Origin of the sequence: Globicatella sp. PHS-GS-PNBC-21-1553 (assembly GCF_033564055.1) — a bacterium.
Lineage (GTDB): Bacteria > Bacillota > Bacilli > Lactobacillales > Aerococcaceae > Globicatella > Globicatella sulfidifaciens.
This window is the reverse complement of the sequence record NZ_CP085470.1, coordinates 1,845,484-1,903,154: the sequence shown is the minus strand read 5'-3', so window position 1 is coordinate 1,903,154 and position 57,671 is coordinate 1,845,484. Positions and strand designations below refer to the sequence as shown.

Sequence of the window (57,671 nt, the reverse complement as noted above, 5' to 3'; positions counted from 1 at the left end):
TCTTGTGAGCGTGATTCGCTCATTGAATGATTGTTATCCGCTTCGTTTTCTTCAGCTCCATCAACATAATCCATTCCTGATGATCTGGTTTCTTCAGTGCCATCGACATAATTCATGCCTGATGAACTACTTTCTTCGGCTAAGGCAATATTTTGATTTAAGAATACTCCACTAGCTAATAAAGTGACTAATAATGATTTTTTGAAAACCATACTATTCCTCCTGTTGTAAATGACTGCTTAATGTTTCTAATACTTTTTCTAAATTCACTAAAAATGGATCTGTATTAAGCGGATCGCCTTCTAGTGGACTTAATGCCACAATGGTGGTGCCGGTCGCATTGGCAATTACTTTAGCGGCACGGTCAGAGACATTGGGTTCAACAAAGATTGTCTTCACTTGATACTCATTAACAAATTTTTGTACTTCGGCAATTTTCTTTGATGATGGCTCAATATCGGATGATACCCCTGCAATCCCTAACTGTTTCAGATTAAAGCGTTGGGCTAAATATGAAAAAGCCGTATGTTGGGTAACAAAGGTTTTCTGTTTCAATTTATCGAAAATCGGTTGATATTTGGCAACAAGCTGTTCTGCTTGTTCAACAAATTGTTTTGCATTCGCTTGATAAGTCTCTTGGTTATCTGGGTCTAATTCCGATAAACAATCTGCAATTAATTGTGCTTCAACACCCGCTTCAATCGGGTCTAACCACGTGTGTGGGTCATACAAGGCCGCATTATCCATTCCTTCAATTTCTTCAATATCTTCTAGTCCGGTAACTTTCTGCATGGCCATTCCTCTTGAGGCCTCAACTAAAGTAACCGATGAATTTTTTAAATTAAGCGCTATATTTTTAGTCCAAGATTCTAAAATATTAGAATGATAAATAAAAATATCAGCGTCATAAATAGCCGCTATATCATTGGCTGAAGGTTCAAAACCATGGATACCATTTCTAGAATTCAGGACACGAACTTCGTGCAAGTCACCGACAATTTCTTTGGTAATAGCGTACATTGGATAAAAACTTGTGACAATATTTAATTCTTTTGGTTCATTCGCTTGCGCAATCATGACGGAACGTTGAATAAGGGACATACAGCATAATAATATGATTAAAAAGCAAGCTCGCCATATTTTTTTCATTTCTCTCAACCTTTCAATTTATAAACTCAATATTTTAAATTGTAATAATTACCTATTAATAAGTCAAGTGTTTTTCTAAAACAAAAAGTAATTTTTACATTTTCTTAATGATTGAGGAATTATTTTTGTTACAACACCAACAGGAACTATCATGAACCGTCATATGATTCGATTGTTAATAATTGAAGCCTTAATTTTACTCCAACAAAAAAGGACCAATCATTAGTAATCCCTTGATTACCTTTGATTGATCCATTCCCTATTAAGTTGTTTTAAATAATCATCTATCAATCACTGAAGCTTTTACTGGATGTTATGATAGAGGTTCACCTAATGTCAATAAGATATTATTTAATGGCACTATCTTAAATTTCATCAAAATCATGAGTTATGATTAAACGTCATAACCTGCTGTTTCATCAATATCAATGAGATATTATTAGATGTCATTAATTAAAGTACCAACCAATATCAATGAATACACTATTAAACATCATGACCTGCTATTGCCTCAAATGTCAACAAAGGTACTATTGGAGATTATGACCTAAAGCCTCAACAAACAATAATCGAACAATTATTGAATGACATAACTTGTAATTTCAACGTCTCCATTCCATAATGTCACAACAGGTTCAATTCCTTCTCCTAAATAAATATTAGAGGATAAGGTTGCTGTACCATCATTGGCAATTAATTCGATTGAATTCGTATCTAAGATAATTTCCAGTTTAGCTAATTGAGCTTCTTTTACTCTGAAACCTCGCTGGTTGACAGGTTCATTTTCTTCACCTGATAAATCAATTCTTAGATTTTCTCGATCTAAATAAACGGCATTGCCATCTTTTTCATAACGAATGCTGACATAGTCATTTGTACTTCCCACTCTCAACTCAAAATCGGCTTGCTTCTTAGGTTGTAAGACTAATAATTTTGCTTGATTGGTTGAGAAATCATCCATCGTTTCTGCTGCTAAATGCGCTTCAGTCAATACGGTCGTTTGCGTAAATTGATTGTCACGCCAATTTAAGACACGAGGCATCGTCATCCCGAACGCCCACTGATGGTCTAACTCTTTGGTCACATTGTTTCGTCCCCAAGTATTCATCCAAGCAATCATAATACGACGCCCTTGATTATCCTCAAGTGTTTGAGGTGCATAGAAATCATGTCCATGATCTAATTCGTCCCATTGTTCAGGGATAAATTCCTTTTTCTCCCAATCAACTTTCCCTTTAACAACTACCGTAGTATTTAAGTTATGGTGACTCAAATCATCGCGTTCAAAACGCATCGGTGACATTAAGAGTGTATCGACGCCATCGAGATTAAAGTAATCTGGACATTCCCACATTTCGCCTTGTTCTTTCGTTCCTTTAAGGAAAATGGATTCGTATTGCCACTCAATTAAATCATCGGAACTGTATAATAAGACGCAACCAACACCGTCTACATGACGAGCCACAATTACCGCATAATATTTACCATCTTTTTCGAAAACCTTAGGATCACGGAAATCAGCTGGCACAATTCCTTCAGGTAAATCCGCTTCGGTTAATACCGGGTTTTGGGCTATTTTTTCAAAATGAATACCATCTTCTGAGACAGCGATGTTTTGAATTTGACGGGGTTCGCCTTGTTCGTTTTGAATATTCCCCGTATACATTAACCATAATTTTCCATCTTTTTCAATTGCACTACCTGAAAAGCATCCACCAAGGTCATAGTCTTTATCTGGTGCTAACGCTACTGGTAAATGTTCCCAATGGATCAAATCCTTTGACTTTGCATGTCCCCAATGCATCGGTCCCCAAATCGCATCATAAGGATAATGTTGATAAAACAAATGGTACTCTCCTTGATAAAAGATAAAACCATTTGGATCATTAATCCACCCGATAGGTGCAGTAAAATGCACCTGAGGTCGGTATTGTGGATTGACTAAATGTTTGTTTTCTTCAATAAATTGATTTGCTCGCTCGATTGTAAATTGAGTCATTGATACGCCTCCTACTATTCTTGGTTAGCTAAATACTCATCAAAATATTTTTGTTTAATTTCTAACCATTCTGGTAATCTAAATCTATCCAATTCTGCTAAATACGCATCCCATTCTTCATCAATATTACCGTTAACAATCCATTCTGAACGTTTACGGTTAACATATTCCATTAAGTCTGCTTCGATTGTTTCAATCTTTTCTAAGTCTTCAACGGTCATAAATACACGTGGATAATTATAATCATTATTCATATATGGCACATAATGTTCATGTAATAAATCTAAACGCCATTTCGCATCATCTGGCATAGTTGTCACAGTACCATAGTATTCATCCAAGATAGCTAAAGGTCCACCTAATTCGGTCTTTTGACGTAATTCTCCTGGCGCAGTCCCTTCTAAAGGTAAATGTTTTAAAGTTTGAGTTGCTTCATCAAATTCAAAGATGTTTTGTTGGGTATCATCACCATAAGTTCCCCAGTTATTTTGAACCGATTGTAGCGGTTCGTACATCTTATCAATCCATTTGGCTGTTAACTCTAAGTTTTTATTCGCTGAAGTAATGACTGCACGGTCACGAGAAAACCCAAAGTTATTAGTACGAGTAATATGCTTTTTACCATCTGGTCCTACTAATGCCGGTAAAATATCATAACTATCATTCATTCCCGTCACATTGGCTTTGTCCCATGTAAAGTAGACACCATAACGATGCTCTGAACCTTTCGCAATATAAGTGTTCCAATCTTGTTCAAAGGCTTCGGTATCTAATAAACCACGTTCATATAAGTCACGCATGAACTTGATTCCTTCTTTGTACTCTTCGTTATCAGCTGTAAAATCAACGATTTTATCGTTGGAGACAACCACGTGGTCATCCGTATCCCCGATTCCAAAGGCACCCATTAAAATTTTAAAGTCTTCATTACCTCCATTATTAATAAAGGACATTGGAATTTCATCCGCTTCACCATTACCATTAGGATCTTGAGTTTTGAATGCTTCTAGGACTTCAATTAAATCATCGGTTGTTTCTGGCATGTCTAAACCTAAATTATCTAACCATTCTACGTTAATCCATGCGATATCATTAACAGAGTGAATCGATTCTTTATCAGAACCTAATTCTTCAATCCAAGGGAATGAATATATATGACCGTCTGGTGCGGTAATCATTGCACGATATTCTGGGTTTTCATCTAATATTTTCTTAAAATTCGGCATATATTGATCAATTAAATCTTCAACCGGTACAATCACGCCGTTTTTAGCCCATTTAATTAAATCCACATCAGAGGCCGCAGCATTATGGAATACATCCGGTAAATCACCACTGGAAATATCTAAGTTACGTTTTTCAGCATAATCAGTATTGTAATTAGTCCATTCAATATGAACATTCGTATCTTCTTCTAATCTTTTGACAATTAATTTATCATTTGGATCTTCTGGCGCTAAAGGTGAACTACCGGTCGTCACTTTTAAGGTCACCTGTTTTTCTAACGGAAATTTTACATCTTTCAAACCATAATCAGGACTTGAGGTTCCACCACCCCCACTACATGCGGCTAAAATTAAACCACTGGACATTAACAATCCTAACATTTTTACTTTTTTCATCTTTTTTCCCTCCAAAAAATTTTTTTATCCTTTAATTGAACCAACCAAAATACCTTTATCAAAGTATTTTTGGAAGAATGGGTACATAATCATCAATGGTAAACTTGAGACTACAATGGTAGCGTATTTGATCATTTCCGCAATCCGCTGAATATCAATCATCGCGGTATTCGTTCCAATCATTTCTTGATTTGGTTGATTTTGAATTAAGATTTTTCGTAAAACCAATTGTAAAGGTTCTAATTTTGGATCTTTTAAATAAATCATCGCATCAAAATATGAATTCCATTGACCTACAAAAGCATATAAGAAGAGTACAAATAAAATTGGCTTACATAATGGCACAATAATTTTGACAAAAATTTGAAAATCATTGGCACCATCGATAACGGCTGCTTCAATTAATTCTTCAGGTAAATTTTGACAGTAAGTTCGAATTAAAATAATATTCCAAACATTAACCGCCCCCGGAATTAAGATTGACCACACGGTATTTAACATTCCCAGTTGCTTCACTAATAAATAAGTTGGAACTAAGCCGCCCCCAAAAAACATGGTGATTAATAACATAATATTAATCCATTTTCTACCAACTAAGTCTTTTCTAGACAGTGGATATGCTGTTAACATTGAGACAGCGACTGTAATAATCGAAAAAGCTACAGAATAAAAAATCGAATTTAAAAAACCTCGCACAATGGAAGAATCTGAAAAAACTCTTTGATAGCCTTGTAAGGTCCAGTCTTTTGGATTGAAACTAATTCCTTTGGCTAATAGAGTAGTCGGATCCATGAAAGAAGCAATCAAAATATAGACAAGTGGTACAAAAGTAATTAAAACTATTAGACCAATCAAGATTTTATTAATCAGTAAAATTCGACGGTCAAAATCGGTTTGCATTGCTGAATTCATCATTTACCTCCTATAATCCTTCGCCATCATTTAACTGTTGCACTGTTTTATTTACAATTATCAGTAATACCACATTAATCACGGTATTGATTAAACCAACAGCTGTTGAATAAGAATAATTTCCTGAAACTAAACCTTGTTTATAAACATATGTCGATATAATTTCAGACGCAGTTAAGTTTAAAGATGTTTGCATTAAATAAGCTTTCTCATAACCGACACTCATAATGTTACCTGCTGCCAAAATGAATTGAATAACCATCACCGGTTTTAAGGTCGGTAAGTCAATATGCCATATCCTTTGTAAAATATTAGCACCATCTAGTTTAGCTGCTTCAACTAGCGACGGATCGACGTTAACCAATGTGGCGGTGTACAAGGTCGAAGCCCAACCCATTCCTTGCCATATACCACTTCCAATATATAAGCTTCTAAAATAATTAGGATTGGTCATAAAATTAATATTGATGCCTACCATTTCTAAAATACGATTTACCGGACCTTCAATCGAGAACAGTAGAAAGATCATCCCGACAATGACCACCACTGAGATAAAGTTAGGTGCATATAAAATTAACTGGATTTGTCTTTTCAATCTTGGACTGGCTAATTGATTTAACATAATTGCTAAAATAATCGGTGGCAAGAACCCCCACAATAATCCATAGACGCTTAACTTTATGGTGTTCCCGACTAATAATCCCAAATTGGGTGCTGATAAGAACCTGGCAAATTCTTTAAATCCTACCCAATCACTTCCTAAGATACCTCGTAATGGATTGTAGTCCTTAAAGGCAATTAAGACTCCGTACATCGGGATATACTTAAATACGAATGTTAGTAGTAAACCTGGTAACAACATAAAAAATAATACTTTTTGTTTTTTTATTTTCTCCCAAGTACTCAACTCTTTTTTGATGACCGTTGACATCTGTTTTCTCCTCCTTTTTGAAACGTTTCAAATTAAGTTTAAATAATCAGTGCTGCATTGCTTGGCAGCACATTTTAATTTTAATTTATTTAACAAAACCATTGAAACGTTTCAATTATACTCTAAAAAAATACTACGTAACTTTCTACACCCTTAGTTTATAAAAGAAAGCGTTTTTTGTCAATAGATATTTTTATTTTTTTATTTTTTTGTGGTTTTGCCTTCAACGTAATAACCAGGAATTAAATATTGACGCGTATGCTCCTTATCATCAATAATATCTAAAATAAGTTCCACCGCTTTTTTAGACATTTCTTCTAATGGTTGTTTAATCGTTGACACAACATATTGTCGTTCCATCGCCATTTTTATTCCATCATAGCCAATTATTTGTAGATCCTCTGGTACTTTAATGCCTAAATCTTCCGCAACTTCAATCACATCAAGCGCCGCAAAGTCATTAATCGTAAAGATACCATCAATTGTAGGATTTTCAATTAAAAACTTGCGAATCTTTTCTTTTAAGTTAGGAACTGGCTCTACTTCATCTAAAATTGTAATTTTATAGCCTGCATCTACAATCGTTTTTTCAAAATATTGACGACGCTTTTTCGTCTCGTTCTCCGTCTCATTATGTGCTCCAACAAACCCAAAATGCGTACACCCTTTTTCAATGAGAGTCTTCGCCGCTATTTCAGCACCTACCTTATTATCAGACGCAACATAAGCAATATCCATTCCTGGAAACACCCGGTCAAAACTAACAAAAGGGATGCCTGAAGATAAAAACTCTTCAATCGAACTATAAGTAATCGCAATAATCCCATCTACTTTATTTTGTTGTAACATCTTTATATATTCTGCTTCCTTTTCAGGACCAGCGCTGTTACATAGAAGCATCTTATAATCTAATCGACTCAATTCTTGTTCGACATGATAAGCAAACTCGCCAAAAAAAGGATGCCATATCGTCGGCACGATTAAAGCAATGGTATTGGTACGATTCAATTTCATCCCACGTGCATATTGGTCGGGGATATAATTTAATTTTTCAATCGCTCCATTCACCTTTTCAAGCGTTTGGGGTTTAATGCCTTGTGCTTTATTAATGACTCTTGAGACAGTTCCTAAACTAACGCCCGCTAATTCTGCGACATCTTTCATAGTTGCCATTTCTTTCACCTCACTTTACTTAAACATTAATAACGATGACTATCAAATTAAGGCATTCGTTAGCCATCGTTAATATTGGGAGTGGCAAACGAAACAAAATTTAATCGCCTAGCCTCATCATGCCCCCCATTGTTATTTGAATTCATTGTTGATTACATGACTCAATTCATTCACAAAATTTAACGTGCACACGTTATTATGATAGTAATTCACGCGCTAATTCATAACATCCTGTAATACCGGCATCGTCTTCCAATGCTGGTGGCACGATAAAACTTTCTAATTCTGGTATTTCTAAATAACCATTATTGAACTTTTTGAAATTCTCACGAATTAATGGGAATAATTGGCGTTGTTTCATCACGCCTCCACCTAAAATGAATCGCTCGCAACCTAAAACAGTATAGTAATTATACAATCCTTGCGCAATATAATAAGCTTCCATTTCCCAAGCTGGGTGATCTTCAGCTAATTCAACACCTTTTTGGCCCCAACGTTCTTCAATTGCTGGACCAGCAGCCATCCCTTCTAAACAGTCTCCATGATAAGGACATTTACCTTCATATTGATCTTCTGGATGACGTCTGACTAACATATGGCCTGTTTCAGGGTGACCATAGCCGCTGACTACATGACCATCGACAACGACACCGCCCCCAACACCGGTTCCAACTGTTAAATAAATGACATTATCCAATCCTTTGGCTGCCCCTTGTTTCATTTCACCATAAGCCGCCGCGTTCACATCGGTAGTCCACGCCATGGGTACATCAAATTCTGCTTTAAAAGCACCTAAGAAATTATAGTTATTCCATCCTTTTTTCGGAGTGGTTGTAATATAACCGTAAGAAGATAACTCTTCATTATCGCCTAAAGGACCGAATGACCCAATCCCTAATGCTTTCATCTCAGGATATTTTTTAAAGAAAGCAATCATTTTTGGTACAGAAATATCGGGCGTTTCAGTAGGAATACTTACTCGCTCAATAATTTGTCCTTCGTTATCAAACATAGCACAAACGCATTTTGTGCCACCTGCTTCTAATGCACCATACATGGTATCACTCCTCATCGATTTTTGAATGTCGAGGTTAGTCCACAATTTTACTAAAAATCTCAATTGTTGGCTCCAACCAGCTTTCATTGATTGAACTAACCGATGACATCCGTTTACCATCATTATAATCAATTATGATAAATTTGTGAATGATGAAGTTGATTATTGTCTGATTTTGTATGAAAAATGATAAAATGAATAAGTCTTAAAAACATTGATACCATAAGGTTTTAGAAGCTTATAGTGATAACAAAAATATTTTTGAAACATTTCAAAAATAAGGGCGTTTTGGTTGATTTTTGATCAAAATGATAGGGGTTTAAGAATGTTCGCCCAGTTTATTATAGAAAAATAATGGGAGTGAAATAAGGTTGTGGGCTAGAAGTAAAAAATATGAAGGATTTTCGCTTCGTCTTCCAACCCACGCTCAGTTGAGTAGTTTCATCGGGTGAATCATCGCCGACTGATTAAAGATACTGAAAATTTTTTGGTTGTTTTTTTCTGACTTTTAAAGCCCAATTCCGTTTAGTAAAATAATAACCAATAACAAATTAAGACTGCAATAATACTATATAGTGAACCTATTAAATAGTACTCCGCAAACGAAGGGCTATTGGAAATTTTATTATAGCGGGCAATCGACTTGGCCGTAAACACTAACCCAACCGAAGCAAATTGGCCTAGTAACATCAGGATGCCCATCGCAATACGTTCTAGATTTCCTACCATCGCACCTGCCCCTTTAACCGATTCTTCTGAACTAATGTCCGGTGATTGGAACCGACTAAATGCTAATTTGAATAATATATTAATAGGTTTTGTTATTAACACACCAAATAAAATTAATAATAAAAATGGTGTTGACACAGGTAACGTCACCGTGCTCCCTGCTACCGTGTTAATCATCACCATACTCAATATGTGAAGTAATTGATCACCTACAAAAAGACTTAATTTTTGATTATTGGTTAAGTTTAATCGATGTGTAACAAAATACTTTGTCATATCAATTAGAGCATGGACAATAATAATTAACAGCACACTAGACAATAAAGTTGACCGGAAAATCAATAGAACACCAAAGCCAAGTGTTACCACCAGCAAATGATAACTAACATAACGGATATCTGTCTTTTTTATCCGCCATTGACGGTGATTGAAAATGAAAATCGACTAGAAAATGAACAACCAAGTACAATACTAACAGAGGATTTTGATTAAAATAAGCATTGAATCCTTGTACAACCATCTTTTACTCTTCCTCCTTTAGTAATTGATGCACCGCGTCAGTAATGGTATTGCGACCTCTTAAATATACTTTAATACCACTCCCCTTTAATCGCTTACTCAGGGCACTGGGGTTAATATTAAGTTGTGCAGCAATCATTTGATGTTCAAAGTCTTCTTGATAAATATCATTAGCCAATAAAACTGCTAATAAATCATTTTGAGACGTCACCCAACTACTACGAATATATTCGGTTAACGCTAGATAATGATTCAAATCCTCAACCGTTTCAGTGTTTTCATGACCAATTCGTGCTTGCGTCATTCCATAGTCATTTTTTTCGTGAATATACTCTATAGCGGCGCGCGCATGCCAATAGGCCGGCCCATCTGCTCCGATGCTGATTTCATTATTGATTTCAGTCATCATCTCGCCTAAACCAAAGCCAAAGCGTACTTTATAAGGTCGAAAGGCCATTAAAATTTCATCCATAATCCTTAAAAATGGTGCATTGGCTGTCAGTAAGGCTTGAAATTCATCACCGGTTGTAATAGTAAAATTGGAAACAATAGTCGTTTGATATTGCTCATTTAATTGCTTCATAATCTGATTTAATTGATCTTGTGATTGTTGACGTTCCTTAATTGACTTTGACTCAATGACATCGCCAATCATTGCGATATATTGCATAACCTCACCTCTTTTTGTCTATTATAATAGACAAAACCTAAAATGTCTATTATAATAGACATTTCGATTATAATAACCCGATTCGTCCCCGGCTAACCATACATTGAGCCTCACCTGATTCATCATCGCAATTTCAAGTGAGACTTTAATCAATTAAATGCCTTTCACTGCCCCATATAAGGCTGTATTAGGAAGTACCTTTCTAAAATCCTCTTTTGATAATTTTACTGGCACACCATTTTGTTCTAAAATATGCACTTTCGGTAATTCTATTTGATGTTCACGAATAAACTGAATTAAGCTCGAACTATTGCCAATACCCTTTGTACTATGTGGCGTAGCCCCAACGATTATGTCTGAATATTTCGTTGAATAATAACAAGTGCTAATATCAAAATGCTTCATTTCATCATAGGGAATCCATTCATAAGCATCTTTGGCAAATCCATATTCTTTTAAGAGTCCTGGTAAATGCTTCTCACGAAAACCACCATCGCCACCTAAAATTAATAACTTCGCATTATCACTAAAATAATACGTCGCTGGCTCTAAATCCAATTGATTATGCGCCAACTGGTCTTGCACTTTGGTTTCCATTAATTTTGCTTCAACTTCTAGCTGATGTTGCTTCTCGTTTTCAATATCAACGGTTAATTTTGATATTTTTTCATTACCAAAGCCTACCTGACTAATCGGTTGTTCGAGTGTTTTGGCTAATTCAGATTGCGCTTGTTCTAACTCACTTTCTAATTCAGCAATCCGATGCGTATAGCGTTCAAACTCCTCCCGTAAAATGGCACGACGCACATTCAAACGTTGAATCTGCTCTTTAAATAAAGTATCAAAAGCTGTCGGATTCCAGACAATCGGTAAAATTTTAGTTGGAGAAATCTCAGTTAAGTAGCGAACCGGTTGGTCACTACCAACAAATAAGCTCAAGGTCTTACGCGCACGTGTCATCGCCACAAAGACTAAACGTCGCTCAACATCGGCATCTGTTTCTTCAATCGCATCCTCAAAGATGGCATCATCCATCTCAGCTAAAATCACATGATCAAACGATAGTCCTTTCATCGAATGAAAGCTCGAAACCACCACTGGTGTCTTCCCGGTGTCTTGACTCAGATTAGTTTGATACTCAATACCAGCTTTACTCAATGCCTTTAACACCCGAAATTTAAACGCCGTCGTCTTGCGAAACCCGATGCAAATCCGTTCATTAGGATAATCGGATAGAATCTCTTTTATCTTTAATATAATATGTTCTAATTGGCTTTGTTCATTGCGTAATAAGAAGAGTTGCGGACGATTGCCTTCATCTTGAGTCTCGGTAATATCTTGCGAATATTCTTGTCGTGAGGCTTCTTTGACCACATATTCAAATTTTAAAATCGAATCGGCTGCCTCAAATATTTGTCTAGTATTTCTAAAATTGCGTTGCAGTTCTAATGGTCTAAATGTTGAACCTACCACGCCCACCCAAGTGAACCGTTTGCCATAAATAGATTGCGCCACATCGCCAATATAGACCATCTTATCTTGGGTAATCTGTTGTAGCGCCCAAATCCATGTCTTCGGTATATCTTGCACCTCATCTAAAATAAGATGCTTTACGGTTGGTGACGTGTCATTTTCTGCAATGAACTCTAACACTAGATTGCCAATATCTGAAAAATCATACTCATTATTTTTAGTGAGTAGTGTTTGATACTGTTCAAATAAATCAAACACATACTCACGATCGAGATTGCCTCGGCCACGTCCTATTCGTACTGCTTGTAAATAATCCGTACGCTTCTTCAAGCCATTGCCATAAATAAAGGCAAATTCGGCTTCCATAAACCTGACACTATAACGTTTGGTATCGAGATGACTTTCTAAAAAGGCTCTTAACTTTCGCGAAGCAAATTTAACTTTCCCTCCATTTTTGCGAATAAAATCACTCAATACTCGGTGTACGGTCATCACTTTTATATCATCTAAGTAATAATCTTGCCGGATATGATTGACCAAGGCATTGGTAAAAGTTGTTAAAACAATTGGCAGAGGTTCGCCATCCAGTGGAAGTGCTAATTCATCTTCTTCAGCTAAACGATTGGCAATACTAATCGCTACTAAAGTCTTACCACTACCCGCTGGACCTTTAATCGCAGTCTCTTTATTTAATAAGGCTTGATCCACGACTTTTAATTGTTGTTGCGTTAAAGTATATACTTGTCTCCCCATGGTCAACACTCCCATCTATAAAATATTAATCGCTTTCACATCTTTAATAGTAGCTAATTTTAAGACTTTATTCAATGCTTTAGGAATGATTCAAAATAAGATCAAAGGAGATGATTTGAATGATTGCACAAAGATTCAGTTGGAAATACTTAGTGAAAAACGTAAGGGGAAAGAAAATTGAAGTGTGTGAAGCGTGTCATAACCAGATTGTTGATGATTAAAATGCTGTGAGGAAGCTCTAATATTTCATTAATTAAACGGTTAATTTGGATTGAAAAAGTGAACTACCTGTCGATTTCGAATCACTTCAGCATTGTTTACACAAAAAATAAAAAAATTATCTAAAATCGATTCAATATGGCAATTTTTTTATTGGAAAACTGTCCGAAATGAACAGTTAAAATTAAGGAGAAAAGATAGTGAAATGGGGATAAGGAAATTCGGTGGATTCACAATAATAAAAGAAAGGGAGTGGGCAAGAAGTAGAAAATAAATAATTTTGCTTCGTCTGCCCACTCCCTAAAATTATGGAAACAAGACTAAATAAACGTCTAAATCATACTCAGTCAAGAAAGCTTCAATGGTCTCGACTGCGACTTGGTAAGCTGCTTCTTTTGGATAACCATAAATCCCACTCGAAATTAACGGAAAAGCAATTGAATTTAACTGATAATCAACTGCCACTTGTAATGAAGTTGTGTAGGTTTGAGCTAATAAACACTTCGCTTCTTCTGGCGTGTACTGGTTATAAATAGGCCCCACCGCATGAATCACGTGCTTAGCTGGTAAATTAAAACCTCGTGTCATTACAGCCTCAGCTGTTTTAATTGGTGCTAAAGGACGACAAGCCTCTGTCATCGCATCATACCCTGCCCCTTTAAAGATCGCACCACAAACCCCACCGCCCGCTAAGAGTTCGGTATTGGCTGCATTAACAATGGCATCAACTGATAATTGAGTGATATCTTGATGATTGATTGATAATGACATGAGAACCTCCTCGTGTATCTTCTAGTTGAGTATTTTCAACTTTTCCATGTACTCCTTTGTTATAGGCATATATGGCGTAAGTACCTCCATCAATGGTATCAACACCACTTAAGCCTTTGGTATTGGAATCAGAGGCAGTCAAAACTAATACTTCTTTCAAATCCTCCTGTAACTTCATGTGATCTACTGTTTCTTTTGAATAAGAATTACCAGGCTTTAATTCTTTTATTCTGGAAAACAGTTCATCAATGCCTGGAAGATCTTTTTTAGCGACTTTTGAAATTGATAAGTTAACAATCACCGGTTCATTAATTTGGTCATTTTTTGCATCCATCGAATTTTGAATAATTTCTCGAATCGTTCTTTCTGAAATACCACCATCTTGTACAACGGTACTTCGAAATTCTTCTAAAGATTGATCAAACATAAAATTCTCTAAATGATCAATCTTCGAAAACTGAAATAAGTTTTCCTCCATTGTATTAACCCCTTAAACATATTCTTTAAATTCAATTAGATCACATTTCTCATTATGGATCAATAGCGTTTGCAAACAGTTTTTAGATTTTTTACGATTTTCTTAAATATTCAAAATATTTTAAAAGTGGACCATTAATTTTAAGACTGTTCTATTAAGTTTTCACTTTTTCGTTTCAAAAATACAAAACATTATAATAACATTTTACATTCCCCTTCCACCACTATCCCTTTTTTCATATAAAAAACAGCCCCAGTTCATTCTCTTTCGAGACCAACTGGTGGCTGTTATTTATTATCTATTCAATTATTAAGCTATTTCCACTACAAAAGCTTCCCAAGGGGCTAAGGTTAGGTCTTGTAGACTTGTATAGTCTTGATCCATATTTTGGATAATCACTTCTTTAATAGTGTCGTTCGTACTAAATGAGTTTTCTACATTACTCATATTCGCCACGACTAACCATTTCTTACCTTCATATTCACGGTAATAACTGAAGACATCATCCGCTGTATCCAATAATTCAAAATCACCCCAAACGACGATTGGATTGTCTTTACGTAATTGGATTAATTTTTGATAGGTATAGAAGATTGAATTTTTATCTTTTAAGGTGTCTTCTACATTAATCTCAGTATAGTTAGGATTTAATGCTAACCAAGGTGTGCCGGTTGTAAAGCCACCATTGTCCTCTGAGGTCCAAGCAACTGGACGGCGAGCATTGTCACGTCCTTTGGTATTAATCGACGTTAAAATATCTTCCTTATCATAACCTGCTGCAAGACGTTCATGATATAAGTTCACCGATTCAATATCATCAGCTTCACTAATATCGCTAATAGGTGTATTAATCATGCCAATTTCTTCACCTTGATAAATATACGGTGTCCCTTTTAACATGTGTAAGAGAATCGCAAATAATTTAGCACTACGCTCACGGTATTCACTGTCATTCCCCCAACGTGAAATCACACGCGGTAAGTCATGGTTTTCCCAAAATAATGAATTCCAACCTTCATCTTTTAATTCAACTTGCCATTTTCCAAAGACGCGTTTTAAGTCTTTAATTTGTAAGGGGGCTAAATCCCATTTCTCTTTACCTTCTTGTTGATCTAATAAAATATGTTCAAATTGAAAAACCATTGATAATTCATTGCGGTCAGCACCTGAATATAATTTGGCAGTTTCAGGAGTCGCACTCCATGTCTCTCCTACCGTTAATAAATCATGTTTGCCAAACGTTGCTTGGTTCATTTCTTGTAAATAAGGATGTAGGTTTGGTCCATCAACCGTTAAACCTTCCATTGGTAACTTCCCGATTAAATCAATCACGTCCATACGGAAACCACCGATTCCTTTATCAATCCAGAAATTCATCATGTCATAAACTTCTTGACGCATTTTTTCATTTTCCCAGTTTAAATCTGGTTGTTTCTTACTGAATAAATGTAAGTAATATTGACCACTGTCCTCGTCGAATTGCCAAGCAGAGCCAGAAAAGTTTGAACGTAAATCATTTGGTGCACTACCATCTTCATTTGGATCTGCCCAAACATAATAGTCACGGTATGGATTTTCTTTACCTTTTTTCGCTTCGATAAACCAACGATGTTCATCTGAAGTATGGTTGACCACCAAATCCATCACGATCTTAATATCACGTTGGTTTGCTTCTGCAATTAAACGATCCATATCTTCCATCGTTCCGAATTCTTCCATAATCGCTTCATAATCCGAAATATCATAACCATTATCATCATTAGGAGACTGATAAACTGGTGATAACCAAATCGCACCAATCCCTAATTCTTTTAAATAATCTAATTTTTCAGTGATACCATTAATATCACCAATGCCATCACCATCGGTATCATAAAAACTTCTTGGATAGACTTGATAAATGACAACCTCTTGCCACCATTTTTTAGTTTGTTCCATTTTATTCCTCCTTAGTAAACGCTTATTTCACAATTTCTATTGTAACAAATTTAGTCCCATTTTTCGCTTGAAAATCCTTGTGCATTATGGAGAATAAATCCTAGCGAGATGACGAGTGAGTGTTTCAAATACTAAAAATACCACACACCTTTCCCTCGGTGTGTGGCTCAAAACTCACTTATTTAACATCGTATTTTGCTTTGGTATATGCTAATGATTTTTCCAATAGCTCTTCTAAAACGCTCATATCAATGTCAGCTAATTTATTAACATAAACACAGCCTTTAGCCTTTTTAATCTTACCTAGCTTATCCAATAACTCCTCACGTTCAGGAAAATCTTGGTCGAGATACAGACTGATTTTCGCTTTTCGCGGTGAGAAAGCCAATAAGGGGGCTTCCCCTTCGTGTCCTGAATCATACACATAATGATATTGACCAAAGCCAATTATATTAGGATACCAAACAACAGCATCTTCGCCCGAAACTCGCTCATATAATGCTAATAATTCATACGCATCGGCTTTTTTATTATCAGAGGGTAAGCTTTCAATTACTTCTGCAACTGTCTGTCCAGTTGGGGCAAATTTTGCCATTTTAACGCCTACTTTCTACCTAAAGCTCGGTTCTCTGATGAGTAATAATTCACCATCTCAACACAGTCTAATTATTCTTTCGGTTCCTCAACGGGTGATTTATCACCATCTAATAAAATATTGTTGTTGCGGTCTACCTTAACGGATCCTTCTTTTGAATTAAACTCTTGATTGATACCCATTTTATGTTTTAATTTATGGAACATCTTATATTGATGTTTGCGGATTAATAGGTATGCCACTGAAGCGACAAATATAAAGGGCGTCACTGACAAAGCAGCTACTAATCCAATTACTAGTCCCCATGCTAAGATAAAGAAGAAGTTTTTAAAGACTCTCGCAAATGGTAACCAGAAAGGTAAACCTTCAGAAGTAAAATAATCTACTTCACGTAAGGATAAAGTAAGCGTACTGAAATCTACTGATTCAGTTTGTTGAGTTTGCTGTTCTTCTAAAGCACGGATTTCATCTTCTAAAACAATTTTATCGGCTTCTAACTCTTCACGTTCGCTAAAGCGTAAATTATCGTCTTCTAATTTCTTATTAATTTCATCTAAACGAGCTTTTTTCACTTCAAGGGTTTCGCCAGTATTTTCAATATCATCCGTCACATCGCGACTTGAAATATTAAAGGATTGAACATGATAATTCTCTTTCAAAGCTTGCACAACTGTTTCAAAATTATCTTTCGGAATCTCTGCCACAACAGATAACTCCGTCCCTACAAAGTCGGTATAATAGTTAGTCGCATGATTTGAATCTTGTGATTGAATAATACCGCCATTATCGGTAATTAATTTCATCACACTTTCAGCATCTTTATCATAGTCTTTCGTTTCTAACGTGCCATAGGCATCGTAACTCACTTGTTGACTTTCAGAATAATAATCACTTGAAGATTCTGAATATTGCTTAGCTGTATTATTATAAGAAGTATTAGTAGAAGTATAAGGTAAGGTCCCATCACACCCTGCTAGCACAACCATTAAAGCGGCTAATCCAAATAATCTTTTCTTTTTCATTGGCTTGTTCTTATCTTAGCTGTCTAAGATAATGCTCCTTTCCTATCTTGATTGTTCTAACAATTTCCTTCAATATAGCAATATTATATATTAAGTATAACAAAACTCACTAAGAAAAGCCTTTACAAAGCTTTAACATGGAGCAATTTAATAAAGTTTTAAACATCTTAACATGATAAGTAGCTGTTAAATCGCTTAAGGATTCTTACTCGTTGCACTAAATCTGACGATAGATTTTGGGTGTCATCTAAATCAATGCAATCAAGTTTATGCCCAAATTTCTTGAACGTCTTGCAGTTTATAGATCTAACTAGCAATCTCAATGACAACAACCTCTACGTAGACGTCGCTCGCATTACGGCGAGCCAAATTAAACTTAGAAGGAAACGACATCAGGTCTTTTACATAGACAGGCTTTTGACGAAGTGACCGTATTTTTCTACATAGACGAACCCCCAACGAAACGACATCAGGTCTTTTACACAAATAGGCTTTAAAACATGTGACAGGATTCCTCTACTAAAAAGCTGGCTTCAACCTAACTGCAGCATTTTCCTACAAAGATTGGCTTCTGTCGAAGCAACTACAAGCAATCTTAAATTTAAGCGATAGCTATCTTCTACACAACCAGTCTCCAATATTAGCGCCCTTACTCCTTCGTTTATTCCACTTCCAGCCATTGCCATTGAAAATCAATGGTAACTTGATGGGACATTTTAAAAGCAAGATAAAGTTGTTGCGCTTCTTCAAGTGGCACCCCTTCTCTAACATAAGCATAGCCTTTTTGCCCGTTTTTAGGACGATACTCTATATGATAGGTCGTGCCAAAGCCGACACCATATAAATATGTCTTCTGCTTTGTGTCATCTATCCATTCTAATAACACATATTCATCATAGGCATTCACTGCCATGATTAAGGCCGATTGGATGTCTTCTATCGATGGATCGGTTGTAGTCGTTTTATGTGTTGATAAGTGTAACCCAGGTGTCACTATTTTATGGACTGGGTTGGCATCTGGTGTATTAGTGTTTAATGACTCCTCAGCTGATTTTTCGCTCGATGTTTTCTTTTTAAACCAATCAAATAATCCCATACTGATTCCCCTTTCATACTGACTCTATTTTAACAATTTTTCAAAGAAAATAAAATCGTTAACTGATAGAGAATAACAATCAGCTCTAGATGAACATGGCTTGAGTGGCAACTACCATCATGCGTGACACACAATCCAATTGAAAATAACAAAAAGGATTGCTTAACTCACCATCGAAAGTGATGAGTTAAACAATCCTAACTTTGCAAGATTTGAACAAATAAAGCGAGTATGCTTTAATTTTCTACTTCATGCCTATTTCCAACTTGGCAGGATTAGACAGATGAAACGAAATTTAATCGATTTCTACTACTGGACCACACCCGAAATTATGGTGTCAACAATTACTTAGTCTTCACTTGTTTCTTGTGAAGTCTCTGCGTCATCTGTTACATGAGTATCTGCTGTCGATGCGGCTTCACCTTCTTCCACATAGGTAAAGGTATGGCCGTCTTTATCAATTAAATCGCCATTCTCTTCAATATTGAATTCCCATTCAAATTGAGTATTATTGCCCACCCGTATTCTTAATATATTTTCGTCATTATAAAGTGAAGGTTGATGAATGACGATGGCTAATTTCGGAAAAGGTGCTGCTTGGTCATAGGCGATTAATTCAATCAATGGCAAATCATCTCGTTGCTCTTCTGATGGTTTCATATTGGGATCAATTAAACCAGTTAAACCATTATTGACAGCATAGCCCCATTTTAATAATAATGAAATCAATGGATCTTCTTCGACTTGGGTTGCAGTGTCATATATTAACATGACTTGATTATCGCTAATTGAAATGCCTTCAACCATCGATTCACCGGTATATTGATAATAGCCTTCTCGAATGGTCAACTCAGCGGCATTCACTGGATTAGTCAAAAACAAAGAAACAAGCAACATAAAAACGACTGACAACGAACATTTTCTCATCATTTTCCCCACTTTCTATTTAAAATCTAATTTTATTATATCATTTTACAGGGGGTGCAAGCACATTCTTTGCGACATTTTCTCATGGGAGAACATCAGCAAAACGTAAGGATTAGACCGTAAAAAAGTCTTTCAATACAACTTGGTTGAACGACAACATTTTCCAAACTCTTACTATTTGTCAAAGAACAAAATAACAAGCTCGCATCATTTGTCAAAGAGCAACAAGTTCAGTCAAATCAAAGATAGGACAAAAATTAAACGGCCTATCCCCTGTACCATACAGGCAATAAGCCGTTAAAAAAATTGAATAGAAAGTCCATATTTATCGGTGCTATTTAGACTCATTATCGTTTAATTTATTTTTCAAAAAACCATTTCTTAGGTATGAAACCTCTACCGGCATTTTTAACAGCACTACCCACGGATTTCACAACAACTTTACTATTATTGGATAAGATTTCTCCCATATAGCTAATTGAATTAACGGACGCACTACGGCGAATTTTATTTTTCTCTTCGTTGCGATCCATTCCTAAATAGGTCTGGGCAATTAAGCCAACTCTCAATGTTAAGAAGGCATTAATCGACCCTTCCATTAAACTGGAGACAACTAAATTGGTGATGGGAACCATCCCTGGAATGGCTGAAGCGATACTTTCGCCAATCACCGAGGTAATTAAAGGTTCCATTTGTCCTTCAATTAAATCAGCATCTTCAATCGTGCGAGCCATTAAAACGACCGATGCCACTTGAATATACAATTTGACCATGCCTTTTAAAGTAGGTCTTGTTTGATAAAAATTACTTAATTGCCATACCATTCTTAGGAGCGAAAATAATACAACAAAACTATCTAAAACACCATTTTGTGAGATAGCGGTTGAAAGAAAGATCGCATTCGCATTTTCCTTGATTAATGGTAAAGAGCGCTCATGTAATTGGATAAAGGCTTTATCAATCACACTGGATAATGGCATCTCTGTTTGATCAAAATCAAAATCCGCTAAATTAGGGTTGTCCTGTAAGATTTCTTTGACCTTCATCAAATAAATATGAAATTCTGCTTCACTAGCATCATCTGCTAATTCAACAATTTCGGGCTGTTGTCCCCAGATTTTGTATATTTTAAAGCCCAGATAAACAAGGCCGAATAATAACAGTCCTGCAACAATCATGCCCATTAACGGATGCAGTAATTGGCTAAAGAACTGATATGTCAACATCAATTGGTTGACAATAAAAAGGGTAAAGATGGCCACTAAGAAATACAAGAGCCATTTTAATAAGCGACTTAAATCTTGCCACCATTTATTCATTTCATCATTCCTTTACTGATTCATTCACACTCTTATTATATCTTAAAAAGCTGATCGAATGTGAAGGGAATCATCTTTCTTGACTTTTAATGCTTAGGACATTGGGTACGAATGCTTAAAAATTGTTAAAACAATAGGGATGACACCTTTTGGCATGGAAGTTTAAAGCCTTTCCTTAGAATACATCACCATACCAAGAACTAAGACTATACGAATTGGCGCCTTTGGTATGGGGGTTCAAGGCCCTGACTTTGAGTATGAAAGCACACAAAGTCTTTTATAAGGTCTTGCGGGTTCAGGCGTGGGCCCCTTCTTGAGTACTAAAAAATATAAAGTGTTAAGTCTATATTACCGAACAATACCAATAAAAAAATCGGCCTCACGACCGATATTAATAGCCCTTTTATGCTGTCAATTGTGCTAAAAACTCTTGTTTCCAACCAATTTGCTCGTCTAAACATAAGGCAAATTCAAAGTCTTTCACATTTACTTGCACGATAAACTGATTATGTGCATAACGCACCATCAAGACCAAATCATCAAGGGTACGTCCAAAATACCAAAAATGCTGGTTATCCTCGCTATCCGCTTCAATATCCTTTTTAATCGTTTCAACTAAAGTCGGAATGGTATCTGTATTTGTATTAAAGATTAGCCCATATTCATGTTCAGTCATAAGGTCGACTTCATACCAATAGTGAATGGTATGATCGTATTGTTGTTTTTCTAGTTGTTTCATTGTGACACCTAATTTCCTATGTTATTTGATATGATTACCTAGAATTTATATTTCGTTTTATAATATTATTTTAGCACAAATTAGGATAAGAGTTCATCCAATAATTGATGCATATTCTTATAAGACGTTACTCCTGAATCATCTATATCCAAAGTAAGCCAGTCATTGATAAAATAAGTTTTTAATCCGGCTGATCGAGCAGCAGTAACACCGGTTGGAGAGTCTTCAATTGCAATTACTCCATCTGGTGTTGATCCGGTTTCTTCTAACACTCTGAGATAAATTTCAGGATTAGGTTTTTGATGAGTTATCATATCGCCATATACTTTAGTTAAAAAATAATGCTGAATATCTAGCTGTCCCGTAATTTTCTCAGCTCTTTCAGTGTAGGAAGTCGTCGCAATAGCTATTGGAATATTGTGTTCTTTTAATGTTTCCAAAATTTCTTTAACTCCTGGCATTAATTGAACTTGATTAGTCGCAATCATTTCCAAAATATAAGCTTCACGATATTCTCGCATTTTTTGAGTTAAAGCCGGATCACCAGTACGTTCGGTAATCACACGATTATTATCTACAATACTTTTACCACGCATGCTATTAACGAAATCGAGTCCAAAGTCATATCCATAATGTTTAAAGGCATCATCCCATCCTTTAGCATGAATATCTTCTGTATTACATAAGGTACCATCCATATCAAAAATTGCTAATTTTATTTGATTGATTTTCAAACTGTATCCTCCTTCGAATCCATTTTCATATTTTGCTTTTCTAGCCTTTCACGTAAACTATCTTCAAACTTAATTTCTTCTTGAAAAATAAACCATTCTAAAAATAATCCAGTAATTAAACAACCTAACAAACAATAGATAAGAATGTTCCCTATTTGCTCAAGCTCTGTTACTGATAATTGTACTACATTCAAAAGAAATTGTAAGGAATAATACCATATTATAAAGATAACGAACATCGCACCAAACTTGAAAATTGGATGTCTTTGGTCAAGTTGTAATTTACGAAAAACAGGAATCAAGACCATCACAAATAATAACGAGACTGATGCTATTGCTAAAAAAATGAAGGATGCTTTTATACCAACCGTGACCATCGAAGTTATAAAAGTTATGATAATCCCTATTATAATCAGTAACTTTTGCCACAAACGATATTTACTAACGGTTTTATCGTGTTGCTGTTCAATTTTAGATTTTATTATTACTCGAATATCCGATATTTTAGCAGTTCTCTTTTGATTTAATCGTAATAATTCAGCATCATATTGCTGTCTTGATAGTTCATCTTTAAAAACCTCTTGAGCTTGACGTAATTGATTAATGGTCTCGATATAAATAATGTTACTGATCTCTCCTAAAACTTGTTGTTGATTGATAGTTTGAAGCTTCTGTATGATCAATGTTTGAATTTCTTTAGTCGATAATTCAGGATTAATCGATAACCATTCATAGTAGTTTTTCATCAAGTATCACCCTTCAAAAAAAGAGTAAACCATCTTTCAACATTAAACTGTTAGTCTGGTTTACTCCTTAAATTTTTATTCTGCTAATTGTTTCTTACACATTTCATATAAGCCTTGCATATAGCCAATACCGATGGCACGATCATATAAACCATAACCTGGTCGACATACTTCACCCCAAATAGCCCGGCCGTGATCTGGGCGAATAATCCCATCATATCCTACTTCGACCAAAGCTTTCATTATTTCAGCCATATCTAAACTACCTTCAGGTGAATAATGCGCTACTTCCGCAAAATGTTTGTCACCTAAATAGCGAACGTTTCTAAAATGAACGAAATTAATACGATCCCCCATTTCACGAATGATAGCTGGAATATCATTATTCGGATCTGCACCTAAAGAACCGGTACAAATCGTTAAGCCATGATGTTTTGAATCAGTGATCGATAAGATGCGACGTAAGTCTTCCGCATTTTTAGTAATTCTTGGCCAACCAAAAATTTCCCAAGGTGGATCGTCTTGGTGAACCGCTAAATAGACATCTGCTTCTTCACAAGCGTCTATAATCGACTCTATAAAATACTTATAATTTTCAAAGAGTTGTTCTTCCGTAATGCCTTCATACATTTTTGTTAAACGTTCGAATTTGTCTAAGCGCTCTTTCTCCCAACCAGATAGTTTAAATCCTCCGGTTTGTTTTTGGACGTGATTAAAGACTTCTGTAGGTTCCATACCATCAATGACACTTTGATCGAAGACTAATCCATATGAACCGTCTTCAAACTGATAATTTAAATCTGTTTTTAGCCAGCCAAATACCGGTTTAAAACTATAACAAATGACTTTAACTCCACATTGTCCTAAATTACGGATTGTTTGAATATAATTAGCAATATACTGATCACGTTCTGCTGTCCCGGCTTTTATCGCATCATGAACCGATACAGATTCAATTCCATGTAATTCTAGTCCTGCTTCATTCACTTGTTTTTTTAAAGCTTCAATTTCTTCAATTTCCCAAACGTCGCCTGGTAATTTATTTAACAATGTCCCAACTACTCCATGCATTTGTGGAATCTGACGAATATGTTCAATCGGAATATTGTCATCCTTACCGTACCATCTAAAAGACCATTTCATGAAATCTCCCCTTTCTAAAAGTCATCATCAAAGCCATCTTCATCAAGCGTTGTTTCTTCAGCTAATTGACTAATATGCCAATGACTGATACCTGAGGTTGCTTGTGTTTGAATTGACTCTATTGCTTCTTCAATCGAAGTACCAATTAATCGTTGATTAACAGCTTCAATTAACATCGGCAAATTAACTCCTGATAGCACATGACATTTACTTTTCAATGGATCCTCTAATCCATTTATGGTCATTAATGACTGATTATATGGACTCGCAGATAATAGATCGGTTAATATTAGGACACCGTCTCCTTGATTGACAGCTTGTATTGCTTTTGCAATATCGTCACCTAATTCCTCGATTGCTTGTCCTTTTTTTAATACACAAGCTACTAGTCCTTCTGTATTACCAAAGATAACATCAACTGAGTCGATTAATCCTTGGGATAATGTTCCATGAGAAGCTATTACAATGCCAAACATTTAATTTCCTCCTTTAAAATAAGCAATAATCGTATTAATGTTCTTCCAATTGACCTCTGTCGAATTTAAATCATCACGATCTAAATAATAATTTCCCGTTGATTCTTTTGAACTGATTATATAATGATAGTGTTTCACACCATCTTGTGTGTTTATACCGAAACGCTGACATTTTTCTTGTTCGTTTTCAGACTGAGTAAAACAATATAATGCATTATGACTACCAATAGAGTCTAAATAATAAAGTTCGCCTCGTTTAACAAATAACTGTTTTATTAAATCTATTTGTTCAAAACCATATGTTCCATTTGGAATTAAAATATATGCAATTCCAGAGTCTCTTCGATGGTACATTAATTCCAGTATAGCAAGAATTGAAGAAGTATTACGAACCACATTTTTACGACGGCTGATGCCACGCGATACTTTACTAGCTAACCAGAAAAAAGCCATTAATGTAATACTTACTAACCAAGTTTTATAGTCTCTAAAATCGATGGCAAATTGACTAAATTTTAAATACATAAAAAGTGCCATTAAACCGCCTAAAAATAACAATCCAGCCGACAGCATGATATATTGAAAGGTTTTTCTCTCTTGCTCTTTCACATTAAAAAAATCATATGAACCAAAGTGTTGTTTCGGTGTATCATAATAGGTAGCAACTACTTGTCTTGCTTTTTTAGGATTTCCTACAATGATAATTTTGCCAAAATCTTGTTCATTATTCGTTAGCTCTTTCACTTCGATATCTTCACGAAATTGATAGACATCTTTAACAAAAGAATGAATAAATCGATTGATTTGAACGGTTGATTGTCGCTTATTAAAGACAGTACGATAACGAAATAACCAATCTTTTAAACGCTCCTCACTTTGATTCATAATATCCCGACTTTCTATAATTTGATGTTAAATTTCCCTAAAACTTCTTTTAAGCTATGTTTTTCAGCAGATGGTGTTTGTTGGAAATAAATATTTTCAACACCATATTTTTGATGCATTTCTTTTAACATTTCTGCATCTTCTTGATTAATATATACGGCTTTAGTTACACGAATATCTTTCGAAGAATCTTTCTCAGCAACACCACCGATATTCAATTCTTTGATTTCTACTCCGTCTTTTACTAATTCGTACATTGATTTAACTGATTTTGTTAATAAAATACAGTTATAATCTTTTAAATTGTAATCGTGCCAGTAAGATTTCATGCGATCCATTGTCGTGACAATTGTCTTTTGACCCGTACGACTTCCTGCTGACATATAGATTTCGCGCATGAACTTATCCATTGCTACAACATCATCCACCACAAAAATGGAGTTAACTCCACTTCGTTGAGATAAGGTAATCATTACTTGTCCGTGAATCAATCTCTCATCCACGCGTGCTAAATTTATTTGTCCCATAATTTACTACTCCTTTTATTGTTATAGAGTACCAATTGCTGCTAGCACGACTAAAATAGCCGTTAGGATTAATAGAATATTGGTAACTTTTAATCCTTTCTTTTGATAGTAGAAATACACAAACATAACGGTAGCTAGCGGCAAGATACCAGGTAAAATTTTGTCTAATAATTCTTGAATGACAAAATCGCGTCCAGAAATGTTAAAAGCAAGTGAAGAGGACACTTTAACATAGTTAGCTGCTAAAATTCCCATCATAAACATCCCTAAAATAGATAACACATCAATAATTTGTTGTAATCCTGAACTTTGTAAAATATCTCCTGCATCACGACCTAATTTAAATGATGAACGAGCAAAGAATAAACCAATTAAATATTGATAAGTTGCAAACAAGATAAATGGAATGATTGCACCTAATCCAGATCCCGCTTGAGCCCATGGAACTGCAATGGCAATGAAGATATATTGAATAGTACCAGAGTCAATCGCATCTCCAATTCCTGCTAAAGCTCCCATTAAACCGGCTTTCGTGTTATAAAGTAAATCATCCGAAACGGTCACTTCTTCACCATTGTATTCTTGTAACGCACGTTGTTCTTCCATTGAAGCCATTAATCCAGTAATAACTCCACCACCCCATGTTAATTGAGTATTGAAGAATAATAACTGACGTTGATATGCCGCTCTTAATTGCTCTTCATCTTTATATAATTTTCTTAAAATAGGCATTAATGCATATAGTAATGAGGCTGCAAGATAACGGTCAAAAGAGTGGGGAATCTCATTAGCCCAATGCCATCTTAAATAAGCTTTGGTAACATCTTTTGTTGTAATTTTCTCAGGAGCTAAATTTGAATTTTGAGTTGTTTGTTTTATTTCCTTATTAGTTAATTCCATTGTTTTTACCTCCTCTAATTAAAATCCATCGTCGAAACCATCGTCAAATCCATCATCAAAGGCGTCTCCACTTTCAGATGAGCTTGCTGTTGACTTTGCTTCTTTTCCACCTGCTGAACGAGCAGTTACGTAAATGATTGCTATCATAATACCGAAGATTGCATATGTTACCATTGTGATACCTAATGAAGAAAGTGTAACTGAAATGAAATATGCTAAGAAGAAAAAGACTAATAAGTCTTTACGTCCAATAACATAAATCGTAGTTGCAATTCCAATCGCAGCTAAGCCTCCACCTACTACTGTTAGGATATGAATGAAGACTGTTCCTTCTAACTTATTCATAAAGTCCGCGATAACAGGTGCACCCCAATAAAGTGAAACAAAGATTAACGGAACGAATAATAAGAATGATGCAATCGTAGGATAAGCTATTACCGTTCTACTGATTTTCTTATCATTAATATTATTTTCTAAAACTGCTGTATCCGTCATTTTACCTATAAAGGTATTTAAGAAGAAACGGAATTGATATAAATATGATCCTAATAATCCAACTGGCACAGCTACCGCAATCGCTGACTCCACGTTCATTTTACTTAATAAAGCAACCGGTACGGCAATCGCAGCTGCAACAGCTGGTTCTTGTGGCATTGAACCACCTGGAGAGAATACCCCCATATAAATTAATTGTAGTCCGGCAGTAATAATCATTGCTTGTTTCACATCTCCCATGACTAACCCACAAATAAAACCAGTCATTAATGGGGAGAAACGAAGCGTTAAGGTCATCCCACCTAATCCACGAGACATAACAGCGGCAACCCAAATCGCAATGAGTAAACTTTGCATTGCTGATAATGTTTCCATAGTAAAACCTCCTATTTATTTATATAATTTTCTAATTCTAATATTGCTGATTTTAATACACTTTGATTGATTTCAAGAGGAATTAAATGAACTTTTTCTTTGCTGTCGATAAATTCAACTAAATTATCGAGTAATTCTCCTTCTTCAATCTCAATATGCATTTCTTTTAATGATTTCGGTAATTTCAATTCATTATATAATGGTAATAATTCATCAATGTCAGCCCAACGTTTTTCGATAGCCATTTGATAAAGAATACCATAAGCAACAATTTCGCCATGTAAATATTTCTTAACGGCTGGATAATATTTTCCTAAACCATCATGCATGGCATGTGCTGCTGCATTACGAGAATATTTACCTCCTAAGCCACCCACCATACCGGCAATCGCAAAGACAATTTCTGATAAACGATAGAATTCATCACTAATGACTTGCTTCTTCATGTCTTCAATTGCTTTGGCCGCATCATTTAAGATTTGATCTTTGGATAATACGGTAATGTGTTGAGCAAGTTGTAAATAATTTTCTTTTTGTAAATTATCTTGTTTTAAAATTGCATCGGATTCATACCATTTTGCAATAGTGTCCGCTAAACCAGCTACAAAATATTCAACAGGTGAATCAATAACGAGCTCTGGATCAGTAATTAGAAAAGCAGCCTGTCTTAAGAAATGTTCTGATTTTCCTTCAGATTCACCTGATTCTTTATACATAACAGAAAGTGGCGTCCAAGGAGCACAATTACTTGCTAAGGTTGGTACCACCCCGAAAGGTACGTTCGCAATATGAGCAGCATAACCTACCAAGTCGGTTAATTTCCCACCGCCAACACCAATAATGAAATCAATTGCTTGGTTTTCAACAATATCTTTAATTAAGCCCGCGCCATAATAACTACATTCACCAGTGTATTGGTGATAGGTGATATCCCCTTCAAAATTATCAATAAAGCTTAAAAATGGTTTTGCCTTTTCCCAAGAAATAGTTCCATGCACAATTAAGATATTTTCTGCATGATATTCTTTTAAGAGCTTAGGAATAATTTGAAGTGCACCAATATGATATTGATAAAATGACGGCCCCATTTTTACCTGTAAGTCTGTTAACATGGTTATCAAATCTCCTTATTTCATGACTGTTTGGACTGCTGTATGTGGGACTTTCCCATTCACAATCCGTTCAACATCATCTAAACATTTTAACCCCATGCCTTCTAAACACTCTAAAGTATAAGCCCCTGTATGCGGTGTCATCACGACATTATCAAATTGTAAGTAAGGGTGATTTCCTCGACCTGGTTCAACTTCTAATACATCTGTTGCTAAACCGGCAATTTTTCCTGAAGCAAGTCCTTCGACAATTGCTTCTTCATCTAATAACGCACCACGAGCTGAGTTTGAAAGATACACATGATCTTTCATTAAATTAATTTGTTCAGTAGAAATCATATGGTAGTTTTCTTCTGTCAAATTCGCACATAAACAGATGACATCAGATTGCTTAAGTAATGTTTCAAAATCAACTTTATGAGCACCGAAACTTTCGATATAAGTTTGTGACTTATAAGGATCATAAGCCAAAACATCACATTTATATCCATAACGTGCAATTTCTGCAACACAACTTCCTGTATTGCCTATGCCAATGACTCCTAAAGTCTTATTAAATAAAGTACGTCCCACATAACTTGCTCGGTCTTCCCAATGATCTGATTTAACTGCTTTGCTCGATTCAGTCACTCTACGCATTACTGTCAGTAAGTTCGTAATGTTTTGCTCAGCAACTGCACCACGTTCAACTAGAGGAGAAACAATCGAAACAACCGTTCCGCATTCTTTAGCCGCTTCTAAATCGACATTGTTATAACCAATTCCATGACGACTGATAAGAAGTAAATCTTTTTTATTATCAAAGAATTCCCTTGTAAAAAACGGCGTTACACTTGAAATCACAATGTTAAATGGTGCTAACACTTCTGCTAACGCTTTTCCATCAATATCACTCCCTACATCAATTCGCTCAACTTCACCAATTTCTTCTAAACGTTCAATGTGTTCAGGAAATATACGCCCATAACTACTTGAATTAACAATTGCAATACGATAATTATTCATCTTACTCTCCTTCTTAAATCTCATCCGACTACAAAATGTTATTTACACCTCCATGGAAGCCTTTTATTTCAAATTCATTATACAATAAATAATATTTTTTGTAAACTCTTTCAAAAATAAATTTTATTTTTAGTTCGTTGTCTTTTAAATATTGTTTATTTTTAGTATAATAATCTTAATTAGAACGAATAAGAAAGGAGGAACATTATGAATGATGATATAACCAATTATTATCTAAAACGTAAAATTAAAGCTTTAGGCAGTTCCTTAACCACGATTGAACAGCAAATTGCAGAATATTTAATTAACTCTGATGATTCAATCGGTAAAATGACTTTAGATGAATTAGCTACTTATATCAATGTCTCTAAGTCTTCCATATTTCAGTTTATAAAAAAATTAGGTTTTGAAGGCTATCAAGATTTTAAAATGTCAGTAGTTAAGAATATTTCTGAAATTCGCAATGATAACTTTTTAAGTAATTATCATGATATTGATCAAAAAGATACTACCTATGATATTGCAATGAAAGTTCTAAACTCGAATGTCCAAGCATTGCTCGATCTTCGTTATAGTATTTCACAAGAACAATTAGATCATATTTTAGAAATAATAAATAAATCTACCACCCTTCATTTCTTTGGGCTTGGTGGTTCCTCGGTTGTGGCTTATGATAGTTACCATAAATTTATGCGTTCCAAACACCATGTCAATTATATTCAGGACTATCATATGCAATTATCCTATACCACCAAAATGGGAAAAAACGATTGTGTCTTTATCTTTTCCCATTCCGGTATGACTAGAGAATCAAATATTTTAGCAGAAGAAGTAAAACGAAATAAAGCGAAACTCATTGTTTTGTCAGGTATCAGTCAATCGAATCTCGCACAATTAGCGGACGAAACAGTGATTATCACCACCGAAGAATCTGCCTTTCGAACCGAAGCTTTAATGGCAAGATTGGCATATATTAGTATTATGGACTTCATTTATATTAATGTGATGTTAACGGATCAGAAGAAAAACACCGAATCAATTGAAAAAATTCGGAAGAGTTTACAAAGTTCTCGTATTCAACCATAATTATTTAGAAGAATTCATAACACTTTTACAAGTAATTGTTTAAAAATGAAGATATGAAGTTTTAAGTTTCACTGTTCTAAATTAAATAAATAGTAAAATAAATTTATACCATGTGTAATGATGTTTATGCATGGTATTTTTTATTATTAGGCATGGCAAATTTCATTCATTTAACACAATAAAATAGGTTGACCCATTATGTCGCTTTCAACTTATTAAATTTGTCATATATTTTAATCGTAATTTATCCACTATGATAATTCTTCGTTTCATAGAAATAGTTAATCTCTATGTATACTTATCCATACTGTAAGAAAATTAATAGTTTCTGACTGATAAATTTTTATAAAAAATCAACTTGTCTATTGAGAAATACATTAATTTTATTAGATGTATAACAATCCCTTTTAATTAACCATTATTACGTTCATAAATTTTTTCCTACTAACTAACACTAGAGAGTACTAGTATTTGCACGCTCCATGCTAAAAAAACGACCACTGAACTTAATCAGTAGTCGTAGAAAGAGGCTTATTCAATGGTTAATTATTATTTTACATATTCACTTGCGATGTTACCTGCTTGGCGTCCGAATACGATGATGTCTGCGACTGCGTTACCACCGATACGGTTAGATCCGTGAACTTGACCAGTTACTTCACCAGCACCAAATAATCCTTCGATTGCGGTACCATCTTCACGTAATACATGAGTTTCAGTATCGATTTTTAACCCACCCATTGTATGGTGGATTCCTGGTGCAATTTTGATTGCGTAGTATGGTGCATGAGATAAATCATATTCCATACCTGTTGTTCTTCCGAAGTCATTATCTTCTTGGTTTTTAACTGCTTCATTCCAAGTGTCTAAAGTCGCTTTTAAGTTTTCAGCAGGAATTTCTAATTTTTCAGCTAATTCTTCAATTGTTTCAGCTTTAGTTACAATGCCTTTTTCTTCGTATTGGTTAATCGCTGTTACAGATTCTTTTAATCTTTGGTCCGCAATAATATAGGCATATTTTTCAGGTAAGCCAATAATATTTGCAGAAACTTTATCACGAGTTAATAATTCATCAGTGAATCGTTCACCTTGTTGGTTAACTAAGATACCACCATCACCACGTACAGATTCGGTTACTAAGTATGAAGTCGATTGTTCAACTGTTGGGTGAATTTGAATTTGATCCATATCCACCACTGCTGCTCCTAATTCTTCAGCCATACGGATACCGTCACCGGTTGCGCCTTCATGGTTGGTTGTCACAAAGCCTTCTAATTCTGGCTTAATTTCTGAAACCATTTCTAAGTTACCACCAAAACCACCTGTTGCGATAATCACCGCTTTGGCGTTAATTGTTTTTTCTTCGCCTTCAACAGTTACATTAACACCTGATACTTTACCGTCTGTCTCATTGATTTTAGTTACTTCTGAGTTAACAAATAAAGGAATTTCTTTTTCGTGAATATTTCTTAATAAGCCTTCGACTAAGTAACCACCGACAGCTGATCCATCTTCTGGACGGTGGATACGTTTAACTGAAGCACCACCAGAGAAAGTAATGTTGTTTAAAGTAATCCCGATGGAATCTAACCATTCAATCGCTTCTGCTGAATGATCCACCATATAACGTAATAATTCTGGATCGTTAGTACCTTTACCACCTTCTAATGTATCCTCATAGAATAAATCATTTGAATCTTCAATTCCTTGTTCTTTTTGGAATTTAGTTTCAGAAGCGTTCATCCCTCCTGAAGATTTAGAGGTATTCCCACCAGCAATCGGCATTTTCTCAAAGATTGCGACATCAGCACCTGCTTCTTGTGCAGTAATTGCTGCTGCCATCCCTCCACCACCGGCACCGATGATAACAATATCATAGGAATCCTTTAAGGTTGCAGGATCCGCATACCATTCTGATGTTTGTGAAGCTCCTGACGTTGTGTCGGCTTCCTCAGCTAATGCTGTTGTAATAGGTGCGCTTAATAACGCGGTTGATAAAAGGCCAATCGCCCATTTTCTTAAATTCATTTCTCTTCCTCCAATTGTGAATTTGTGAACTTACTTTAACATAATTTAAGGTTTGTTTCAATTGATTTAAGGAAAATTTATAAGTTTTATTTATAAAGTGCAATAAAAATACATTCAGCCACCACTGATGCCTTACTCTTTGAAAAAATATAAGAAATAAAAAAAGAAGAATAATAGATAATCTTCTCCTATTCTATCTAGACCTAGACCTTTTAGCAGGGCAAAACCTAGTCATTGAAACGCAGTTTAAATCGATTCAACTACTCTGTTATACATTTAAGAAGGAACAAATGGAATTATTAAATTTTAGCCTAGCATTCAATTAAAATAGTCGCTTATGATTTTATTAATCATCAAATCATTCCATAAATAGTTTATCAAAATAGGATTTATCCCTATCTTATAATTCTGTAATACCGATAATGATTGAATATATATCCTCTGTAGTTCGACTTTATTTTGGCATTGCGATAAATTAATACCTGGATATTTATTACCACAATCATACTCATAAGTCTAAAGAAATATATGATTCGCCTCACTTTTCACCACATGTATTATATTATAATTCGTTTGTGCACAAATTGAAGTAATAAGCTGAGTATTAAAGATATCAAATTTTAATTTTCTCGCTAATAATAGTAGACAAACTATTTACTTATCAGACTTTTTGACTCTCTCTGTAGGACAGCTTATATCCACGCTACTAATATAATCATTGGCGCATCATGATTTTAACCTTCTCTTATAAAACTCCATAGTTAGTTGTTGACTGAAAGCGAATATATTTTTTAACATAAAGACCCCAAAGCTAGAATTTATCTAACTATTGGGGCCTGCACTGTATATTCAATATCTTTAAACTAAGTATTTTAAATCAAAATGTCATCGATCCGTAGGAAAAGACGCTATTTTATTCGTCATATTACCTTCGATTTTTTTGAGTGAGTTTTAAAAACCCCTCTAAAAAATTTTCTTCATCACTTTTTTCGGTTTTTAACAATTAATAATTTTTACTTTCAACTATCAAATAAAGTTTATTTATCAGCATGATAACATCCTGTTTTATAAGGTTTTATCATGAGGTGAAGGAATTAAATAGCCCCTACGATTAAATCAACTTCTAATTATTTTTCAATGGTTAACTGACCATCAATGATTCGGAAAATGCGATCACAATAGGTTAGCATTCTCTCATCATGTGTGACCATTACGGTACTACGGTCCGTTCCTTCTGTCATCTTTTTTAATAGTTGTACAACCGTTTTAGCTTTTTGAGTGTCTAAACTAGCGGTAGGTTCATCGGCCAATATTAATTTTGGTTCGGTATAAAGCGCTCGACAAATCGCAGCACGCTGTTGTTCACCGCCAGATAGGTCAGATGGATATAAATCCTTTCTCTTTAATATATCTAACTGTTCCATCAAATCTTGCGCTTTTTGACGATTATATTTTTTCTTTGCAAACTTATCGACCAAAATAAGTTGTTCCTCTATGGTTAAATAGGGAATCAAGTTGGAAGACTGTAAGATGAATCCTATTTTATCATATCTAAGACTATCTTTTTCTTTTGTTGATAGCTTCGAAAAATTTTTCTCTAAAAAATTTATTTCACCATTACTTGGCGCTTGAAGACCTCCCATCATCGTTAATAATGTACTTTTTCCTGACCCACTGGGTCCTACTACAGCAACTAGTTCACCGGAATTGATCGAAAAACTTGTTTCTTTCAAGGCTTCAATCGTTTCACGACCATCTGAATATGTTTTACTAACATTTTTAAACGATATAATTTCCATAAAACGCTCCTATTCTAATACTTCCAATGGATCAATTTTGGCAATGCTACTAACAGAAAATAAAGCTCCAACGATTGAGAATAGCAACATTAATAAAGCGATAATAAAATAGTATAAACCATTTATTTCAAACGGTACTGCAGTTGGTAAAAAATAAGCAGAGATAAGATTCAATCCTAATCCAATAGAAATTCCAATGATATTAAGAATAACCGTTTGTAATAATACTGATTTTCCGATATAACTTGAAGAGATGCCTTGAATCTTCATAATCGCAAAAGTTTGTCTTTTTTGATTAGTAATAATAAACATGAATACCCCTAAGATAATTGAGGAAATGAGAACTAAAAAGCCAATCATTAAGCCAAATGTTAATACTTGAGCCAAATATCCAGGAAGGGCTAGAATAAATTCATCTACCGGAATAACTTCTACATCATCATTAGATTTAAGGTCGTTGTTTTGATGAACAATGATTGCTGATATTAAATCTGGCATATTGGGTGTAGGTGTCGTATAGGTATCAATCGCTTGTTCAGAGTTTCGATTAGGGTTAAATAACATCATTGCTTGACTAGCTATTTCTAAATCAGTATATATAACGGGGGAAACACTATACTTCGCTTCTTGAGAAAAACCTACAATTTTCAATTTATTTTCATTACTGCTTAATTCGATCGTATCATCTAACTTAAGATTCAATTCATTTTTAAGTGACATTGAGCCAATAATTTCACCACTATTTTCTGGTAATCGTCCCTCCAAAACTTCCGGATAAATAGGCGAATCTTGACGCATACCAATCAGTACAAAATTTTCAGTCGTATCGTCACTTTTTTCGCCGTTCAAATACCCTACGGTACGTGCAATATTAATGGCTGAAATTTCTTTATCATCATAATCATAATAGATGTCTTTATCTAACTGACTTGAAAAAATATTATTATTGACTCCGGATTTTAATACAATGCTCTCAGCATTCCAACGTTCAATCTCACTAGTGTTATCCTGTGAAAGTCCATATGCTAACCCCATTAAAAAATATACCAAATAACTAATTAACACAGTAATGCTAATGATTAAGATAAAACGTTTCTTTTCTTTTCTGATTTCTTTCAGTGCTAAAAACATTTGCCACCTCCAAATAGAATAGCATAAATGTAACAAACAAAATTTTTTAAGTCAATCAACTTCAACTGTATATAATTAAAAATTTCACTTTATCTCATAGATGTTAAAATAAAATCCATTTTCAGTTGAATATGAATGATTAGCTAATAGCAAACAAAGTCCTCGAAAGTATCAATGAATCGCCTTATATTTTTTACCTACTCTTCTTATTTGGTTCAATAAAGATGACTAAACTTAAAAGATGTATAGTAAACTCTTAGCTCCCTCTCCAACATTTATGATGCAAAACTACAAAAATGATATTGTCAAGTTCTACGCAACTAGACTTATATCTTATTTATCGAATAGCCTTGCCGGTAGCCTTATCTCTATATCAATCAAGCACAAAAAAACAGGTTGCATTTCGTTAATGTTAGGAAGCTATTAATCCATAAAAGGACTAAGATTTCTGACACTATCACAACGAAATTCACCTGTTATTGGTTATGTCACTATTTCTTAGGATGACCATTTTTAACGGAAGTTACCACTGACATTGACTACTCCTCAATTGCTCCTACCGGATGCCTGGCTGCTGATAAGCACATTTCCTTTAATTATCTTCGTATCATTAACAAGCTTCACTATTAGTCCTACAATTTGATTTTAAAGACAAACATTCGCTCATTATTTTCGACTGTATAGTCAATTCCATAATTTTTGAGTAACGTTTTGATGATATATAATCCTAAACCATGACTATCTTCTTTATTCAAATCAAATTTGATTTCCATTAGCGGTTTTAAATCAACTTCAGAATGTGTCACATTGGCGACACACAACCAGTCGTTTTTGACATCAATCGAGATGACAGTATTCGGTTCTGAATATTTGACCGCATTACTAATTAAATTGGACAAGACCAAATTGAGTGCTTTTTTGCCAATTAGTAGTTGTTCTGATTGAACAGTACTTTCAAAGGTCAAATGATTGGGCATGGCTAATTCATCATATTTTACTAAGACCGCATCAAACACTGACTTAATGGGAACCCATTCCTCATCATCCTTTAAATATTCTAAAGATGAAAAGGTTAAAATTTGTGAAATATTATAAGTTAACTCATTAGTAATATCCAAACATTTATCGATATACAAATCACAATCCTTGTATTTGCCAATATTATATTTCATGTTTTCTAAAATTATTATCATTCGCGATAAAGGTGTCTTCAATTCATGCGACGAACCTCTTAAAAAGTCATACTTCATCTGTTCGAGTTTGATGATTTCTTTATTTTTCACTTCGATATCATCGATAGAAATTTATAATTTTAAAGAGTTAATCTATCGTATTTAAAATAAAAAAGCTCCATATTTTAGTAATTAGAACTTTGATTGGTACTTTAATATAGTCCATTGCTTATAAAAATAAAGTAATTTTTATTATTCCGTATATTTATTATTGAACTTTAGTTAAAAAAACAGAATCAAATTTTCGCCAATGGAGAAAATTCAATTCTGTTCTTTGTCTTGATTCAGTTAACTCTTGAGGTTCTATTTTATAAACAAAAGCTAATCATGTTTTATAGCCTTCTTTTAAACTCATTGTAATCGAATTGATTAACGATGCTGAGGTTATTTTGACTGTCAGCGGCCATTATTTTGGCTAAGGGCATGCCATTAAAGGTATTCGTTTTGACCATCGAATAGATTGCCATATCACAAAAGATAAGCTTGTCACCGATTGCGAGTGGTTGGTCAAAGGAATATGTCCCTATGATGTCCCCTGCTAAACAAGTCGGTCCGCCCAATTGATAAGTATAAGCTTTTTCATCTGGTTGGCCTGAACGAATAATATGTGGTCGATACGGCATTTCGAGTACATCCGGCATATGACAAGTAGCTGAAGTATCTAAGATGGCGTTGGTTACGCCTTGATTGTGGGTAATATCTAAAACCGAAGCGACTAAGTAACCCGCATTTAACGCGACAGCTTCACCTGGTTCTAAATAGACGGTTAAATCATATCGCGTTTGCATATGATTAATTAGGCGAATTAAGCGTTCAATATCATAGCCCGGACGAGTAATATGATGGCCACCCCCAAAGTTTAACCATTTCATTTGATATAATAAATCACCAAATTGAGCTTCGATCGCTTCTAAGGTGGTCTCCAAATCATCAGAGTCTTGTTCACATAAGGTATGGAAATGTAAGCCGTCAATACCTGTTAGATCTTGTCCTTCAAAATCGGTTACTAAGATGCCTAAGCGCGAACCGGGTGCACAGGGATCATAGATCGCATGGCCATCTTGAGTTGAGATATTTGGATTAACTCTTAATCCAAAGCTAGCTTTTGTTTGATTCTTTAAGTGTTTAAATCGATGCCATTGTGTAAAGGAATTGAACACAATATGATCAGCGATGGGCAATATTTCGCTCATTTCCTCATCACGAAATGCCGGCGAATAAACATGAACTTCGCCTGGAAAATGCTCATGCCCCAATTGAGCCTCATAGCTTCCTGAAGCAGTAGTCCCATCTAAATATTGTGCCATCAAGGGATAAAAATAATACATCGAGAAGGCTTTTTGTGCAAGTAAGATTTTACACCCAGTAGCCTCTTTGACTTGTTTTAGAATTTCCAAGTTATGACGTAATAAGTTTTCTTCGACTACAAAAGCGGGCGTTGCGACTTGGTCAGCTGCCCAAGGTATGTTGCGCTCTGTCATCTTAGTCTACCAATACCGGGTTGAAGCTTTCTTGCCACGGTAAGCCCCACTCATTTAAAGCTTCCATAAAGGCATCCGGATCTAATTCTTCTACATTATGGACACCTGGTTTAGCCCAAGTTCCATTTAACACTAACATGGCACCAATCATTGCTGGTACACCCGTCGTATAAGAAACGGCTTGTGAACCAACTTCACGGTAACATTCTTGGTGGTCACATACATTGTAAACATAGTAATTTACGGGTTGGCCATCTTTCGTTCCTTGATAAATACAGCCAATATTGGTTTTACCTACTGTGCGCGGACCTAAAGTTGACGGGTCTGGTAAGACAGCTTTTAAAAATTGAATTGGCACAATTTCGCGCCCTTCAAACATAATCGGTTCGATAGAAGTCATCCCCACATTTTCTAAACATTTCAAATGCGTTAAATACGATTGACCAAAAGTCATGAAGAAACGAATACGTTTAATGCCTTTGATATTTAAAGCTAAAGATTCTAATTCTTCATGATGTAATAAATACATATCTTTTTCGCCTACTTGGTCGAAATGATACTCACGTTTGATTTCCATAGGTTCGGTTTCAATCCATTCGCCATTTTCCCAATAAGAACCTTTGGCAGACACTTCACGGATATTGATTTCTGGGTTAAAGTTAGTCGCAAAAGGATAACCATGGTCACCGCCATTACAGTCTAAAATATCGATATATTCAATTTCATCGAAGTAATGTTTTTGTGCATAAGCGGAAAAGACGCCTGTGACACCAGGATCAAAGCCTGATCCTAAAATAGCGGTTATGCCTGCTTCTTCAAATTTTTGGCGATAAGCCCATTGCCATTTATATTCAAATTTGGCTTCATCTTTTGGTTCATAGTTTGCGGTGTCTAAATAATGCGTTTTGGTAGCTAAACACGCATCCATAATGGTTAAGTCTTGGTATGGTAAGGCTAAGTTGATGACGATATCAGGTTGCTCTTTTTCGATTAAGGCGATTAATTGATTCACATCATCTGCATCAACTTGTGCTGTGGTAATAAGGGTCCCTTTGCCATCTAATTTTTCTTTTAACGCATCACATTTTGATTTAGTACGAGAGGCAATACACAATTCTGTGAACACCTCACTATTTTGCACACATTTATGTGCTGCGACACTCGCAACGCCACCTGCTCCGATAATTAATGCTTTTGCCATTTACTTTCCTCCTCGGTTATTATCTAAATTATTTTATTTTAATCTTTTTTGTCTTCTTGATTCGACTATCATTTATCTTAATTAATAATGATTGAGTTCTTTTGGTGTTATAAACCAGTTAGACAGCTTGTAATTAAGTCGATTAATCTCATTTTTCTTAGTTAAAGGCTAATAAAATTTCGCGAATGATTTTGGTTGATAAAGCAGTTGAAGCACCACTCAAATCATAATGCGGGGATAACTCATTCACATCAATTGCCACGACATTTAATTGGGCAATATCGATAATCGCTTGTAATAAGGTCATAAAGTCAATGCCTCCTGCTTCGGGTGTACCCGTTCCTGGAAAGGCAGACGGATCTAACACATCAAGATCAATCGTTAAATAAACAGGTTTATCTTTTAAATCTGCGATTGCTTTTGGTAAGCCTGTCAAATTGAATTTTGTTAAATGGGTATGTTCTTTAGCAAATTCAAATTCCGCTTTTTCGCCAGAACGAATACCCAATTGGTAAATCCGTTCATCGCCTACCATATCCCAAATCCGACGGATAATCGTTGCATGAGATAATTCAGCACCTAAGTATTCCTGACGTAAGTCTGTGTGTGCGTCTAGTTGAATCACGCAAACATCGGGGTATTTCTCAGCGACAGCTCTAAATTGACCTAAAGTCACTAGATGTTCGCCACCAATCATTAACGGTCTTTTGCCGGCTGATAAAATTTCACGGGCATGATCTTCAATATCCTGTAAAGCCAAATCTACTCTTCCGAAAGATAATTCTAAGTCTCCAGAATCAAATATTTTCACTTCTGATAAGTCTTTATCTTGATACGGACTATAAGTTTCCAAGCCAAAAGAATCATTGCGAATCGCTTTCGGCGCAAAACGAGTCCCTGGTCGATTAGAGGTGGTTGAATCATATGGTGCACCAAAGATGACTGTGGTCGCTTCTTCAAAGCTTGCATCACAAGCGATAAAGGTTTCAATGTTAGGTTTCATATTAGGTCAACTCCTTTAAATAATTAGGTAAGGCAAAAGCTGCTTGGTGTAAAGGCAAATTATAATAAATGGTTTCAATCTGTTCGCGGTGAAGACGCACATTGGCTTCATCGACTTGCCAGCTCGTTCCTTTAGAAGAAAAACCAGCTAAGATATAACCTGCTGCATAAGATGGCACTGAAATCATATACGTCTCATTAATTGGAAAAACTGCTTTTAAGCGACTCATGACATGTTTGAAGGCTTCGACATCCTCGTTATAAAAGCCGTTTACTTGTTGTGACAATAATATTCCTTGTTCTGTTAGAGCGTTGTAACAATTGCCGTAAAATTCACGGGTAAATAAGGATTCATTTAAACCAAAGGGATTGGCTGAGTCGACAATAATTAAGTCATAAGTATTTTCACAGTGGCGCACAAATTTTAAAGCATCCTGAATGTATAAATTTACTCGTGGATCATCGAAACAGGGTCGGGTTTCCGGTAAATGTTCTTGGCAAATTTCGACTAAGCGTTGATCCAGTTCTACTACATCAATATTTTCAATCGATTGGTACTTTTCTAATTCACATAATACGCCACCGTCGCAGCCACCGATGACCAAGACATTTTTTATGTTGGGATTAGCTGACAGTGGCACATGCGCCATCATTTCAGAGTAGAAATACTCATCTTTCTCCGTCGTAATTAACTCGCCATCGAGCGTTAAAATGCGCCCGTACTCTCTCGAGTCTAAAACGGCGACATGTTGGTATTCCGTTTGTTCGGTGTGGACGACTTTTTGCACATTAATGCCTAATTTGACGTCTTCTTGATGATAATCATCGAACCATAATTCCATATTATTCCCCCTTTGGTGTTTGTTGGTTGGTTTAGATGTTGCTTTGTTGGCTAGATCTTTAATAGCCTGTTTTGATTTTTGCTTAAGCTAATTTTTTGTCGAATGGGTTATTCGGTAGTTATTTTTACTTTTGCTTAATCATATATTTCACGACTTGAATGTTTTGTAAGGTTGGGTCTTCCGTTCCCATTAAGAAACACCCTTTGGCACGAGCATACTCAATATGATCGATGATTTCTTGAGTAATGAGTTCTCCAGGCGCCACAATTGGAATGCCTGGTGGATAGCACATGACCATTTCGCCGGCAATTTGGTTGACACTTTCAGCTAATGGTAGTGGGTATTTTTCTGAGAAAAAGGCTCTACGTGGTGAAATGGCCACTTCAGTTTTCGCTATGTCAAAGACTAACAAACCTTTTTTGGTCTTTTTAAAGCGACGACGAATTTCAGCTAAGGCACTCACCAGTCGTTCAATATCATGGATACGATCTCCTACTGAAATATAGGCTAAAATATTAGCTGAATCTCCAAACTCGATTTGGATATCATATTCATCACGTAATAAATCATAGACTTCAATACCAGTTAATCCGGTGTCGGTGGTTTTAATACTTAATTTGGTTTGGTCAAAGTCAGCAATCCCATGACCGTCGATGATTTCTTTAGAATAAGCGTAATAATCACCAATCGCATTGATTTCATTTCGGGCATAATCTGCCAATTCTTGGACTTTATTAAAAGTAGCTGCCCCGTTTAATGCCAAGTGGCTACGTGCTAAGTCTAAACTGGCCATTAATAAATAAGAGGCGGAAGTGGTTTGAGTCAAGGTAATTATATTTCTGACATATTCCGGATCTATTTCATTATTTACTAATAAAAAAGAAGATTGGGTCAAAGAGCCACCTGATTTATGCATGGAAACAGCAGCCATATCAGCACCGGCAGCCATTGCTGAAATGGGTAAATGCTTGCCGAAATAGAGATGTGTACCATGGGCTTCATCGACTAATACTTTCAATCCATGTTGATGTGCTAGGTCGGTGATACCTTTTAAATCGGACGCAATCCCATAATAAGTCGGATTATTCACTAAAACGGCTGCTGCTTCGGGATGGTTTAAAATCGCTTGTTCGACGTATTCAAGTGGCATACCGGTTGAAATTTCTAATTCAGCATTATAAGGAGTCTCCACATAGACTGGAATACCACCACACATGACTAGGGCATTAATCACGCTTTTATGCACATTGCGCGGTAATATAATTTTTTGTCCTTCTTTTACCACTGAATAAACCATATTTTGTACGGCCGAGGTGGTGCCATTGACCATAAAAAAGGCATGCTTAGCGCCAAATGCCTCAGCCGCCAAATGCTCGGCTTCTTTAATAACCGATACGGGATGACTTAAGTTATCTAATAATTCCATTGAATTGGCATCCATTGTGATTGCTTTTTCACCAATAAAAGCTTTTAGCTCACTATTTGAACGGCCTCTTTTATGTCCAGGCACATCAAATGGCACGATACGTCGTCGCTTTAATTCGTTTAATGCCTCTACGATCGGCATTCTTGTTTGATCCAACCTATTTCACTCCTTTGGGTTAACAGTTGATGATTCTTAATAAGATGTCAAAATTTTGGTAACTTAATATTTGAGACTACTCACTCAAATACGGATGCGTTGATTGCGTTTGATTGCAGTTGCTTCGTTCAAATATAATCGACTACCCTTTGTTTCTATTTTTTTACATAAAAAATAGACCAAGCATTTTCTGCCTGGTCTACACTTATCTACATTCGTTTTTAATAAATTAAAAATACGTAAACTCCTATGAGGACACACGGTCCCCTTAAAGTTCATTTGTAGAACGAAGAGTCTATATAGCGCAATACTTTTACTACTCTTACTATCGTTTTCACAAGCACAATGCCTCAACATTATGTTATAAAAAATTTGAGTCGACAGATAGATATCCATCTCTTCAATAGACCCCTTAAAGAGTCCGTTTACTACTTCAAACCTGTTCTTAATAAACAGCAATAAGTTTGGCAAAAGTGTTTACTCGCCGCTCTCGTTCGCAGTGTTCGTTCACTGACATGCTAAATATTAACATTCAATAAATAACATGTCAATTGTATTTTTAGTTTTATTTTTATATGGGGATAAGTGTTCGTATTTTTTAGTTTCCAATTCGATGCGTAGGCTAAAATTTTGAAAGCTCATGATTTTAAGGTGGTGATAGTTTGATTGATTGGCACCACACATAAGCTTCTGCATTTTATGATATTTTAAAAACGCTTGTTTTTAGGTTTGCGGAGATGCGTCCCACATTTATGATAAGAATTAGCCGTTTTGCACTTACTTGGTTGCTTAATATTTACCGTAATCCTTCATTTTTAAAAGCTAAAAGAAACCCCTACCGCCATAAAATACGATAGGGATTTGCTTGGTATTTATTCACCATAAACGGTTTGAATTAACTGTTCTAAATCTAAATCATCATGATGATAAATTTTTTGGTCAACTATCGATAAATCCTGTGCAGGATATTGAGTATCGATGTAACCAATACAATACATGCCCGCAGCTTTAGCGGCTCGAGCGCCATTGTGTGAATCTTCAATGACGATGCACTGTGAAGGTTTCATTTCCAATAATTTGGCTGTATGCAAATAAATCCCCGGGTCTGGTTTAGATAGATTAATCTCTTCACCACTCACTAAGAAATCAAAATAGTCTTGTGCATCCAATACGTCAACGGTTTGTTGAATTTCTTTCATTCCCGAAGAAGAGGCGATGGCGAGACGAAAACCATGTGATTTCAATCTTTTTAATAAATCTAAAATCCCTGGATAAAAAATGAGCCCGTGCTCCTCATCCAATTGTTCCTTATAAGCCATCATTTTTTCAGTCAGTTCAGCTGGTGTACTATCAATTTGGAAATCTTTAATAATTCGAGTCCAAGTATAAGTATTTGTGGTACCAATAAACTGGTTCGTATACTCTTGGTCAACTTCATGACCGTAATCGTTGACAACACGTTGAATCGCTAAGGCATAATACTTTTCGGAGTCAATTATTACCCCATCCATATCAAAAATAAAAGCTTTCATATAATCCTCCTCATGTTAATTTTAATTTCATTTTACTTTAATATTAAACTTTAATAAAGCTAAATCCATTTTAGAAAGATGTATCGCTCTTTCAAATATTTTAGGAAAATCAAGTGTCTTTTTCATTTAAACTTTGTTAAGATTAAGCTATGCTTATTAAAGGAGACGATATGCAGTGAAACAATTCAATACAAAATTACCAGGGCTAGTTATCGCTTTATTAGTGGCCTTGGTCGCTTGGTACCTTGGAAAATTATTCCCTTTAATCGGGGGACCCGTCATCGCCATTTTTCTGGGAATGCTTCTCAACCAATGGGTATCCAGCCAATCACAGTTCACTGACGGTTTAAATTTCAGTTCAAAATACATTTTACAAACTGCCGTCGTATTATTAGGATTTGGCTTGAATCTCAATCAAGTGTTAAAGGTGGGTTATAGTTCGTTACCAATTATCGTCAGTACGATTTTAACCTCTTTATTGATTGCTTATCTTGGCTATAAATTATTTAAAATCGATCGTGATACGGCGATTTTAGTCGGTGTTGGCTCTTCAATTTGTGGTGGTTCTGCGATTGCAGCAACGGCACCGGTTATTGATGCGGAAGAATCCGATGTGGCACAAGCCATTTCAGTCATCTTCCTTTTTAATATTTTGGCGGCGATCCTGTTCCCCATTTTAGGTCAAATATTAGGCTTATCGAATGAAGGTTTCGCGATATTTGCCGGAACAGCGGTTAATGACACGTCTTCAGTGACGGCTACTGCCACCGCATGGGATGCGATTCATCAATCCAATACGCTTGATAACGCCACCATCGTCAAACTAACACGAACACTGGCAATCATTCCGATTACATTGGCTTTATCTTATATCACTAATCGCCAAACAAGTAATGGACAATCATTCAGTTTTAAACGTGCTTTCCCTAAATTCTTATTGTATTTTGTACTCGCATCCTTATTCACAACCTTATTTGACAGTTTAGGCATTAACATTGCCTTATTCAGCCAATTCAAAACTCTGTCTAAATTCTTTATTATTATGGCCATGGCTGCTATCGGTATGAAAACAAATATTGGCAAATTAATCCGTTCAGGTGGTCCTGCTATTTTATTAGGCGCCCTTTGTTGGATTAGTATTACGATTGTTTCATTATTGATGCAGTCTTTAATGGGTAGTTGGTAAAAGGACGTTACTTAATTGTCTAGGAATGGATGGTAAGTAACTAGATAACTCATAGATTGTAATGCTTAGTTGCTAACAGATAGTACTAATTTAAGTCATATCGCTTAATTGTTATCAGATAGAACCTTAAGTCGTCGTAGACAGATAGAACCCTTTCTTTAAAACTTATTTATACGAAAACTAACCTAAATAATACCCATTCCGTTTGTCATATAGCTAAAAATAAAAATAGCACTCCAGCATTAAATGTGGACACTAAGGTTCGCATAAATGATGGGGTGCTTATTCTTTTTTATCGAGAGGTCATTTAATCCATTTCGTTTGTGCGCCATACACCTTCTGCTGATTTTTCACGATCACCTTTAACATTTCTTCATCTCGCAAAGCTGATAAATCCTCAACTAGTTGCGGTAATGTTGTTTTCAAGGTTGAAATTAATGTTTGTAAGTCACTTTCTAAAGTTATTGGATGACTAGGCCAATCGGTTTCCAATAATAATCGCTCTCGTGGGACTTGGGTGACATAGGCTCGCCCTTTTTTTGTGGTTAACATACAAGGATTAATCGATAAATAACAGCCCATCTTAATTAAGCGAGTTAACTCATCACTCGTGCCACTGAACCAATGAATAATGGGGATGATGTTTTCTTGCATGACATGACACGCTTCTAAAATATCTAAAACTGCTGTCACGGATCGAACAGCATGAATCGATAAGATATATGGTTCTTGGCTATTATGAGACTGACTTACGACTTGTTGGATGAGTTGCTTAAAAATACTTATTTGTAGAGTTTGCGACGCAACCGCTAATCGCTTGTCACTAAAATCAAGCCCTATCTCGCCAATAAGACGAGTTCGTGATGCCCATTTTTCAAACACTACTAATTCACTTTCAGCTGTTCTTTGATTTTCAATCCACCAAGGATGAAATCCTAGCGAAACCCTATGTGGTTTGATGTTTTGCGTGATTAACCGTTCATACTCTGAAGGTAAGACGGTTTGTGCAACCACCTCCAACGAAGCCTGTTCCATCTCTGTTAATATTTGTTGTCGCAAACTATCGTTTTTAATAAAATCAAAATGAAAATGCGTATCGATTAAATTGGTCATTCTCTCACCACCTTGAATTTGAAGTTAATTATTTCTCAATCGACATGCTGATTACCATGCCCAATAACATCCCTATAGACGCACCTACGGCCAGATTGTCTTCACCTAAAAATGTTACGATAGCCGTTCCTAAACCCATACCGATAGCCATTCCTTCGACCAAATAATTTTGTTGTTCACTCGCTTCTTTCTTAGCGGGTTTTTTGGTCGAATTTTGATCCACTTTAAACGCCGCCATTTTGACGACCATCACTGCACTGATTGCTACTATGGGAGTGGGCAAGATTATTCTCAGCCTCATTAAGACTCAGATTGAGACCACTCAACCACTGCGCTTTGAATTAAAAAGATATGCTTGAACAGAATTTAAAAAGCTTTTGCTCAGCCTCGTATTCATTTATCCTCGCTCCAGTCTTAAATCTAGTAATAATCCATTTTAACTAACCTTCTTATTCTATGATTTTAGGAATGCCGTCATAGTCTTCCCAGCCTGCTAAGCGACGGATAACTTTACTAGCTAGCGTCATCCCCATAATGGGTGGCATATAACTGGTAGAACCTAAGGTATCAGCCTTTTTCACGCTACCATGACTTTCAATTTTGACCGCTTTTTCCTTTGAATAAAGCACTTCAACACCCTTAATGGCTAATTCTTTACACTCTAAACGAATCGTCTTTGACATCCGACAATAACTGGTATTTTCAATATAATCAAATAATAACTGACTTGGATCTAATTTATTCGCTGCTCCCATAGAAGACAATAGCGGCACTTGATGTTCCATACACCATTGAATAATAGCGACTTTTCCGTAAAAATGATCAATACAATCAATGACATAATCGGGCTTAGGAAAACTTGCGAAATCCGGTTCAATATTTTGGGCACGAACAAATTTTTGCAATGGATATACCTGACAATCGGGATTTATATCGTGAATCATCTCCGTCATCACTTCGGTTTTAGGACGTCCAATAGTCGAAGTAAAAGCGATTAACTGACGATTAATATTGGTAATATCCACCACATCACCATCAATAACGATTAAATTTCCTACCCCTCCACGTGCTAATGCTTGGGCACAACTAGCCCCAACGCCTCCTAATCCGACAACCATCACCGTAGCATTTTGTAATTTTGTTAATCCTTCGTCCTTTAAAATTAAATTTAATCTTGCGAACCGTTCATTCTTCTCTTGCAAATTAACCATCCTTTATTTTTCAACTACTTTTAATCATAACCATCTAGCAATCGTCATGCAACAAAAATTTATAAAAGTGAGGACGATTAAAGTGCCACTAATTTTTCTAACGTTGCCGATCGTTTAGCGCCTCTTGCCTTTATTAACATTAGGGATTGCTAGCGCATCATCTTCAGTAGTTATTGAAGATGAATGGCCTATATCGCTTGAATTTTTTAAGTCACTATCAGAAACAATTTATCATTCTATCGGTACTTTATTAAAGTAGGCGCTTGGTCATAGACTGTTATTATCGTTCTAGGTAAGGTGATGTGTTTGGCACGTGTATTCAAGACAGCAGAAAACTTTTGGCTATTATAGTTGGTGGACTCTTGATGCCGCATTACTTATTTCAGCTAAAGTTAGTGTTTGACTAGTGACTTCGAAATGCCAGCAATTTTTGCTATTATTCCACTTTCTAAACTCACCTACCATTTATTTATGCACCGCCTTGTGAAATAAGCTCACCTATATTGTGCAACAATTTAATTTTGATCAAAGCTGTTTTCATAAATTGGGCGTGTCTCATTTTGAGACACTTTTTGCTGAATTATTAAGAAAAATTTAAAAAACGCGCTCAAAAAATTTAAATTTTATGAAAATGAAAACAAGTTTCAAAAAGTGCTGTTTTCATATCTCAAAACGAGACGCGATTAACAAAGTTAACAAAAATGAAGAAACAGAAAAATCATTTAAATTGGCAAATGTAATGCTTTCATCACAAGACTAGCTCTTCGATGAAAATAACCATTTGTGAATTGGTATATCTGGCTTGTGAAATTAAAAAAAGCAAGAGCTTAAAATTCTAGCGAATTTCAACTTCTTGCTTACTTCAATTTGTTACTTATGATTTAACGTTTTATATCTTCTGCTTCTTGGGATGCAGCTGTTTCAAGATGGGTCATCACTTTAGCATCCACTTCAAAATAATTCATCCGTTCTTTAATGGTCTCCCACCATAATTCACCATCTGGAATTTGATATAAGTTATAATCGGCTAATGGCACTACTTGATACATTTTTTCTGCTTCGATGCCTAAATTAAAAGTGGGCATGAATTTAGGATTTTCGACTTTCACCTTACCTTCCGCATCTTTGGTAAAGGTCACTTCCGTAATGCCACCAATTTTATTATCAAGTTCACGTTGCCCGGTTAGGAAGCTGGCTTGAGAATAAATCGCAAAGGTTTGGTCGCCATTATACCAATCATAGGGTTGTACACAATGCGGATGCCCACCTAAAATTAAACTTACTCCCGCATCACTCAATGCTTGATAAATATAAAATTGTTCGTCATTAGGTAACGTATCATATTCACCACCTAATTGTAATGAAACGACAATCGCATCGACTTGTGGTTTTAATTTTTCAATTCCCGCTAACATCACTGGTAAATCAATTATATTAATCAAATATTCTTCACCAGCGGGTACCGGTACGCCATTGGTTCCATACGAATAAGCTAAAAAGCCTAATTTTATACCATTTTTTTCAATAATACGTGGGGTGTTATAGTCTTCCCAAGATTCATAACTGCCATAATATTCTAACCCGGTATTTTGGATATTATTGAGTGATGAATAGACACCTTGACTGGACCAATCCAAGGTATGGTTAGTCGCATTGGATAAGATGTCGATACCAATATTTTTTAGATTGTCCAAAATCGCATTCGGTGCATTGAAGCTAGGATAGCCTGATACAGGTAAATCGGGATAGGCTGCAATAATTTCCATATTGGCGACTGTGACATCTGCATACTCGGTATAGGGCTTGATGTAGTTCAACATGGGCATAAAATCAAAATCAGCTTGCGAATCAAAATCGGCTTCCGTAAAGCCTTCTTTCAACATCGCTACCTTAGTATTTTGATATAAATCAGAATAGGTGTCAGCCATCCAAGAAACACGATCATGGATTAACACATCGCCTACTGAACGCAACACTAATTGATGTTCTTGCGGTTGATAAGGTTGTAGACTCTCTTTGGTTTCTAAACCTTCAAATAAGAAAGCATGGGATTGATTTTTACTTAGATCTTGATCTTGAGTTGTTTCAGAATTGGTGGTTGCTTCCGTAGTTGTCTCTTGATGTGATTCGGTCTGTTCACTCGCCACCTCTTCAGCAAAAATAGGTATCAACGGCGTTGTCATACCATTGACTACTAATCCGAATAGGGTCACTTTGGTTAGATATTTTACAAGATTGTTTTTCATTAAACCACTCCTCTAAACACTCATGTATCGTATAGTAGTATCATACCACGGATAACATCAGTTTCCATTTGTTTTATAAAATTTTATAGCTGTTATAAAAAGTTTAGGAAGAGTATTTCACATCTTAAATCAAATTATTCAGCTGATCAAATATACTTTTATTCGCATAAGATACCGTCTAAGTTGGAAGTATAGTTCCAAGGGTGAACGTTTTTTGCCTAAGTTGGAAGTACAGTTCAAATTTGAAAAAATATAAGAAGCTAAGTGAAAATCATTCCAATAAATTTTTAAAAAAATTCGCTCTCCTTAGAGAACGAGTTTAAGTGCTAAGTTCATTCCAATATTTCCTTTACCCTATGTTGTAACTCTGGGATAACGTCTTCTTCAAACCAAGGATTGCGTTTCATCCAACGGATGTTCAAGGGTGACGGATGAACGAGCGGCAGGTACTTTGGTAAATATTCTTGATAATGACGCACGGTTTCCGTTAAGGTTCGTTTTCTTTGTTTGCCTAAATAATATTTCTGTGAATAGGCTCCAATTAGAATGATTAATTCAATGTCAGGCATTAATTCAAGTAGTTTGGGATGCCATTTTTCAGCAAATCCTTTACGGGGTGGCTTATCACCCGATTTGCCTTTACCTGGAAAATAAAAATCCATCGGCAAGATGCCAAACTTTCCAGATTCATAAAAAACTTCGCGACTAACACCCAACCAACTACGTAATCGGTCCCCACTCGGATCATTAAAAGTCTGTCTTGACTCCTGTGCGAGTCGACCGGGTGCTTGTCCTACTAATAATATTTTTGCGGTTGACGGGGCAACAAAGAGTGGTTCAATTCCTTCTTCGGTGTAAACTCGATTCATCTCATCTGCCATGATTTCTTGTACGACTTGTTTGATTGCATGATTATGTTGATACATATTTCTCACCTCTTATTACATCAATTGTATTACACATGAGGGGATTAGTTAAATGATAACTATCACTTTATTTTATAGGCCGAGTGTTTTAGCAAGACCTTTGAAGCGTAGTGACACAAGCTCGATATATATTATGCTCTTTCATCAATCAATAAAAGTAACATTTACCTTCTTTCGAGTTTTCGGTAATGATGTAAGGCATTTTACCTGATACGAAATAAGTTACTGGTTACCAAAATGCAATCATCAAAAGTTTTATTGCGGATATTTTACCCCAAGCAAAGACCAATATTATTAACATAAAAACTTCAAAAGCTTTTCGCTATTCTTCCTACCTTCACCCTTTAATTCTCATGTGCTTTTCACTTTAAATTCATAAGTTTTTAATATACAATACTATTTAGTTTATCTTAATGGCACTTAATCATCATCGCCAATAGGCTGTCAAAGATATTATTAGGAGGATTTTATGAATACACAAATTAAACACTATATTTTGGAGCATGAGGATGAACTAATTCAGAATCGTCGCTATTTACATCAACACCCTGAATTATCTCTTGAAGAGTTTAAGACAACCCAATTCATTGCCCAAGAATTAGATAAATTGAAGGTTCCCTATCGTTTAATGGAGCCTACTGGCGTTTTGGCTGAAATTAAAGGTTCAAAACCAGGTAAGACCGTCTTACTTCGTGCCGACATGGATGCTCTCTCGATTGATGAACTTAACCATCATCTGGATTATTGTTCAGTAGAAGCTGGAAAGATGCACGCTTGCGGTCATGACGCTCATACGTCTATGTTATTGAGTGCTTTAAAAGCGTTAATATCGGTGAAAGATCAAATTAAAGGCACTGTACGCTTTATTTTCCAACCAGCCGAAGAAATCGGTCAAGGAGCTAAAAAAATGGTAGAACAAGGTGTCTTAGAAGATGTTGACAATGTCTTTGGGATTCATATTTGGTCAGTACATGAGACCGGTCAAGTCGTCTGCGAACCCGGTCCATCTTTTGCCAGCGCTGATATTTTTAAAATTCATTTTAAAGGTAAAGGTGGCCATGCTGCTCAACCTCATCTTTCCCACGATGCGGTAGTAATGGCAGCTGAATATGTTAACAATGTACAATCCATCATTTCACGCACGATTGATCCCCTCTCACCAGCTGTGTTAACCATCGGAAAATTTGAAGCTGGCGACCGTTTTAATATTATCGCTGAAAATGCCGTCCTAGAAGGAACCGTTAGAACGTTTAATAATGAGACCCGTTCAGTGGTGGCGACCCAGATGCAAGCATACGCTGAACAAATAGCTGAAATGTATAATGGAAGTGTCGAATTTGACTATTCATATGTGACTGAAGTTGTCGATAATCATTTACAAAGTGCACAATTAGTCCAATCGATTACCGAGCAAACTTTTGGTAAGGACTTTGTCCATCATGATGACCCGACAATGGGAGCGGAAGATTTTGGCTATTATATGAAGACTATTCCCGGAGCCTTCGCAACGGTTGGGTGTCGTAATGTCGACAAAGAAACTGATTTCCCTCACCATCATGCACGCTTTAATGTGGACGAAGAAGCGTTAAAATACGGTGCGGAATTGTATGCTCTGTACGCTCTTCGTTACTTAAATCAAGACGAATTCTAATTAGGAAAGGATATTCATATGAACCAGACAGTTAAACAATTTATTCAAGACCATGAAGCTGACATGATTGAAATGCGACGCCATTTGCATCGACACCCTGAATTATCTTTGGAAGAATTTGAGACGACACGTTATATTGCGAAACAATTAGATCAATTAGGCTTAACCTATCGATTAATGGAACCTACCGGGGTGATGACAGAAATTAAAGGGGCTCAACCCGGTAAAACCGTCTTATTGCGTGCCGATATGGATGCCCTCTCAATTCATGAATTAAATGACCACCTCGATTACCAATCACAAAATGAAGGTAAAATGCATGCTTGCGGACATGATGCCCATGTAGCGATGTTAATGATGGCACTAAAAGCCTTGTTATCAGTAAAAAACTCTATCAAAGGCACCGTACGTTTTATCTTTCAACCGGCTGAAGAAATTGGTAGAGGAGCGAAATTAATGATTGAACAAGGTGTACTTGACGATGTCGATAATGCCTTTGGTATTCATATTTGGTCGATGGATCAAGCTGGATTAGTAAACTGTAATGTGGGCCCTACTTTTGCAGCAGCAGACCGATTCTATATTCATTTCAAAGGTTCGGGTGGACATGCCGCTCAACCACATTTAACAAAAGATGCGGTGGTGATGGTCTCTCAATATATTTCGCAAGTCCAAAATATCATTTCGCGTACGATTGATCCAATGGAATCAGCGGTGTTAACCATTGGGAAAGTTGAAGCGGGTGACCGTTTTAATATTATTGCTGAAAATGCTAAACTAGAAGGTACTGTTAGAACTTTTGATGCCGCTACGCGAGACACCGTTGAACAGGAGATGCAACGTTTTGCTGAGAAAATCGCGGCAATATATGGAGGCACAGTTGAATTTCAATATGATCGCTTACTAGATCCCGTCGTCAACGAACGTCACAGTGCAGAGCTGGTACATCGTATTACGAAAGAAACTTTTGGCGAAGAATTCGTCGGCCACTTCCCTCCGAAAATGGTTGCGGAAGATTTTGGTGAATACAATAACCATATTCCAGGAGCCTTCGCAACGGTTGGTGCACGCAGTGAAACGAATGGGGCAATCTATCCTCATCATCATGCTCGCTTTAATGTGGGGGAGGAAAGCCTAAAAGTCGGCGCTGAACTCTATGCACAATATGCTTTAGAATATTTAAATCAAGCAGAATTTTAAGGATTTTATCGCTAAAAATAAGGTGGAGGAAAGGACACTGCGAATCACAAACTGAAAATATGGAAAGGACACTCGGTTTGCCCAAGTGATACGGAGATAGTCTGTTTTACTGGCGAATAATAATATGGAAAATGACTGTCAGTTTTTCCAAGCCAAACGAAATCAGATGTCACACTTTAAAGCCAAACGAAGGCGCACCCCTACTCTAAGCAAAACTAAGTGTCACCAATTGTAATAAAATAGTGGGAGTAAACTCTAAATCACAAACATCACCAGAAGCCACCACAAACTATTGCGAGAGCTTAAAGTATCGTCAGAGAGTCGACACCTGAACTAAACAATACAGTTGATTCCCTAATACAAAATTCGTCCGCAAGACACCCTAAACCAAATAAAAATAGGAGCGACCCACTGAAGCAAAACCACTTGGTTTTCACTTCTAGGTCACTCCTATTATTTTTTTACATAAATTGATACGCATACATAAATTCTTGGCGTGCTCTAGTACCATTTTTAGTAGGAATTTGAATCGTCTCACTTGTCACTTGTTCAAAATCCAAATAATCATAAAAGAGATAGTTACAATCAGAATCAGTAAATAAATAAAGGTTTTGGCAATCCTCATTTTTAAAATCTTTTATCGCTTCATAAATAAGACTTTTACCTAAACCATGACCTCTGGCTTTTGAAGAGACGGCGATGTATTCAATACTAGCATCAAAATCTGTGTCTACTTCACCTAAGAATTGATTGTAGATTGACTTCTCCGCTTCAAACGTTTTGATTAAGCGATTGATTTCTTGTTCTTCGCCATGTTTTGACAATTCAATTAAATTTTCAATGGTATTGGTTTGGAATTTGCGAAACTCCGGATCATCTTTGGTTATTTTACATAAAATCATCCCTAAGATTTGGCCATCCACTTCTGCCACTCGACCTGTAGAACTATTGTATAATGCTTTATTAAGTGAAATGGCGGCCGCAGCCTTCTCAAATTCTTCCTTTTCATAGAATCCGTCGAACCACGCTTCATGAACTAAGTTAATCATTTCAGGTATGTCGCGTTCTTCAATTTTTCTAATGGTTAATTGCATTTTTTCCTCCTATAGTTTTCTCAATTTAAAACGATGTTACCACCCTAACAAAACTATATTGCGTTGTCAATTAAATTACTTTACATTAGAATCGATTGAGATTTTTAGTTTGTTTAGCTTATCTCTTTAATTTAGTTTTAGTAGTTAGGCGATGAAATCGAGTGACAATGCAACCAACTTTTACTTGACTCACTAACTTAAAGCTTATCCTTGTAACCATCAGACATGTTCTTCAATAGCTACTCACTCAAAACCAAATGGCATAGATTTCAGCATAAAGGTAACCGGTGATATTTCGTTAACTTTCTTTACTAATATTTCAATAAATCCAACTGCCTCTACATCACTGCAACCATAATTACTCTCATTTCCTTCTTAGTTTCGATACGAATACCACTTATTCAGTTTCATACACACAAAAAAACCAGCTCCATACCTTTTTGGCATCGAGCTGGTTAATTTAAGTGTTTTATTAACTTGGCCGCTACTAATAATTGACACACTGTCAGTAACAGTCACATTCCTTTTTTTATTCTTAAACCGTAGTGGAGGCTACTTTGACTGTTCCTTCATCTTGAACACCGTCTGTGTTTAATAACGCATCATAACGGTCTTTTTGTAAATAAGGCATTGATAACATTGTAACAAAACTAATTAAGTATAAGCTGGCTAAGAATAACATCACCATTGAGACCGATGAGCTATCTAAGATTTTTCCGATAATCACAGATGAGAAGCCTCCGACAGCGCGGCCAACGTTTAAGATTACATTATTAGCGATTGAATGAATACGTCCTGCATACAAACGACTGGTCATAGCACCATATCCTGAGAACATCCCATTGACGAAAAATCCAACAATCATGCCGCCAATAATCATCGTTAAAGCCGAATTAGCAAATTGGAATAAGTAAACTGAAGCAGCGGACATCAATAGGAAGATGCTGTATGCTAAACGTGGTCCTAAATAGTCTAGGATTTGGCCAAATACTAACATACCGATACACATGCCGACAATCGTCGCAATCATCCAAGTAGAAGAGTTTTTAACCGAAATTCCTAAAGACTCTTGCATAATGGTTGGTAACCAGTTCATCATCCCAAAGTAACCGGCAATTTGAACAGTGGTCATCACCATTAAAGCGATGGTTTGATGAGCTAGAATTGGTGTCGCAAATAATTCTTTAATTTCTGGCTTTACATCCGTATTTTTAGCCACACGACGATTAGAAATAGTAGCTTCATCCACAGCAAAATGCATATAAGCCACAAGAATTAATGGCAGTAATCCTAATAAGAACAATCCTTTCCAGCCAAATATTGGAGCCACAGAACCAGCTAATAATGCTGAAAAGATTGAACCGACTTGACCGGCAATCCCGTTTAATGCGGAAACGCGTCCCATTTTCTTCGGCTCAACAATACCAGCCATAATCGCAACCGCCACACCATATTCTCCTCCGACTCCAATTCCTGCGATGAATCGCATTAAATATAGGTAGTAAATATTATTAGTAAAGAAAATTAATCCGGTCGCAATTGAAAAGATGATAATTGTCCATTTGAAGACTTTATATTTATTATAGCGATCGGCTAAAACCCCAAATACTAGACCACCTAATAACATCCCAAAATTCGT

The 57,671-nt window shown here is 35.8% G+C and carries 51 protein-coding genes and 1 pseudogene (2 of these 52 only partly in view); 4 read left to right on the top strand and 48 right to left on the bottom strand.

What is annotated here, in order from left to right; genetic code table 11:
- The 31 genes and pseudogenes from LB888_RS09170 to LB888_RS09015 form a co-directional block, all read right to left on the bottom strand.
- On the bottom strand, positions 1-212 hold the 5' end (the start) of the coding sequence (locus LB888_RS09170) for a pneumococcal-type histidine triad protein (protein ID WP_318752707.1). Its footprint begins 712 nt before the window's first position; only the first 212 of its 924 coding nucleotides appear in the window; it begins with the start codon at positions 210-212; the stop codon falls past the left edge of the window.
- A 1-nt stretch (position 213) separates the two neighbouring features.
- On the bottom strand, positions 214-1,149 hold the full coding sequence (locus tag LB888_RS09165; protein ID WP_318752706.1) for a metal ABC transporter solute-binding protein, Zn/Mn family: 936 nt from the start codon (positions 1,147-1,149) through the stop codon (positions 214-216).
- Positions 1,150-1,726: 577 nt separating this feature from the next.
- Positions 1,727-3,148 carry a glycoside hydrolase family 32 protein gene (locus LB888_RS09160; RefSeq protein ID WP_318752705.1) on the bottom strand — a complete coding sequence of 474 codons (1,422 nt, stop codon included), beginning with the start codon at positions 3,146-3,148 and terminating at the stop codon, positions 1,727-1,729.
- Positions 3,149-3,162: 14 nt separating this feature from the next.
- Positions 3,163-4,770: an ABC transporter substrate-binding protein gene (locus LB888_RS09155; RefSeq protein WP_318752704.1), complete on the bottom strand. Its 1,608-nt coding sequence runs from the start codon at positions 4,768-4,770 to the stop codon at positions 3,163-3,165.
- A gap of 24 nt (positions 4,771-4,794) precedes the next feature.
- Entirely contained in the window at positions 4,795-5,682 is an 888-nt protein-coding gene (locus LB888_RS09150) for a carbohydrate ABC transporter permease (RefSeq protein WP_276648813.1), read from the bottom strand.
- A 10-nt stretch (positions 5,683-5,692) separates the two neighbouring features.
- Positions 5,693-6,613, bottom strand: coding sequence for an ABC transporter permease (locus LB888_RS09145; protein WP_078756327.1), 921 nt, complete (start codon positions 6,611-6,613; stop codon positions 5,693-5,695).
- A 201-nt stretch (positions 6,614-6,814) separates the two neighbouring features.
- A complete protein-coding gene (locus tag LB888_RS09140; protein WP_318752703.1) occupies positions 6,815-7,786 on the bottom strand; it encodes a LacI family DNA-binding transcriptional regulator in 972 nt (323 codons plus the stop codon).
- Between the two features lie 196 nt (positions 7,787-7,982).
- Positions 7,983-8,843 (bottom strand): ROK family protein, encoded by an 861-nt coding sequence (locus tag LB888_RS09135; protein ID WP_276649177.1) that lies wholly within the window; start codon positions 8,841-8,843, stop codon positions 7,983-7,985.
- A gap of 525 nt (positions 8,844-9,368) precedes the next feature.
- Positions 9,369-9,722 carry a hypothetical protein gene (locus tag LB888_RS09130; protein ID WP_318753996.1) on the bottom strand — a complete coding sequence of 118 codons (354 nt, stop codon included), beginning with the start codon at positions 9,720-9,722 and terminating at the stop codon, positions 9,369-9,371.
- A 63-nt stretch (positions 9,723-9,785) separates the two neighbouring features.
- Positions 9,786-9,990 (bottom strand): annotated as a pseudogene (locus LB888_RS09125) (hypothetical protein); the annotation flags it as partial.
- A 105-nt stretch (positions 9,991-10,095) separates the two neighbouring features.
- Positions 10,096-10,761, bottom strand: a complete 666-nt coding sequence (locus LB888_RS09115; protein ID WP_318752701.1) for a SatD family protein — start codon at positions 10,759-10,761, stop codon at positions 10,096-10,098.
- Positions 10,762-10,914: 153 nt separating this feature from the next.
- Positions 10,915-12,987 (bottom strand): 3'-5' exonuclease, encoded by a 2,073-nt coding sequence (locus LB888_RS09110; RefSeq protein WP_318752700.1) that lies wholly within the window; start codon positions 12,985-12,987, stop codon positions 10,915-10,917.
- 525 nt (positions 12,988-13,512) lie between these two features.
- A complete protein-coding gene (locus tag LB888_RS09105) occupies positions 13,513-13,977 on the bottom strand; it encodes a macro domain-containing protein (protein ID WP_318752699.1) in 465 nt (154 codons plus the stop codon).
- Positions 13,931-14,455 carry a hypothetical protein gene (locus LB888_RS09100; RefSeq protein ID WP_318752698.1) on the bottom strand — a complete coding sequence of 175 codons (525 nt, stop codon included), beginning with the start codon at positions 14,453-14,455 and terminating at the stop codon, positions 13,931-13,933. The genes LB888_RS09105 and LB888_RS09100 overlap by 47 nt, the downstream gene beginning before the upstream one ends.
- Before the next feature lie 309 nt (positions 14,456-14,764).
- Positions 14,765-16,393, bottom strand: a complete 1,629-nt coding sequence (locus LB888_RS09095) for an alpha-glucosidase (protein ID WP_318752697.1) — start codon at positions 16,391-16,393, stop codon at positions 14,765-14,767.
- A 178-nt stretch (positions 16,394-16,571) separates the two neighbouring features.
- The gene (locus LB888_RS09090) at positions 16,572-16,988 is read right to left on the bottom strand and encodes a DUF1801 domain-containing protein (RefSeq protein ID WP_318752696.1); all 417 of its coding nucleotides are present in this window, start codon (positions 16,986-16,988) and stop codon (positions 16,572-16,574) included.
- 71 nt (positions 16,989-17,059) lie between these two features.
- Positions 17,060-18,010 carry a DUF4349 domain-containing protein gene (locus LB888_RS09085; protein ID WP_318752695.1) on the bottom strand — a complete coding sequence of 317 codons (951 nt, stop codon included), beginning with the start codon at positions 18,008-18,010 and terminating at the stop codon, positions 17,060-17,062.
- A 661-nt stretch (positions 18,011-18,671) separates the two neighbouring features.
- Entirely contained in the window at positions 18,672-19,106 is a 435-nt protein-coding gene (locus LB888_RS09080) for a hypothetical protein (RefSeq protein ID WP_318752694.1), read from the bottom strand.
- A gap of 348 nt (positions 19,107-19,454) precedes the next feature.
- On the bottom strand, positions 19,455-20,033 hold the full coding sequence (locus tag LB888_RS09075) for a hypothetical protein (RefSeq protein ID WP_318752693.1): 579 nt from the start codon (positions 20,031-20,033) through the stop codon (positions 19,455-19,457).
- 359 nt (positions 20,034-20,392) lie between these two features.
- Positions 20,393-21,352 (bottom strand): DUF697 domain-containing protein, encoded by a 960-nt coding sequence (locus LB888_RS09070; RefSeq protein WP_318752692.1) that lies wholly within the window; start codon positions 21,350-21,352, stop codon positions 20,393-20,395.
- 403 nt (positions 21,353-21,755) lie between these two features.
- A complete protein-coding gene (locus tag LB888_RS09065) occupies positions 21,756-22,091 on the bottom strand; it encodes a hypothetical protein (RefSeq protein ID WP_318752691.1) in 336 nt (111 codons plus the stop codon).
- 80 nt (positions 22,092-22,171) lie between these two features.
- The gene (locus tag LB888_RS09060) at positions 22,172-22,825 is read right to left on the bottom strand and encodes an HAD family phosphatase (RefSeq protein WP_318752690.1); all 654 of its coding nucleotides are present in this window, start codon (positions 22,823-22,825) and stop codon (positions 22,172-22,174) included.
- Entirely contained in the window at positions 22,822-23,571 is a 750-nt protein-coding gene (locus LB888_RS09055; protein ID WP_318752689.1) for a hypothetical protein, read from the bottom strand. Before LB888_RS09055 ends, LB888_RS09060 begins: the two co-directional genes overlap by 4 nt.
- Before the next feature lie 75 nt (positions 23,572-23,646).
- Positions 23,647-24,714, bottom strand: coding sequence for a mannonate dehydratase (locus LB888_RS09050; RefSeq protein WP_318752688.1), 1,068 nt, complete (start codon positions 24,712-24,714; stop codon positions 23,647-23,649).
- Between the two features lie 14 nt (positions 24,715-24,728).
- Positions 24,729-25,190 (bottom strand): PTS sugar transporter subunit IIA, encoded by a 462-nt coding sequence (locus LB888_RS09045; protein ID WP_318752687.1) that lies wholly within the window; start codon positions 25,188-25,190, stop codon positions 24,729-24,731.
- On the bottom strand, positions 25,191-26,075 hold the full coding sequence (locus LB888_RS09040) for a hypothetical protein (RefSeq protein ID WP_318752686.1): 885 nt from the start codon (positions 26,073-26,075) through the stop codon (positions 25,191-25,193).
- 14 nt (positions 26,076-26,089) lie between these two features.
- Positions 26,090-26,602: a PTS sugar transporter subunit IIB gene (locus LB888_RS09035; RefSeq protein WP_318752685.1), complete on the bottom strand. Its 513-nt coding sequence runs from the start codon at positions 26,600-26,602 to the stop codon at positions 26,090-26,092.
- 21 nt (positions 26,603-26,623) lie between these two features.
- Entirely contained in the window at positions 26,624-27,502 is an 879-nt protein-coding gene (locus LB888_RS09030; protein ID WP_318752684.1) for a PTS system mannose/fructose/sorbose family transporter subunit IID, read from the bottom strand.
- An 18-nt stretch (positions 27,503-27,520) separates the two neighbouring features.
- Positions 27,521-28,372, bottom strand: coding sequence for a PTS sugar transporter subunit IIC (locus LB888_RS09025; protein ID WP_318752683.1), 852 nt, complete (start codon positions 28,370-28,372; stop codon positions 27,521-27,523).
- A gap of 11 nt (positions 28,373-28,383) precedes the next feature.
- Positions 28,384-29,484, bottom strand: a complete 1,101-nt coding sequence (locus LB888_RS09020; protein ID WP_318752682.1) for an iron-containing alcohol dehydrogenase family protein — start codon at positions 29,482-29,484, stop codon at positions 28,384-28,386.
- Between the two features lie 15 nt (positions 29,485-29,499).
- On the bottom strand, positions 29,500-30,489 hold the full coding sequence (locus LB888_RS09015) for a D-isomer specific 2-hydroxyacid dehydrogenase family protein (protein ID WP_318752681.1): 990 nt from the start codon (positions 30,487-30,489) through the stop codon (positions 29,500-29,502).
- Positions 30,490-30,696: 207 nt separating this feature from the next.
- On the opposite strand from LB888_RS09015, the gene LB888_RS09010 reads away from it, so the two are divergent.
- A complete protein-coding gene (locus LB888_RS09010) occupies positions 30,697-31,575 on the top strand; it encodes a MurR/RpiR family transcriptional regulator (protein ID WP_318752680.1) in 879 nt (292 codons plus the stop codon).
- A gap of 549 nt (positions 31,576-32,124) precedes the next feature.
- Here the strand turns inward: LB888_RS09010 and LB888_RS09005 are convergent.
- The 10 genes from LB888_RS09005 to LB888_RS08960 form a co-directional block, all read right to left on the bottom strand.
- Positions 32,125-33,603: a flavocytochrome c gene (locus LB888_RS09005; protein ID WP_318752679.1), complete on the bottom strand. Its 1,479-nt coding sequence runs from the start codon at positions 33,601-33,603 to the stop codon at positions 32,125-32,127.
- Between the two features lie 1,127 nt (positions 33,604-34,730).
- A complete protein-coding gene (locus tag LB888_RS09000) occupies positions 34,731-35,402 on the bottom strand; it encodes an ABC transporter ATP-binding protein (RefSeq protein ID WP_318752678.1) in 672 nt (223 codons plus the stop codon).
- Between the two features lie 9 nt (positions 35,403-35,411).
- A complete protein-coding gene (locus LB888_RS08995) occupies positions 35,412-36,533 on the bottom strand; it encodes an ABC transporter permease (protein ID WP_318752677.1) in 1,122 nt (373 codons plus the stop codon).
- 632 nt (positions 36,534-37,165) lie between these two features.
- Positions 37,166-37,816 (bottom strand): HAMP domain-containing sensor histidine kinase, encoded by a 651-nt coding sequence (locus LB888_RS08990; protein ID WP_318752676.1) that lies wholly within the window; start codon positions 37,814-37,816, stop codon positions 37,166-37,168.
- Positions 37,817-38,097: 281 nt separating this feature from the next.
- A complete protein-coding gene (gene nspC, locus LB888_RS08985) occupies positions 38,098-39,246 on the bottom strand; it encodes a carboxynorspermidine decarboxylase (RefSeq protein WP_318752675.1) in 1,149 nt (382 codons plus the stop codon).
- Position 39,247: 1 nt separating this feature from the next.
- Positions 39,248-40,447, bottom strand: a complete 1,200-nt coding sequence (locus LB888_RS08980) for a saccharopine dehydrogenase family protein (RefSeq protein ID WP_318752674.1) — start codon at positions 40,445-40,447, stop codon at positions 39,248-39,250.
- A gap of 157 nt (positions 40,448-40,604) precedes the next feature.
- Positions 40,605-41,450: an agmatinase gene (speB, locus tag LB888_RS08975; RefSeq protein WP_318752673.1), complete on the bottom strand. Its 846-nt coding sequence runs from the start codon at positions 41,448-41,450 to the stop codon at positions 40,605-40,607.
- A gap of 1 nt (position 41,451) precedes the next feature.
- Positions 41,452-42,291 (bottom strand): polyamine aminopropyltransferase, encoded by an 840-nt coding sequence (gene speE / locus LB888_RS08970; RefSeq protein WP_318752672.1) that lies wholly within the window; start codon positions 42,289-42,291, stop codon positions 41,452-41,454.
- Positions 42,292-42,415: 124 nt separating this feature from the next.
- Positions 42,416-43,858, bottom strand: coding sequence for an aminotransferase class I/II-fold pyridoxal phosphate-dependent enzyme (locus LB888_RS08965; RefSeq protein WP_318753974.1), 1,443 nt, complete (start codon positions 43,856-43,858; stop codon positions 42,416-42,418).
- 887 nt (positions 43,859-44,745) lie between these two features.
- Positions 44,746-45,405, bottom strand: coding sequence for an HAD family phosphatase (locus LB888_RS08960; protein WP_318752671.1), 660 nt, complete (start codon positions 45,403-45,405; stop codon positions 44,746-44,748).
- Positions 45,406-45,580: 175 nt separating this feature from the next.
- Between LB888_RS08960 and LB888_RS08955 the strand changes: the two genes are divergently transcribed.
- On the top strand, positions 45,581-46,591 hold the full coding sequence (locus LB888_RS08955) for a YeiH family protein (protein WP_318752670.1): 1,011 nt from the start codon (positions 45,581-45,583) through the stop codon (positions 46,589-46,591).
- Between the two features lie 303 nt (positions 46,592-46,894).
- On the opposite strand, the gene LB888_RS08950 is transcribed toward LB888_RS08955, so the two are convergent.
- The 5 genes from LB888_RS08950 to LB888_RS08930 all read right to left on the bottom strand — a co-directional run bounded on the left by LB888_RS08950 (position 46,895) and on the right by LB888_RS08930 (position 52,087).
- On the bottom strand, positions 46,895-47,704 hold the full coding sequence (locus LB888_RS08950; RefSeq protein WP_318752669.1) for a TatD family hydrolase: 810 nt from the start codon (positions 47,702-47,704) through the stop codon (positions 46,895-46,897).
- Positions 47,705-47,732: 28 nt separating this feature from the next.
- The gene (locus LB888_RS08945) at positions 47,733-47,987 is read right to left on the bottom strand and encodes a DUF2700 domain-containing protein (protein ID WP_318752668.1); all 255 of its coding nucleotides are present in this window, start codon (positions 47,985-47,987) and stop codon (positions 47,733-47,735) included.
- 166 nt (positions 47,988-48,153) lie between these two features.
- On the bottom strand, positions 48,154-48,906 hold the full coding sequence (locus tag LB888_RS08940) for a ThiF family adenylyltransferase (protein ID WP_412927929.1): 753 nt from the start codon (positions 48,904-48,906) through the stop codon (positions 48,154-48,156).
- A gap of 890 nt (positions 48,907-49,796) precedes the next feature.
- Positions 49,797-51,161, bottom strand: a complete 1,365-nt coding sequence (locus LB888_RS08935) for a CapA family protein (protein ID WP_318752666.1) — start codon at positions 51,159-51,161, stop codon at positions 49,797-49,799.
- A 332-nt stretch (positions 51,162-51,493) separates the two neighbouring features.
- Positions 51,494-52,087: a uracil-DNA glycosylase family protein gene (locus tag LB888_RS08930; protein WP_318752665.1), complete on the bottom strand. Its 594-nt coding sequence runs from the start codon at positions 52,085-52,087 to the stop codon at positions 51,494-51,496.
- Between the two features lie 469 nt (positions 52,088-52,556).
- On the opposite strand from LB888_RS08930, the gene LB888_RS08925 reads away from it, so the two are divergent.
- Positions 52,557-53,738, top strand: a complete 1,182-nt coding sequence (locus LB888_RS08925) for an amidohydrolase (protein WP_318752664.1) — start codon at positions 52,557-52,559, stop codon at positions 53,736-53,738.
- An 18-nt stretch (positions 53,739-53,756) separates the two neighbouring features.
- Positions 53,757-54,938, top strand: a complete 1,182-nt coding sequence (locus LB888_RS08920; protein WP_318752663.1) for an amidohydrolase — start codon at positions 53,757-53,759, stop codon at positions 54,936-54,938.
- A gap of 461 nt (positions 54,939-55,399) precedes the next feature.
- Here LB888_RS08920 and LB888_RS08915 read toward each other — a convergent pair whose 3' ends face one another.
- Entirely contained in the window at positions 55,400-56,032 is a 633-nt protein-coding gene (locus tag LB888_RS08915) for a GNAT family N-acetyltransferase (protein ID WP_318752662.1), read from the bottom strand.
- Between the two features lie 535 nt (positions 56,033-56,567).
- Positions 56,568-57,671, bottom strand: partial view of an MFS transporter gene (locus tag LB888_RS08910; RefSeq protein ID WP_318752661.1) — the 3' portion only. It continues 159 nt past the right edge of the window; the window shows 1,104 of its 1,263 coding nt (coding positions 160-1,263); its start codon lies off the right edge, out of view — the gene reads right to left on this strand; the stop codon is at positions 56,568-56,570.

Bases quoted from the DNA above. Each gene is read 5' to 3' on its own strand.
- LB888_RS09165 (WP_318752706.1), bottom strand. From the start codon at position 1,149: ATGAAAAAAATATGGCGAGCTTGCTTTTTAATCATATTATTATGCTGT.
- LB888_RS09160 (WP_318752705.1), bottom strand. From the start codon at position 3,148: ATGACTCAATTTACAATCGAGCGAGCAAATCAATTTATTGAAGAAAAC.
- LB888_RS09155 (WP_318752704.1), bottom strand. From the start codon at position 4,770: ATGAAAAAAGTAAAAATGTTAGGATTGTTAATGTCCAGTGGTTTAATT.
- LB888_RS09150 (WP_276648813.1), bottom strand. From the start codon at position 5,682: ATGAATTCAGCAATGCAAACCGATTTTGACCGTCGAATTTTACTGATT.
- LB888_RS09145 (WP_078756327.1), bottom strand. From the start codon at position 6,613: ATGTCAACGGTCATCAAAAAAGAGTTGAGTACTTGGGAGAAAATAAAA.
- LB888_RS09140 (WP_318752703.1), bottom strand. From the start codon at position 7,786: ATGGCAACTATGAAAGATGTCGCAGAATTAGCGGGCGTTAGTTTAGGA.
- LB888_RS09135 (WP_276649177.1), bottom strand. From the start codon at position 8,843: ATGTATGGTGCATTAGAAGCAGGTGGCACAAAATGCGTTTGTGCTATG.
- LB888_RS09115 (WP_318752701.1), bottom strand. From the start codon at position 10,761: ATGCAATATATCGCAATGATTGGCGATGTCATTGAGTCAAAGTCAATT.
- LB888_RS09110 (WP_318752700.1), bottom strand. From the start codon at position 12,987: ATGGGGAGACAAGTATATACTTTAACGCAACAACAATTAAAAGTCGTG.
- LB888_RS09105 (WP_318752699.1), bottom strand. From the start codon at position 13,977: ATGTCATTATCAATCAATCATCAAGATATCACTCAATTATCAGTTGAT.
- LB888_RS09100 (WP_318752698.1), bottom strand. From the start codon at position 14,455: ATGGAGGAAAACTTATTTCAGTTTTCGAAGATTGATCATTTAGAGAAT.
- LB888_RS09095 (WP_318752697.1), bottom strand. From the start codon at position 16,393: ATGGAACAAACTAAAAAATGGTGGCAAGAGGTTGTCATTTATCAAGTC.
- LB888_RS09090 (WP_318752696.1), bottom strand. From the start codon at position 16,988: ATGGCAAAATTTGCCCCAACTGGACAGACAGTTGCAGAAGTAATTGAA.
- LB888_RS09085 (WP_318752695.1), bottom strand. From the start codon at position 18,010: ATGAAAAAGAAAAGATTATTTGGATTAGCCGCTTTAATGGTTGTGCTA.
- LB888_RS09080 (WP_318752694.1), bottom strand. From the start codon at position 19,106: ATGGGATTATTTGATTGGTTTAAAAAGAAAACATCGAGCGAAAAATCA.
- LB888_RS09075 (WP_318752693.1), bottom strand. From the start codon at position 20,033: ATGAGAAAATGTTCGTTGTCAGTCGTTTTTATGTTGCTTGTTTCTTTG.
- LB888_RS09070 (WP_318752692.1), bottom strand. From the start codon at position 21,352: ATGAATAAATGGTGGCAAGATTTAAGTCGCTTATTAAAATGGCTCTTG.
- LB888_RS09065 (WP_318752691.1), bottom strand. From the start codon at position 22,091: ATGAAACAACTAGAAAAACAACAATACGATCATACCATTCACTATTGG.
- LB888_RS09055 (WP_318752689.1), bottom strand. From the start codon at position 23,571: ATGAAAAACTACTATGAATGGTTATCGATTAATCCTGAATTATCGACT.
- LB888_RS09050 (WP_318752688.1), bottom strand. From the start codon at position 24,714: ATGAAATGGTCTTTTAGATGGTACGGTAAGGATGACAATATTCCGATT.
- LB888_RS09045 (WP_318752687.1), bottom strand. From the start codon at position 25,190: ATGTTTGGCATTGTAATAGCTTCTCATGGAACATTATCCCAAGGATTA.
- LB888_RS09040 (WP_318752686.1), bottom strand. From the start codon at position 26,075: ATGAATCAAAGTGAGGAGCGTTTAAAAGATTGGTTATTTCGTTATCGT.
- LB888_RS09035 (WP_318752685.1), bottom strand. From the start codon at position 26,602: ATGGGACAAATAAATTTAGCACGCGTGGATGAGAGATTGATTCACGGA.
- LB888_RS09030 (WP_318752684.1), bottom strand. From the start codon at position 27,502: ATGGAATTAACTAATAAGGAAATAAAACAAACAACTCAAAATTCAAAT.
- LB888_RS09025 (WP_318752683.1), bottom strand. From the start codon at position 28,372: ATGGAAACATTATCAGCAATGCAAAGTTTACTCATTGCGATTTGGGTT.
- LB888_RS09020 (WP_318752682.1), bottom strand. From the start codon at position 29,484: ATGTTAACAGACTTACAGGTAAAAATGGGGCCGTCATTTTATCAATAT.
- LB888_RS09015 (WP_318752681.1), bottom strand. From the start codon at position 30,489: ATGAATAATTATCGTATTGCAATTGTTAATTCAAGTAGTTATGGGCGT.
- LB888_RS09010 (WP_318752680.1), top strand. From the start codon at position 30,697: ATGAATGATGATATAACCAATTATTATCTAAAACGTAAAATTAAAGCT.
- LB888_RS09005 (WP_318752679.1), bottom strand. From the start codon at position 33,603: ATGAATTTAAGAAAATGGGCGATTGGCCTTTTATCAACCGCGTTATTA.
- LB888_RS09000 (WP_318752678.1), bottom strand. From the start codon at position 35,402: ATGGAAATTATATCGTTTAAAAATGTTAGTAAAACATATTCAGATGGT.
- LB888_RS08995 (WP_318752677.1), bottom strand. From the start codon at position 36,533: ATGTTTTTAGCACTGAAAGAAATCAGAAAAGAAAAGAAACGTTTTATC.
- nspC (WP_318752675.1), bottom strand. From the start codon at position 39,246: ATGACAGAGCGCAACATACCTTGGGCAGCTGACCAAGTCGCAACGCCC.
- LB888_RS08980 (WP_318752674.1), bottom strand. From the start codon at position 40,447: ATGGCAAAAGCATTAATTATCGGAGCAGGTGGCGTTGCGAGTGTCGCA.
- speB (WP_318752673.1), bottom strand. From the start codon at position 41,450: ATGAAACCTAACATTGAAACCTTTATCGCTTGTGATGCAAGCTTTGAA.
- speE (WP_318752672.1), bottom strand. From the start codon at position 42,291: ATGGAATTATGGTTCGATGATTATCATCAAGAAGACGTCAAATTAGGC.
- LB888_RS08965 (WP_318753974.1), bottom strand. From the start codon at position 43,858: ATGCCGATCGTAGAGGCATTAAACGAATTAAAGCGACGACGTATCGTG.
- LB888_RS08960 (WP_318752671.1), bottom strand. From the start codon at position 45,405: ATGAAAGCTTTTATTTTTGATATGGATGGGGTAATAATTGACTCCGAA.
- LB888_RS08950 (WP_318752669.1), bottom strand. From the start codon at position 47,704: ATGACCAATTTAATCGATACGCATTTTCATTTTGATTTTATTAAAAAC.
- LB888_RS08935 (WP_318752666.1), bottom strand. From the start codon at position 51,161: ATGAAAAACAATCTTGTAAAATATCTAACCAAAGTGACCCTATTCGGA.
- LB888_RS08930 (WP_318752665.1), bottom strand. From the start codon at position 52,087: ATGTATCAACATAATCATGCAATCAAACAAGTCGTACAAGAAATCATG.
- LB888_RS08925 (WP_318752664.1), top strand. From the start codon at position 52,557: ATGAATACACAAATTAAACACTATATTTTGGAGCATGAGGATGAACTA.
- LB888_RS08920 (WP_318752663.1), top strand. From the start codon at position 53,757: ATGAACCAGACAGTTAAACAATTTATTCAAGACCATGAAGCTGACATG.
- LB888_RS08915 (WP_318752662.1), bottom strand. From the start codon at position 56,032: ATGCAATTAACCATTAGAAAAATTGAAGAACGCGACATACCTGAAATG.